Source organism: Roseomonas chloroacetimidivorans (genome assembly GCF_049629625.1).
Taxonomy (GTDB): Bacteria; Pseudomonadota; Alphaproteobacteria; order Acetobacterales; family Acetobacteraceae; genus Roseomonas; species Roseomonas chloroacetimidivorans.
In genome coordinates this window covers 56,333-113,442 of sequence record NZ_JBNBZS010000017.1, presented here as the reverse complement: position 1 = coordinate 113,442, position 57,110 = coordinate 56,333, and the positions used below count along the sequence as shown (strand labels likewise).

At 66.6% G+C, this 57,110-nt stretch carries 47 protein-coding genes and 2 pseudogenes (2 of these 49 running past the window's edge); 27 read left to right on the top strand and 22 right to left on the bottom strand.

Annotated elements, in window-relative coordinates; genetic code table 11:
* The 7 genes from ACO1BU_RS14930 to ACO1BU_RS14900 all read left to right on the top strand — a co-directional run.
* On the top strand, positions 1-1,123 hold the 3' portion of the coding sequence (locus ACO1BU_RS14930; RefSeq protein WP_424136755.1) for an aldehyde dehydrogenase. The gene continues 323 nt to the left of window position 1, outside the view; 1,123 of the gene's 1,446 nt are visible here — the last part of the coding sequence; its start codon lies off the left edge, out of view; the stop codon is at positions 1,121-1,123.
* A gap of 5 nt (positions 1,124-1,128) precedes the next feature.
* Positions 1,129-2,160, top strand: a complete 1,032-nt coding sequence (locus ACO1BU_RS14925) for an NAD-dependent epimerase/dehydratase family protein (RefSeq protein ID WP_424136754.1) — start codon at positions 1,129-1,131, stop codon at positions 2,158-2,160.
* 127 nt (positions 2,161-2,287) lie between these two features.
* A complete protein-coding gene (locus ACO1BU_RS14920) occupies positions 2,288-3,271 on the top strand; it encodes a Bug family tripartite tricarboxylate transporter substrate binding protein (protein ID WP_424136753.1) in 984 nt (327 codons plus the stop codon).
* An 11-nt stretch (positions 3,272-3,282) separates the two neighbouring features.
* A complete protein-coding gene (locus ACO1BU_RS14915; RefSeq protein WP_424136752.1) occupies positions 3,283-3,966 on the top strand; it encodes an RraA family protein in 684 nt (227 codons plus the stop codon).
* Positions 3,967-3,971: 5 nt separating this feature from the next.
* Entirely contained in the window at positions 3,972-4,916 is a 945-nt protein-coding gene (locus ACO1BU_RS14910; RefSeq protein ID WP_424136751.1) for a 2-hydroxyacid dehydrogenase, read from the top strand.
* On the top strand, positions 4,913-6,337 hold the full coding sequence (locus tag ACO1BU_RS14905; protein ID WP_424136750.1) for an FAD-binding oxidoreductase: 1,425 nt from the start codon (positions 4,913-4,915) through the stop codon (positions 6,335-6,337). Before ACO1BU_RS14910 ends, ACO1BU_RS14905 begins: the two co-directional genes overlap by 4 nt.
* Positions 6,338-6,378: 41 nt before the next feature.
* Positions 6,379-7,350: a tripartite tricarboxylate transporter substrate binding protein gene (locus ACO1BU_RS14900; RefSeq protein ID WP_424136749.1), complete on the top strand. Its 972-nt coding sequence runs from the start codon at positions 6,379-6,381 to the stop codon at positions 7,348-7,350.
* A gap of 306 nt (positions 7,351-7,656) precedes the next feature.
* Here ACO1BU_RS14900 and ACO1BU_RS14895 read toward each other — a convergent pair whose 3' ends face one another.
* The 3 genes from ACO1BU_RS14895 to ACO1BU_RS14885 form a co-directional block, all read right to left on the bottom strand.
* A complete protein-coding gene (locus tag ACO1BU_RS14895) occupies positions 7,657-9,195 on the bottom strand; it encodes a UxaA family hydrolase (RefSeq protein WP_424136748.1) in 1,539 nt (512 codons plus the stop codon).
* Positions 9,196-9,398: 203 nt separating this feature from the next.
* Positions 9,399-10,166 (bottom strand): SDR family oxidoreductase, encoded by a 768-nt coding sequence (locus ACO1BU_RS14890; protein ID WP_424136747.1) that lies wholly within the window; start codon positions 10,164-10,166, stop codon positions 9,399-9,401.
* A 24-nt stretch (positions 10,167-10,190) separates the two neighbouring features.
* Positions 10,191-10,895 (bottom strand): GntR family transcriptional regulator, encoded by a 705-nt coding sequence (locus ACO1BU_RS14885; protein ID WP_424136746.1) that lies wholly within the window; start codon positions 10,893-10,895, stop codon positions 10,191-10,193.
* Positions 10,896-11,058: 163 nt separating this feature from the next.
* Between ACO1BU_RS14885 and ACO1BU_RS14880 the strand changes: the two genes are divergently transcribed.
* The 6 genes from ACO1BU_RS14880 to ACO1BU_RS14855 all read left to right on the top strand — a co-directional run bounded on the left by ACO1BU_RS14880 (position 11,059) and on the right by ACO1BU_RS14855 (position 19,794).
* Complete coding sequence (locus ACO1BU_RS14880; RefSeq protein ID WP_424136745.1) at positions 11,059-12,312, top strand: ABC transporter substrate-binding protein; 1,254 nt, start codon at positions 11,059-11,061, stop codon at positions 12,310-12,312.
* 87 nt (positions 12,313-12,399) lie between these two features.
* A complete protein-coding gene (locus tag ACO1BU_RS14875; RefSeq protein WP_424136744.1) occupies positions 12,400-13,275 on the top strand; it encodes a branched-chain amino acid ABC transporter permease in 876 nt (291 codons plus the stop codon).
* A 50-nt stretch (positions 13,276-13,325) separates the two neighbouring features.
* Positions 13,326-15,860 (top strand): branched-chain amino acid ABC transporter ATP-binding protein/permease, encoded by a 2,535-nt coding sequence (locus tag ACO1BU_RS14870; protein ID WP_424136743.1) that lies wholly within the window; start codon positions 13,326-13,328, stop codon positions 15,858-15,860.
* The gene (locus tag ACO1BU_RS14865; protein WP_424136742.1) at positions 15,857-16,783 is read left to right on the top strand and encodes a 3-hydroxyacyl-CoA dehydrogenase; all 927 of its coding nucleotides are present in this window, start codon (positions 15,857-15,859) and stop codon (positions 16,781-16,783) included. Before ACO1BU_RS14870 ends, ACO1BU_RS14865 begins: the two co-directional genes overlap by 4 nt.
* Positions 16,784-16,786: 3 nt before the next feature.
* On the top strand, positions 16,787-17,716 hold the full coding sequence (kce, locus tag ACO1BU_RS14860) for a 3,5-dioxohexanoate:acetyl-CoA acetone transferase (protein WP_424136741.1): 930 nt from the start codon (positions 16,787-16,789) through the stop codon (positions 17,714-17,716).
* Positions 17,717-18,171: 455 nt separating this feature from the next.
* A complete protein-coding gene (locus tag ACO1BU_RS14855; RefSeq protein ID WP_424136740.1) occupies positions 18,172-19,794 on the top strand; it encodes a sensor histidine kinase in 1,623 nt (540 codons plus the stop codon).
* Positions 19,795-20,057: 263 nt separating this feature from the next.
* Here the strand turns inward: ACO1BU_RS14855 and ACO1BU_RS14850 are convergent, their stop codons facing one another.
* The 4 genes from ACO1BU_RS14850 to ACO1BU_RS14835 all read right to left on the bottom strand — a co-directional run bounded on the left by ACO1BU_RS14850 (position 20,058) and on the right by ACO1BU_RS14835 (position 25,985).
* A complete protein-coding gene (locus ACO1BU_RS14850) occupies positions 20,058-21,020 on the bottom strand; it encodes a Bug family tripartite tricarboxylate transporter substrate binding protein (RefSeq protein WP_424136739.1) in 963 nt (320 codons plus the stop codon).
* 89 nt (positions 21,021-21,109) lie between these two features.
* Positions 21,110-22,807, bottom strand: coding sequence for a thiamine pyrophosphate-binding protein (locus ACO1BU_RS14845; protein ID WP_424136738.1), 1,698 nt, complete (start codon positions 22,805-22,807; stop codon positions 21,110-21,112).
* 90 nt (positions 22,808-22,897) lie between these two features.
* A complete protein-coding gene (locus ACO1BU_RS14840) occupies positions 22,898-24,433 on the bottom strand; it encodes a UxaA family hydrolase (RefSeq protein WP_424136737.1) in 1,536 nt (511 codons plus the stop codon).
* 10 nt (positions 24,434-24,443) lie between these two features.
* Positions 24,444-25,985, bottom strand: a complete 1,542-nt coding sequence (locus ACO1BU_RS14835; RefSeq protein ID WP_424136736.1) for a UxaA family hydrolase — start codon at positions 25,983-25,985, stop codon at positions 24,444-24,446.
* Between the two features lie 149 nt (positions 25,986-26,134).
* On the opposite strand from ACO1BU_RS14835, the pseudogene ACO1BU_RS14830 reads away from it, so the two are divergent.
* From ACO1BU_RS14830 to ACO1BU_RS14820, 3 genes and pseudogenes are all read left to right on the top strand, one after another.
* Positions 26,135-26,311 (top strand): annotated as a pseudogene (locus ACO1BU_RS14830) (LysR family transcriptional regulator); the annotation flags it as partial.
* A gap of 105 nt (positions 26,312-26,416) precedes the next feature.
* Positions 26,417-27,031: a LysR substrate-binding domain-containing protein gene (locus ACO1BU_RS14825; protein WP_424136776.1), complete on the top strand. Its 615-nt coding sequence runs from the start codon at positions 26,417-26,419 to the stop codon at positions 27,029-27,031.
* 1,277 nt (positions 27,032-28,308) lie between these two features.
* Positions 28,309-29,289 (top strand): hypothetical protein, encoded by a 981-nt coding sequence (locus ACO1BU_RS14820; RefSeq protein ID WP_424136735.1) that lies wholly within the window; start codon positions 28,309-28,311, stop codon positions 29,287-29,289.
* A gap of 172 nt (positions 29,290-29,461) precedes the next feature.
* Here ACO1BU_RS14820 and ACO1BU_RS14815 read toward each other — a convergent pair whose 3' ends face one another.
* Positions 29,462-30,079: an alpha/beta hydrolase gene (locus tag ACO1BU_RS14815; protein WP_424136734.1), complete on the bottom strand. Its 618-nt coding sequence runs from the start codon at positions 30,077-30,079 to the stop codon at positions 29,462-29,464.
* Between the two features lie 56 nt (positions 30,080-30,135).
* On the bottom strand, positions 30,136-31,059 hold the full coding sequence (locus ACO1BU_RS14810) for a ring-cleaving dioxygenase (RefSeq protein ID WP_424136733.1): 924 nt from the start codon (positions 31,057-31,059) through the stop codon (positions 30,136-30,138).
* Positions 31,060-31,259: 200 nt separating this feature from the next.
* On the opposite strand from ACO1BU_RS14810, the gene ACO1BU_RS14805 reads away from it, so the two are divergent.
* The 3 genes from ACO1BU_RS14805 to ACO1BU_RS14795 all read left to right on the top strand — a co-directional run bounded on the left by ACO1BU_RS14805 (position 31,260) and on the right by ACO1BU_RS14795 (position 33,991).
* On the top strand, positions 31,260-31,694 hold the full coding sequence (locus tag ACO1BU_RS14805) for a DoxX family protein (RefSeq protein ID WP_424136732.1): 435 nt from the start codon (positions 31,260-31,262) through the stop codon (positions 31,692-31,694).
* Between the two features lie 88 nt (positions 31,695-31,782).
* Entirely contained in the window at positions 31,783-32,997 is a 1,215-nt protein-coding gene (locus ACO1BU_RS14800; protein WP_424136731.1) for an MFS transporter, read from the top strand.
* Between the two features lie 97 nt (positions 32,998-33,094).
* A complete protein-coding gene (locus tag ACO1BU_RS14795) occupies positions 33,095-33,991 on the top strand; it encodes a LysR family transcriptional regulator (protein ID WP_424136730.1) in 897 nt (298 codons plus the stop codon).
* A gap of 77 nt (positions 33,992-34,068) precedes the next feature.
* Here ACO1BU_RS14795 and ACO1BU_RS14790 read toward each other — a convergent pair.
* Positions 34,069-34,230: pseudogene (locus ACO1BU_RS14790) on the bottom strand (MFS transporter); the annotation flags it as partial.
* A 303-nt stretch (positions 34,231-34,533) separates the two neighbouring features.
* On the opposite strand from ACO1BU_RS14790, the gene ACO1BU_RS14785 reads away from it, so the two are divergent.
* The 4 genes from ACO1BU_RS14785 to ACO1BU_RS14770 are packed head-to-tail and all read left to right on the top strand — an operon-like array spanning position 34,534 to position 38,676.
* Positions 34,534-35,631 (top strand): ABC transporter ATP-binding protein, encoded by a 1,098-nt coding sequence (locus ACO1BU_RS14785; protein WP_424136729.1) that lies wholly within the window; start codon positions 34,534-34,536, stop codon positions 35,629-35,631.
* Positions 35,632-35,648: 17 nt separating this feature from the next.
* A complete protein-coding gene (locus tag ACO1BU_RS14780) occupies positions 35,649-36,935 on the top strand; it encodes an ABC transporter substrate-binding protein (protein ID WP_424136728.1) in 1,287 nt (428 codons plus the stop codon).
* Between the two features lie 29 nt (positions 36,936-36,964).
* Positions 36,965-37,828, top strand: a complete 864-nt coding sequence (locus tag ACO1BU_RS14775; protein ID WP_424136727.1) for a carbohydrate ABC transporter permease — start codon at positions 36,965-36,967, stop codon at positions 37,826-37,828.
* Positions 37,825-38,676, top strand: coding sequence for a carbohydrate ABC transporter permease (locus ACO1BU_RS14770; protein ID WP_424136726.1), 852 nt, complete (start codon positions 37,825-37,827; stop codon positions 38,674-38,676). The genes ACO1BU_RS14775 and ACO1BU_RS14770 overlap by 4 nt, the downstream gene beginning before the upstream one ends.
* A gap of 39 nt (positions 38,677-38,715) precedes the next feature.
* On the opposite strand, the gene ACO1BU_RS14765 is transcribed toward ACO1BU_RS14770, so the two are convergent.
* Positions 38,716-40,251, bottom strand: a complete 1,536-nt coding sequence (locus tag ACO1BU_RS14765; RefSeq protein WP_424136725.1) for a CYTH and CHAD domain-containing protein — start codon at positions 40,249-40,251, stop codon at positions 38,716-38,718.
* Between the two features lie 237 nt (positions 40,252-40,488).
* Between ACO1BU_RS14765 and ACO1BU_RS14760 the strand changes: the two genes are divergently transcribed.
* Together ACO1BU_RS14760 and ACO1BU_RS14755 are read left to right on the top strand one after the other, a co-directional pair.
* A complete protein-coding gene (locus tag ACO1BU_RS14760) occupies positions 40,489-40,722 on the top strand; it encodes a hypothetical protein (RefSeq protein ID WP_424136724.1) in 234 nt (77 codons plus the stop codon).
* 29 nt (positions 40,723-40,751) lie between these two features.
* Entirely contained in the window at positions 40,752-42,206 is a 1,455-nt protein-coding gene (locus tag ACO1BU_RS14755; protein ID WP_424136723.1) for an alkaline phosphatase family protein, read from the top strand.
* A gap of 98 nt (positions 42,207-42,304) precedes the next feature.
* Here ACO1BU_RS14755 and ACO1BU_RS14750 read toward each other — a convergent pair whose 3' ends face one another.
* The 8 genes from ACO1BU_RS14750 to ACO1BU_RS14715 form a co-directional block, all read right to left on the bottom strand.
* Positions 42,305-43,198: an ABC transporter permease gene (locus tag ACO1BU_RS14750; protein WP_424136722.1), complete on the bottom strand. Its 894-nt coding sequence runs from the start codon at positions 43,196-43,198 to the stop codon at positions 42,305-42,307.
* The gene (locus tag ACO1BU_RS14745; RefSeq protein ID WP_424136721.1) at positions 43,198-44,145 is read right to left on the bottom strand and encodes an ABC transporter permease; all 948 of its coding nucleotides are present in this window, start codon (positions 44,143-44,145) and stop codon (positions 43,198-43,200) included. Before ACO1BU_RS14745 ends, ACO1BU_RS14750 begins: the two co-directional genes overlap by 1 nt.
* Complete coding sequence (locus ACO1BU_RS14740; protein WP_424136720.1) at positions 44,145-45,200, bottom strand: ABC transporter ATP-binding protein; 1,056 nt, start codon at positions 45,198-45,200, stop codon at positions 44,145-44,147. Before ACO1BU_RS14740 ends, ACO1BU_RS14745 begins: the two co-directional genes overlap by 1 nt.
* A complete protein-coding gene (locus ACO1BU_RS14735; RefSeq protein WP_424136719.1) occupies positions 45,197-46,183 on the bottom strand; it encodes an ABC transporter ATP-binding protein in 987 nt (328 codons plus the stop codon). The genes ACO1BU_RS14740 and ACO1BU_RS14735 overlap by 4 nt, the downstream gene beginning before the upstream one ends.
* Positions 46,183-47,808, bottom strand: coding sequence for an ABC transporter substrate-binding protein (locus tag ACO1BU_RS14730; protein ID WP_424136718.1), 1,626 nt, complete (start codon positions 47,806-47,808; stop codon positions 46,183-46,185). The genes ACO1BU_RS14735 and ACO1BU_RS14730 overlap by 1 nt, the downstream gene beginning before the upstream one ends.
* 13 nt (positions 47,809-47,821) lie before the next feature.
* A complete protein-coding gene (locus ACO1BU_RS14725) occupies positions 47,822-49,447 on the bottom strand; it encodes an ABC transporter substrate-binding protein (RefSeq protein ID WP_424136717.1) in 1,626 nt (541 codons plus the stop codon).
* Entirely contained in the window at positions 49,444-50,991 is a 1,548-nt protein-coding gene (gene pehA, locus ACO1BU_RS14720; RefSeq protein WP_424136716.1) for a phosphoric/sulfuric ester hydrolase PehA, read from the bottom strand. The genes ACO1BU_RS14725 and pehA overlap by 4 nt, the downstream gene beginning before the upstream one ends.
* 566 nt (positions 50,992-51,557) lie before the next feature.
* A complete protein-coding gene (locus ACO1BU_RS14715; protein ID WP_424136715.1) occupies positions 51,558-52,034 on the bottom strand; it encodes a MarR family winged helix-turn-helix transcriptional regulator in 477 nt (158 codons plus the stop codon).
* A 406-nt stretch (positions 52,035-52,440) separates the two neighbouring features.
* Between ACO1BU_RS14715 and ACO1BU_RS14710 the strand changes: the two genes are divergently transcribed.
* Complete coding sequence (locus ACO1BU_RS14710; RefSeq protein WP_424136714.1) at positions 52,441-53,157, top strand: nitroreductase; 717 nt, start codon at positions 52,441-52,443, stop codon at positions 53,155-53,157.
* A gap of 373 nt (positions 53,158-53,530) precedes the next feature.
* On the opposite strand, the gene ACO1BU_RS14705 is transcribed toward ACO1BU_RS14710, so the two are convergent.
* On the bottom strand, positions 53,531-54,394 hold the full coding sequence (locus ACO1BU_RS14705) for an NAD(P)H-binding protein (RefSeq protein ID WP_424136713.1): 864 nt from the start codon (positions 54,392-54,394) through the stop codon (positions 53,531-53,533).
* 111 nt (positions 54,395-54,505) lie between these two features.
* A complete protein-coding gene (locus tag ACO1BU_RS14700; protein ID WP_424136712.1) occupies positions 54,506-55,390 on the bottom strand; it encodes a dihydrodipicolinate synthase family protein in 885 nt (294 codons plus the stop codon).
* A gap of 303 nt (positions 55,391-55,693) precedes the next feature.
* Between ACO1BU_RS14700 and cysK the strand changes: the two genes are divergently transcribed.
* On the top strand, positions 55,694-56,605 hold the full coding sequence (gene cysK, locus ACO1BU_RS14695; protein WP_424136711.1) for a cysteine synthase A: 912 nt from the start codon (positions 55,694-55,696) through the stop codon (positions 56,603-56,605).
* A gap of 26 nt (positions 56,606-56,631) precedes the next feature.
* On the opposite strand, the gene leuD is transcribed toward cysK, so the two are convergent.
* Positions 56,632-57,110: the 3' portion of a 3-isopropylmalate dehydratase small subunit gene (gene leuD / locus ACO1BU_RS14690; protein WP_424136710.1), read on the bottom strand. The gene runs 127 nt beyond the window's last position; the window shows 479 of its 606 coding nt (coding positions 128-606); its start codon lies off the right edge, out of view — the gene reads right to left on this strand; its stop codon occupies positions 56,632-56,634.

Genomic DNA, 57,110 nt, shown 5'->3' with positions numbered 1-57,110 from the left:
CGCCTGCGAGACGCTGCAGACAGACGTGACCCCGCAGCGCGGCGAGTACGTCTCCTTCACCGTGCTGGAGCCCTTTGGCGTGGTCGCCTGCATCACGCCCTGGAACTCGCCCATCATGAACGACGCCACGAAGGTGGCGCCGGCTCTGGCAGCGGGAAATGCCGTTCTGCTCAAGCCATCCGAGGATTCACCGCTCCTGGCGCCGGAGTTGGCGCGCATCGCGCTCAGGGCCGGGCTGCCCGAGGGCCTGCTGCAGGTGGTGCAGGGCCGCGGCGCTGAGATCGGGGCGGCCCTCGTCGCCCATCCCGGCGTCCGCATGATCTCCTTCACGGGCGGTACTGCGACCGGGCGCGCGATCGGCCGCGTGGCGGGGGGCCGGCTCGTGCCGGTCGCGCTGGAGCTGGGCGGCAAGTCTCCACATGTCGTCTTCGCCGATGCCGACATGGACCATGCGGTCGCGGCCGTGGTGGCCGGCATCTTCGGCTCAGCGGGGCAGTCCTGCGTGGCAGGCTCTCGCCTCTTTATCGAAGCGCCGATCTATCACGAGGTGCTGCGGTGCGTGGTGGAGCGCGCCAAGGCGCTGCGTGTCGCGGCGCCGGATGCCCCCGGCGTGGAGATGGGCCCACTGGCTTCCTTCCATCACCGCGACCGCGTCATCCGCTTCGTGGACCGCGCACGGGAGGAGGGCGGCCGCATCCTCTGCGGCGGAGCAGTGCCGGAGGGCGAGGCTTATGCCAGGGGCGCCTACTATCTGCCGACGGTGATCGAAGGCGTGCCCGCCACCTCGCTCACATGCCAGGAGGAGGCCTTCGGGCCCGTACTGGTGGCTATTCCTTTCCAGGATGAGGCCGACCTCATCGCGCAGGCCAACGGTACGGCCTTCGGCCTCGCCTGCGGCATCTGGACGGAGAGCTTCAAGCGAGCCTGGCGCGTCGGCCGCGCGCTGGATGCGGGGTCAGTCTGGATCAACACCTACAAGCAGTCGGTCACAGCCACGCCTTTCGGTGGGTTCAAAGACAGCGGTATCGGCCGCGAGAAGGGCATCGATGGCCTTCGCCTCTATGCCCAGGTGAAGAGCATGTATTTCGGCCTACACGAGCAGCCCATGTCGGTGGCGAGGTAAGATCCATGGCGAAGAACGACAGTGCATCCGTCCCGGTCAAGGGTGGCCGTTTCATGGTGATCGGCGGCGCGAGCCTCGTTGGTTCCGCCACCACGGAGGAGCTGCTGGCGCGCGGCGCGGCGGAGGTGCGCCTTTTCGACAACTTCTCATTCGGATCCGGCGAAGCCATCGCGCATCTGCGCGACGATCCCCGGGTGAAGGTGGTGCAGGGCGACATCCTGAAGCTGCACCAGCTTCTTGCCGCGACAGAGGAACTGGACGGGGTAATCCACCTCGCCGCCTTCATGACGCTGTCCATGGACCGTGACCCCTGGGCGGGGATCGATGTGAATGTGCGCGGTGCGCAGAACGTGATCGAGGCCTGTCGTGCGAACAGGATACGCAAGCTCGTCTTCGCGTCCTCCAACGCCGTGTACGGCTACGGGCCCGGTGTGAAGGGCGACCTGGTCGAGGAAACGCCCTTTCACGCCGCGGGCGCACCGGCGGCCGCCATCCTCTACGGTGCCAGCAAGATCATGGGGGAGCAGCTCTGCCGCGACGCTTACCGGAGGCATGGGCTGAACTATGTAGTGCTTCGCTACTCTACAGTGTACGGAGAGCGGCAGCACTACCGGGCCGCGAACGCACTCTACATTGTCGAGACGCATGACGCTATCAAGCGCGGCGAACGGCCCAAGGTCATCGGGGACGGCTCTGAGACGAAGCATTTCGTTTACGTGGGCGATCTTGCGCGCGCAAACTGCATGGCGTTGGAATCGGCGACCACCGACGTGGCGGTGAACACTTCGGGCCCGAAGCCGGTAACGACACTGGATCTGGTCACCCTGGTGGCGGAACTGTCCGGGCGGCCGGACCTGAAGCCGGAGCTGGTGGAGCCTGATCCGGGCAAGGTGCGCCTGACATCCGGCGGAGCTTTCCGCATCGACCACAGCGCAGCAAAGGACGCAATCGGCTGGGTGCCGGAAGTGGACATGCGCGAGGGGCTGCGGCGGCTGCTCGCTTGGCGCGACAGGGCCGTTGCCCAGGCGGCTGAGTAAGGCCGGGTGAGGGCGGTGCGCGGGGGAACCTGAGCAGAGAATGACGGCGCGGACGGGCCACACCCCGCCCGCCAAGACCCGCGCCCGCCGGGACTCAAGGCCGGGCAGGAAACGAGGAGGGAAAGTCGTGAGAAGGATCCAACGTCGCGTGCTGGGCGCGCTGGCGGGCACGTCCCTGCTCGCCTTGGGGCGGGAAGGGGCGCGGGCGCAGGGAAGCTATCCCGCGCGCCCCGTGCGGTTCGTCGTTCCCTATCCCGCGGGCGGCGCTACGGACGTCATCGCCCGCATGCTTGGGGAACGGTTGTCCACGCAGTGGGGGCAGCCCGTGGTGGTGGAGAACCGCGCGGGCGCCGGCGCCACGGTGGGCGCCGAGGCTGTCGCGCGCTCGGAGCCAGATGGCTACACGCTATTCGAGACCACTTCCGCCCACACCATCAGCGCGAGCCTTTACCGGCGGCTCTCCTACGACCCGATCCGCGATTTCACGGCGATCACACTGACGGCGACCGTGCCGCTGGTTCTCGTCGTGTCCAAGAGCGTGCCAGCGGCGGATCTGCGGAGCTTCATCGCCTGGGCGAAAGAACAACCACGCGGCATCACCGTTGGGTCCACCGGTAACGGCACGGCGCAGCACCTGACGGCGGAGCTGTTCAAGGGCCGCACGGAGATCACGGCGGAGCACATTCCCTATCGTGGTGACGCGCCCTTAATTACGGACCTGCTCTCAGGGCTGGTCAACTGCTCCTTCGCGACACTGTCGGCCGTGCTGCCCTACATCAAATCCGGCGAACTGAAGGCGCTTGCGCTGGCCCATTCACGGCGGATGGATGCGGTGCGCGACGTGCCGACCTTCACCGAGGCGGGAATGGAGGATTTCGAGGCGGCAACCTGGTTCGGCACCTTCGCGCCCGCGGGGCTGAGGCCGGAGCTTCGCGAGCGTATTGCCCGGGACATCGCTGCCATCGTGGCGGAGCCGGCCATGACACAGCGCTTGGTGGAGATGGGCGGCGAGGTAAACAACCTGGGGCCCGCGGAGTTCGACGCCTTCATCAAGCGGGAAACGGCACGCTGGGCCGAGGCCGTCCGCCTTTCCGGAGCGCAGGTCAACTGATGGAGGCTTCCTTGGACACAGCGGTTGCGGACGCGATCAGCGAGGCGGTGCTGGAGCGCTGCGGTGCCATCCCGGTCAGCACTTGGTCAGATGCGCTGGACGGCATGGGCATCCAGGGCGTGATGGAGGGGCTGGAGTTGCGCAGCGGCAATGGCCGGATCTGCGGCCCCGCCGTTACGGCGCGCCAAATTCCCGGGCGGCTGGGCGAGTTCGCGAAGGCGGAGTTCGCCGTGGGGCGGCTCGTCTCGGCAGCCACCGCAGGAACGGTGCTGGTAGTGGATGTGGGGGGGCAGCCGATCTCCACCCTGGGCGGGCTCGCGGCCTACGGGACGCAAAAGCAGGGCGCGGCGGGCGTGGTGATCGACGGCGCCTGCCGCGACGTGGACGAGATCCGCGCGACGGGCCTGTGGCTGGCCAGTCGCTGGGTCGCGCCCACCACGGGCAAGGGACGCCTCCGGCTGCTGCCGATCGGCGTCACTGTGACCGCGGGCGGCGTCACCGTCTCGCAGGGCGATCTCATCGTCGGAGATGAGACAGGGATCGTGGTGGTGCCGCGCGCGGTGCTGGAGGAGGCTCTGGCCAGGGCGGAGCGGATCATGGCGGTGGACGCTGAGGTGGAGCGCCGCCTGCACGCCGGCGAGACCTTCGCGGCCGCAGGCGCTGCCACCGGCTACCTGCCACCGCCAAAGGACTGACGGGGATGCGCGTAGGATGCGGCGTTCTCCAACTCGCGCCGATCGGGCCGCTGGCGGACCGAATGCTGCGCGAGGAACTAGGCGCCGTGCGGCTGTGGGAGGAGGACGCCCCGTCCTGGATCGGCCGCCATGGAGCGGGCGTGTCCATGGTGGCGACCTCCAACCGGCACGGCTGCGACGCCGCTCTTATGGCTGCGCTGCCGGGGCTGTGCGTCATCAGCAGCTGGGGCGTCGGCTTCGAAACCATCGATGTGGAAACGGCACGGGCCCGCGGCATCCAGGTGAGCAACACGCCCGACGTGCTGGATGATTGCGTGGCGGATCTCGCCTGGGGGCTGCTGATAGCCACGGCCCGGCGGATCAGCGCGGCTGACCGCTACGTCAGGGACGGGCGGTGGCGCCGGCTCGGGGAATTTCCACTGAGCAGACGCGTTTCGGGCAAGCGCCTGGGCATTCTCGGCCTGGGGCGAATCGGCAGCGCGGTCGCGCGGCGCGGGAGCGGTTTCTCGATGGAGGTCCGCTATCACGGCCGGGCGCCGAAACCAGTGCCCTACGGCTTCGAGCCCTCGCTACACATGCTCGCCGAGTGGTGCGACTTCCTGGTCGTCGCCTGCGGAGGCGGGGCGGAGACGCACCACCTCGTCTCCGCCGCGGTGCTCGACGCGCTGGGGCCCGAGGGCATCCTCATCAATGTCGGCCGCGGCTCAGTGGTCGATCAGGCGGCGATGATTCGAGCGCTGGACGAGACTCGGCTCGGCGGGGCCGGGCTGGACGTGCTGGAAGGCGAGCCCGGCGCGCCCGCGGCGCTGCGCGCATTGGATAATGTGGTGCTGACGCCACATGTTGGCAGCGCCACGGCCGATACGCGGGCTGCGATGGAGCGGCTGGTCGTGGACAACCTCCGGGCCTTTCTTCGTACGGGCCGCGTGCTGACGCCGGTGCGCCCGTGAACGCGGTGGCCGAGAATTTGATTGAGGAGCTGGCCCAGGCGGTCGGGCGCGACCACGTTATCACCGACGAGGCGGGACAGGCGCCTTATCTCACGGACTGGCGCGGGCTGGTGCGGGGGCGGGCGCGGGCAGTGGTCCGGCCGGGCGGCACGGAGGAGGTTTCGGCCGTGCTCCGCGTCTGCGCGCGGCACGGCGCACCCGTGGTGCCCCAGGGCGGCAACACCGGGCAGGTAGCCGGCGGCGTGCCCGATGCGCGCGGCGACGCGGTGGTGCTCTCGCTGGGCCGCATGCGGCGTGTGCGGGCCATCGACACGGACAACGACACCATCACTGTGGAGGCCGGCTGCGTGCTGCAGGCGGTACAGGAGGCGGCGCGTACCGCCGGCCGCCTCTTCCCCCTCTCCCTCGGCGCAGAGGGAAGCTGCGCCATCGGCGGCAACCTGGCCAGCAACGCGGGCGGCACGCAGGTGCTGCGCTACGGCAACGCGCGCGAGCTGACACTGGGGCTAGAGGTGGTGCTGGCGGATGGCGAGATCTGGCACGGGCTGCGCGGGCTGCGGAAGGACAACTCCGGCTATGACCTGCGTGACCTCTTCATTGGCAGCGAGGGCACGCTCGGCATCATCACCGCAGCGACGCTGAAGCTCTTTCCACTGCCGGCGGCGCGCTGCACGGCGCTGGCCGCGCTCGAATCCGTCGATGACGCCGCGCACTTCCTGGCGCGGTGCCGAACCGGACTCCAGTCGGGGCTGACCGCCTTCGAGTTGATCTCGGGCGCCTGCCTGCGGTTGGCCGCAGCGGCCTACCCGCAGATCCAGATTCCGTTTCCCGTGCTGGATGCGCCCTGGTACGTGCTGGTGGAGCTGAGCGACGGCGAAGGTGAGGAGGCTGCGCTCCGGCGATTTGAGCTTGTGCTCGAGGGGGCCGTGGGGGCCGGCGAGCTCGCCGACGCCTTAATTGCCCGGAGCGTCGCCCAAGCCCGCGCGCTGTGGCAGTTGCGCGAAAGCATCACCCTCGCGCTCGCCGAAGACGGCAAATGCGTGAAGCACGACGTGTCCCTGCCCGTATCCGCCGTGCCCGACTTTGTGGGGCGCGCAGACGCGCTGTTGCAGCGGCACCACCCCGGCGTGCGGATCTTCACCTTCGGCCATCTTGGCGACGGCAACCTGCACTACAACGTCGCACGCCCTGCTGGGGCGCAGAACGCCGTGCTGGATGCCATGCAGCCCGGACTGTCCCGCCTGGTGCACGACCTCGTGCACGAGCTCGGCGGATCGATCAGCGCGGAGCAGGGAATCGGCCGTATCAGGACGGACGACATGCGCCGGTACAAGCAGCCTGTCGAACTACGGATGATGCGCGCGATCAAGGCGGCGCTCGACCCCGCCGGCCTGCTCAACCCTGGCGTGCTGCTGCCGTGAGCCGTCACGAGACCCAAGAACATAGAGGAGTCGTCTTCGCCATGCTGCCTCGTCCTTCACGCCGACAGGCCCTTGCCGCTCTCGGCCTGCTTCCGCTGGGCCGGCCGGCCCTGGCGCAATCCGCGCGCTGGCCGGAGCGCCCGGTCGAGATCGTGGTCGGCTTCTCGGCCGGCGGCGGAACGGACATCACTGCCCGCACCTTCGCGCGCTTTCTGGAGAAGGAGATCGGCGGCGCCGTGGTGGTGAACAACCGGCCGGGCGCTTCGGGCGAAATCGCGCTGGCCGCTGTGGCACGGGGGCGGCCGGACGGCCATACCCTGGGCATCACCAATATGCCGGGGCTGGTGACGCTGCCGATAGAGCGCCGCACACCGCAGTTCGCCCTCAACGATTTCGAGTATGTGGCCAACCTCGTCTCGGACCCTTCCGCCTTCAGCGTCCTCGCCGATGGCCCCATCCGGAGTCTTGAGGATCTGGTGGCGCGGGCGAAGAGACAGCCAGAGACCATCACCTTCGGCTCCACCGGCGTGGGGACGGATGACCACCTTGCCATGGTCCTGTTCCAGGAGGCTGCGGGCGTACGGCTGGTCCATGTACCTTTCCCTGGCGCTGGGCCGATGCGCACGGCGATCCTGGGTCGGCAGGTGGATGTGGCGGGGCTGAATGTTGGTGAAGTCGCCAGCGCGCCGAGCGGCCTGCGGATGATCGTGCAGGGCGCGGCGCGGCGCTCCCCTTTTGCACCGGAGGTACCGACACTGCGCGAGGTGGGGCTCGACGTGACCATGGGTTCCGAGCGCGGTATCGTCACCTCCACGGGAACGCCGCCGGAGGTGGTGGCGCGGCTGCGGGAGGCAGCGGGCAAGGTGGCGCGGGACCCGGAGTTCCAGCGCCAGGCCCAGGCACAGTTCACGGAGATGGACTATCTCGATGGCCCGGCCTGGCGCGCCCGGCTCGCGGCGGCTGACCGGCGATTCCGTGAGCTTTGGCAGGTGAGACCTTGGTCCGAGACGTGACAGCGCACTTTTCCGCGGACCGATCATTCGAACCGGCGGGCTGTTCGGTCGCTCGGCAGAGCCGGAGGAAACCAGAGGGCTAAGATCGGCGGGAAGGGGCTGCTTCGAAATGATAGTTCAAGGCTCCGAGCGTTCCTTCGCGATCATCTGCGTTCGGGGCCAGCGGCAACGTCCATCACTGTCATGGATGGGTACAAAGTCATGCGGGCGGCGAGTTCACCCAGAACCGCTGGGACAAGGTGATCAACAGAGATCATGCTGGGAAGTGGAACCATCAGATTCCGGACGAGGTAACCCGCACACACGTCAAGTGACGGCGCCTATCTGCCAAGGCACGAACTCGTTGTCGCCGTAGCCGAAATCTTCACTCAGCGTCTTATGGCCAGAGGCGACCGCTATGATACGATCAAAGATACGCTGGCCAGCGTCCTCAATGCTCTCATCGCCGGTAATGATGCCCCCGCAATTGATATCCATGTCCTCGTCCATGTGCTGATACATTTCGCTGTTGGTGGCGATCTTGATGCACGGTGCCGGCTTGAATCCCGATACTGATCCGCGGCCTGTGGTGAAGCAGATAACGTTGCAACCGCCAGCCACCTGCCCGGTAACGGCGACCGGATCGTAGCCTGGCGTGTCCATGAACACGAGGCCGGAGTGATCAATCGGTTCCGCGTACTCATACACGGCTTCCAGCGGCATGGAGCCGCCCTTGGCTACCGCACCGAGCGACTTTTCCAGGATGGTCGTGAGGCCACCCGCCTTGTTGCCGTGGGACGGGTTGTTGTTCAACTCCGCCCCGTTCTTTGCGGTATAGTCTCGCCACCACTCGATCCGTTCGAGCAGCTTGCGTGCGACCTCTGGACTGATGGCGCGTCGCGTCAGCAGATGTTCAGCGCCGTAGATCTCGGGGGTCTCGCTCAACACCGCCGTGCCGCCATGCCGCACGAGCAGGTCTGCTGCATGGCCGAGTGCGGGATTGGCGGAAATGCCCGAGTAACCGTCTGAACCGCCGCATTGCAAGGCAAGCTTCAGCTTCGAAAGTGGCTGGGTCGTACGCTGCACGGCGTTCACCTCGGGCAGCATGGCGCGAATAATCTCGGTGGCTGCCTCGATGGTGCGGCGTGTGCCGCCTTCACTCTGTATCGTCATCATCCGGAGATACGGACCTTCTTGCAGCCCGTGCTGCTCGAGGATCGGCCCAATCTGATTCGTCTCGCAACCCAGGCCAATCATCAGGACCGCCGCAAAATTCGGATTGCGGGCGTAGCCAGCCAGTGTGCGGGTCAGATAAGCGTAGCCCTCTGTCTTCGTGCTAAGCGCACAGCCCCCGCCATGGGTAAGAGCCACTATGCCATCTACATTGCCGAAGCGGGCTAGCTCGCCGCTCCGGCTGAGGCGATCCGCAGTCGCACGGGCAGCAGTTGCGGAGCAGTTTACCGAGGTGATGATGCCGATGTAGTTGCGGGTGCCTACCTGGTCGTCTGGCCGCGCGTAGCCCTCGAAGGTGCGGCGCTCAGCATAGGGGAGGAGGGGCGTCGGCCGGGCGTCGGCGCAGAAATCGTGTTCCAATACACCCTCGCGCATCTCCATGTTATGCAGATGGACGTGCTCGCCAGCCGCTATGGCCCGCGTGGCGTAGCCGATAATCTGGCCGTATTTGCGCACGGCCCCGCCGGCAGAAACAGCCAGAACGGCAACCTTGTGTCCCCGCGGCACCTCTGTTCGTGCTCGCAGTCCTGCCCGGCCGAGGTCAGCACCGGGCTCCAGGCGTGCCCGGACGACGGCGACGTTGTCCTTGGAGTGAAGGCAGATCAAGGGTGAGGCAGGTGCCATGTCGAGCATTAAGGGACTCCCTGAAACAGTCTCCTGCGGCGCGAGGAACACGCGCGGCGACGGATGCTGTGCTTGACGCCCTGGCGCAACAGCGCCGTTCGCAGATGCTGCCCGCGTGCACCAAGCTCTTTTCGCGCCAGATAGTCCTCTGCGGCCATGAGAAGTGGGTCAAGTGGCGGCGCGTTGAGATGCACGCCTGGCACCCGCCACCGTCACGACAGCATGCGGGTATCCCCATCGACGCTGATGGCCTGACCCGAAATGGTGCGGGCTCGTGGGCTGCACAGGAACAGGATCTGGTCCGCCAGCTGCTGCGGCGTGACGTACTCCTTGATCGAGGTGAAGGAGAAGGCGAGCGCCTCCATTTCCTTGTAGCTGATCCCTCGCTGCTGCGCCTTAGCCTCCAGCACGCGGCGTTGCCGGTCGCCCGCGACAAGGCCCGGAAGGATGGCGTTCACGCGAATTCCGGCATCCCCCAGCTCGATTGCCAGCGATTTGGTCAGCCCTATGACGCCCCATTTTGCTGCTGCATAGGGCGTGCGCATGGCGAAGCCGAACTTTCCGGCCGCCGAGGATAAGTTGACGATCGAGGCGTTCCCACTTCGGCGCAAATGGGGAACCGCTAGCCGAACGCAGTTGAACTGGCTGGTCAGGCACACATCAAGGCACCGATCCCAATCTTCGATTGCGATCTCCTCCACCCGCCCGGTTGGACCGGCGATGCCTGCATTGTTCACGAGAACGTCCAGGCCGCCCATGCGCTCCGTCGCCTGGGCAAAGAGCGATGCGACCTGCGCCCGATCAGCCACGTCGGCTACCATGCGGCCAATGGCGGGGTTCAGTGTACTCAGCCCCTCGGTGTCGAGGTCGCAGGTGAAGACCTGCGCGCCCTCCGACAGGAAGGCCTCCACTACGGTCCTGCCGATGCCATTGGCCCCGGCAGTGACCAACACGCGCAGCCCGGTGATGCCCAGATCCATGGCGTTCTCCTCCCTCTCCGGCTTCTACTTGGGCGGTAACCCGCCGCGTCCCAGGATAAAATCCCGCGCATTGCCGATGTCTTCTGCGATGGCTGCCCGCGCGGTGGCGCCGTCGCCCTCACGGATGGCCCGCACTGCCTTGGCGTGGAAGCCCACCGCTCCGCCATTGGCCAGGCGCTCTGGATTGGCGCGTAGATCCAGGTTCAGAACTGGGCCGATCTTCAGCCACATCCGGTCGATCAACTCCTCAAGCACTGGCAGGCCAGCAGCGGAGTAGATGGCGAAATGGAGGGCCTGGTTCAGAGCCACGGCACGTCCGGGCTCGGCACCAGGTCGTAGCGCCTCGGCCCTGAAGGCCGCTTCCGCCGCCTCAATCCCCGCCAACTGCATTGTTGTGCGCCGTTCCGCCGCGCGTTGGGCGGCGAAACCCTCCACTTCGATCCGCACATCGGAAATCTGCTGCAGCATAGGGGCGGTCATCAGCGGCACCTGCACAACCCGATTGGGCGCCACCTCCAGCGCTCCATCCGCAACAAGCCGGTGCACCGCTTCCCGCACCGGCATCACGGAGACGCCGAGTGCCTGTCCCACGGCCCTGAGCGACAGGCGCTCGCCGGGCGCGACCCGGCCGGAGACCAGCAGATTGCGCAGATGCGCATGCACCGTGACGGCAAGGGTGCGGTGCTCGATCTGGGGCAGGTCGGCCAGGGCGGCGGCGCTCTTGGACATTCGGACTGGACAAACCGTTTTAGACTGGGCCAGCATGACTGTGATCACAGATTACGGCAAGCGCCGAAGCGCCGGGCGGGGTCTGGATCGAAAGCTTAAAGAGGCCGTCACAAGGCGGTCCGATGTCCAGGATCGAACGCGTAATCGGGAGGACCACCCATCGATGCCGCATGTCACACCCATGTCCCGCCGCGGCCTGATGGCCGGCGGCGCGGCCCTGCTGGGCGCTGCCGCTCTCGCCCGGCCGGCACTTTCACAGAGCCAGCCAGATGTCCTGCGCATCGGACACCTGACACCTCGCACCGGCTTCCTCGGCCCTCTCGGTGAATTCGCCGTCCAGGCCGCCACGCTGGCCATGGAGGAGATCAATGCCGCTGGCGGCATCGCCGGCCGCAAGCTGGAGATTATCTTCGAGGACAGCGTCAACCCGCAGACGGCTTCGGCGAAGGCCGAGCGTTACATCCAGCGCGAGAAGGTCGCCTGCATTGTGGGCGAGATCAATTCGGCCTCCGCCCTGGCCATTGGCCAGGTGGTGCAGCGGGAGAGGGTGCTTTTCATCAACACCGGCGCCAATTCCGACGCGCTGCGCGGCTCTGACTGCCGCCGCTACATGTTCCACACCGAGAGCCAGAACTCGATGATGGTGAAGACCGCCGGTCGGGCCATGCTGGATCAGGGTTTGGTGCGCGGGAAGAAGTACTACGCCCTGAATGCCGACTATGCCTTCGGCCACGATCTTGCGCGCGTCGCCCGCCACTATCTGGGCGCGAACGGTGCCACGGCCGGCGGCGAGGACCTCGTTCCAACCGAGCTGACCGACTTCTCCCCCTTCCTGTTGAAGATCCGGCAGGCGAGGCCGGACGTTGTCATCGGCAACCTGGCGGGCGCGCAGGTGACGAACTTTCTGAAGCAGTACAGCGAATTCGGGCTGCGTTTCCCTGTCGCCGGCTTCGGCTTTGACACGGCCCTGGCCTGGGGCGCCGGCCCCGGCAACTTCCTGGGCACCTGGCCGACTGTCTGGCATCACCTCATCCAGACACCCTCGGCACAGAAATTCGCCAACGCCTATCGCGCTCGTTGGAAGCGCCCGCCCGAGAACCAGGGCTGGAGCGATTACACCGCAGTCAAGATCATTGCTCAGTCCATGAATGAGTTGAAGAGCATCGACGCGACCCAGCTGGTGCAGCACCTGGAGAAGGGCGCCAAGTTTGATATTTCAAAATCGCGGGAGGGTTATTTCCGGGCCCGAGACCACCAGTTGATGATGGAGCTCTATGCCATCACTGCGCTGCCGGCGGCGCAGGTGAAGAACGAGTGGGACATCTTCTCGTCTTCGGCGGCCATTCCAACGGCTGAAGAGTCACTTGAGGCAGTGGCTGCCACGGCGGAGGAGAACAGCTGCACCTTCCCGAGTTGATGCGCTCGGGCTGAGGCCCGTCGCCAAGCCTGTCCCTGCGCCCGCCCGGATCCCGGACGGGCGCGCCGGATGCGGGGAGCATGCATCGTGGAACTCGTCTTCATCTTGGAGCAGGTGCTGAATGGCCTGCTCATCGGCGCCTACTACCTGCTGATAGCACTCGGTCTGTCGCTGATCTTCAGCCTGGGCGGGATCGTCAACCTGGCGCACGGCGCCTTCTACGCCATCGGCGCCTATGTCACCGTGGCTGTTTCGCCGTATATCGGCTTTGGAGGCGCGCTGGTCGCTTCCCCCATCCTCGTCGCCATCCTCGGCCTGGTGGTTGAGCGCTTCCTGCTTCGCCGCTTCTATCGTGGCGATCCGATCCTTAGCCTGCTTCTCACCTTCGGCCTGGCCATGGTCGCGGAGCAAGTGCTCCGCATGATATTTGGTGCCGCGCCGGTGCCCTTCTCAATCCCACTCTGGCTGCGCGGACAGGTCTTCATCGGGGAGTTTATCTACTCGCAGTACCGGCTGATTATCCTTGCTGTCGCTGTGATCTGCGTCGCGGCCCTGTGGATCCTCCTGCGCCGTACCGCCTTCGGGCGCGTGGTTCGAGCGGGCGTGCAGAACCCGGACATGGTCGCGGCACTGGGTATCTCCCTGAAGCCCTATATGACAGCAGTGGTGATGATCGCGGTCGGCCTGGCAGCAATGGCCGGCACCATGATGGCGCCTGTCACCGGCGTGCACCCCGCAATGGGGGCGGAAATTCTGACCTTCGCCTTCGTCGTTGTTGTCATCGGCGGGCTCGGCTCCTTCTGGGGAGTGGTGCTGGCGGCCGTGGTGGTGGGCGTGGTGCGCGGCCTTGCCGCCTATGCCTTTCCGCCCGCGACCGAAGCTGCGGTCTACCTGCTCATGGTGCTCGTGCTGCTGTTGCGCCCGCGCGGCCTGCTCGGCGAACGCATTCAGAAATTCGAGTGAGGCCCATGCATCACGATCCCCATCCCCCGGTTCCCCGGGAAGACGCGCCGATGAGCCCGTTGCCACGCCCCCCTATCCTGCAGGAGCTCAGGCCGCTGCTGGTGGTGCTCGCCTGCCTGGTCGCGCTGCCTTTCCTTATGGATCTTGTCGGTCTCACGATGACCACGGCGACCGACGTGGTGGTCTTTGCCCTGGCCGTCATGGGCCTGAACATCCTGGTTGGCTGGACGGGGCTGGTCTCCTTCGGCCATGGCGCCTGGTTTGGCATCGGGGCTTATGCAGCGGCGCTGATCCAACGGCACTTCTTTCCCTCCGACATGCTGATGCCGGCGATTGGTGCCATCGTGATCGTGGCCGTCTTCTCTGCCCTGGCGGGGGCGCTGATCCTGCGGCGGCGCGGTGTCTACTTCTCCCTGCTGACGCTGGCCTTCACAGCCATGCTCTTCTCCATCGCCTTCCGCTGGACAGAGCTGACGGGCGGTGAGAACGGCTTAGGCAATGTGCGGCGTTGGGCCGTGCTGGACGACCCAAATTTTTACTATGGCGTGGTGGCCGTTATCGCCTTCGTCGTGCTGCTGGGTCTCTGGCGGATCCACAATTCGCCTGTCGGCACCGTTCTGGTAGCGATCCGTGAGAATGAGCAGCGTGCCGGCTTTCTCGGCTATCACACCAACCGGTACAAGCTACTGGCTTTCACCATCTCTGCCACAATCACGGGCTTCGCAGGGGTGCTGAGCGTCTTCAATCATCGCTTCGCCTCTGCCGACCCGATTGGCATCGCCTTTTCCGGGGAACTCCTTGCGATGGTGGTGATTGGCGGGATGCGCTCCTTTCTCGGGCCGGCGCTGGGCGCGCTATTCTACATTATGTTCCGGGAACTGCTGTCGACCTACACCGCCAACTGGCTCTTGATCTTCGGGCTTCTTTTCGTCGGCTTCATCATCTTCTCCCCCGATGGGCTGGTGGGCGTGGCAAAGCGCGTCCTGGCCCCGTTCCGACCCAAGGCGCCGGAGGAGGGGGCGGCCATGGCAGCGCGCCGCGCAGGGAGCAGCGGCCGAATCCCGCAGCGCTTCATCCGGGAGGGCAGCACCGCCGGTCCGGTGCTGGTGGCCGAAGGCATGGTCAAGAGCTTCGGCCCGGTCCATGCGGTGCGAGGTGTTTCCTTTGCTGTGGAGGATCGCCGGCTGCACGCGCTGATCGGCCCCAATGGAGCGGGCAAGACCACCGCCTTCAATCTGCTCTCCGGCATGTTTCCGCTCAACAGCGGGCATGTCATGCTCGACGGCCAGCGTGTGGATGGGATGGAGCCGCACGCCATTACACGGGCCGGGCTGGGGCGATCCTTCCAGATCACGAACCTGTTCGGAGGCCTTTCGGTAGAGGAGAATATCCGTCTCGCCGTCCAGGCGCGTCATCCCGCGCATTTCAGCCTCTTCCGCGATGCCCGCCGAATTGAAGATCTCCGCGCCGACACCACGGAGCTTCTGCGCTGGACCGGCCTGGCCGGGGTGGAGGGGGCGGAGGCGGGGAGCCTTTCCTATGGAGGGCAGCGATTACTCGACATGGGACTGGCGCTGGCCACGCGCCCGCGCATCCTATTGCTTGATGAACCGCTCGCCGGCCTGGCCGCGGCCGAGCGCCAGCGGGTGGGTGACCTGATCAAGACGCTGTCTGCCGACATCCCCGTGCTGCTGGTGGAACACGATATCGACCGGGTCTTCCGCATGGCGGACCGTGTGACAGTGATGGCCGACGGCGAGGTGCTGGTTGACGGTTCGGTCGAGGAGGCGCGCACCGATCCCAAGGTTCAGGCCGTCTATCTCGGGTCCGGTACCGAGGCGGTCGCCGCAAAGCCACGTCCCAGCGCTGCAACAAGCGAGGTGCTGCTCGTAATGGACATGGTCAACACCTTCTACGGCAAGTCACACATCCTGAACGACGTGTCGCTGCAGGTGAACCGGGGAGAGATTATCGCCCTGCTCGGCCGAAATGGGGCCGGAAAGTCGACCTTGTTGAAGACCCTGATGGGCACCCCGCGCCCCGCCTCGGGCAGCATTACCCTGGCCGGGCAGGAACTGGCCGGGCTCAGCACGGACCGGATCGCGCGCCTCGGGGTAGGTTACGTGCCGCAGGGCCGCGCGCTCTTCGCAGGTATGACGGTGGCCGAGAACCTGGGATTGGGCCGCCTCAAGCGACTGACCGGGGCTGGCGTCCATTGGGAGGAGGAGCGGATCCTGCAATACTTCCCTCGGCTGCGCGAGCGCTGGAACGTAGCGGCTGACCGGCTCTCAGGCGGTGAGCAGCAGATGGTCGCCGTCGCGCGCGCTTTGTCGGGTGATACCCGCTTGCTGCTGCTGGACGAGCCATTCGAAGGTCTATCCCCGGCAGTGACCGAGGAGCTGTTCGAGACTTTCGACCAACTGCGAAGGGAGGTCTCGATCATCATTGTCGATCATCACCTGGATCTCGCCTTGGCCCTGTCCGACCGAACTGTGGCGCTCGAGCGCGGCACCGTGCAGTGGTCGGGCGAAAGCCGCCTGCTGCGCGAAGACCAGGATCTCCGGCGCAAGGTGTTGTGGCTATGACGGAAACAGTCGGCATCATTGGCAGCGGGCTGATCGGCCGCGCATGGGCGATGATATTCGCCCGCGCGGGATGGGAGGTGCGGCTCTGGGACCCGATGGAGGGCGTGGCCGCGGCGGCCATCGGGCTATGCGCCACCGGGCTGGACGACTTGGCCAGTGCCGGGTTGTGCCCGGACCCTGCCACTGCCGCAACGCGCATTGCTGCGGCAGGCAGCCTGGAGGAGGCGGTGGCCGGCGCCAGCTTTGTGCAGGAGAACGGGCCGGAAGCGCTGGAGGTAAAGCGGTCACTCTTCGCCGCCCTTGATGCGGCGGCGCCGCCGGACGCGGTCCTGGCCTCCTCGTCCTCGGCGATCCGCTGTTCTCTGTTCACGGAGGCCTTGCCGGGCAGGGCACGCTGCCTGATCGGGCATCCGGTCAACCCACCGCATTTGATCCCACTGGTGGAGCTTTCCGGCGCGGAATGGACAGCGCCGGAGACCATAGCTCGCGCACGGGCGGTCTATGCCGCCATCGGCCAGGTGCCCGTGGCCGTGCTAAAGGAAGTGGAAGGATTTATCCTCAACCGCCTGCAGGGGGCCCTGCTTGCGGAGGCCTTCAGGCTGGTCTCCGAAGGATATGTCACGCCGCAGGATCTCGATCACACTGTGAAGGATGGGCTTGGGCTGCGCTGGTCGTTCATGGGACCGTTCGAGACGATCGAGCTGAATGCACCTGGTGGTATTCCCGACTACTGCGCGCGCTACACCGGCTTTTACAAGCGCCTAGCGGCCGATCCGGCACCGCCTCTTGTCTATGAGGAAGCCGCGACGGCCCGCATCATGGCGCAGTGGCCTCCCGCCTCCGATCCAACGGCGAAGATGCGCTGGCGCGACCGTCGCCTGGCGGCACTACGAGCTCACAAACAGCAGCAGAACGAGGAATAGGTCATGGCCGCGAAGCGGAAGGTCATTATCACCTGCGCCGTCACTGGTGCGATCCACACTCCCAGCATGTCGCCGCATTTGCCGGTAACGGCGGAACAGATTGCCGATGCGGCGGTTGGCGCGGCGGAGGCGGGTGCCGCCATTGTCCACCTCCACGCGCGCAACCCGAAAACCGGGCAGCCCGACCAGTCGCCCGAGGCCTTTGCTCCCTTCCTGCGCGTGATCAAGCAGCGGTCGGACTGCGTGGTGAACCTGACGACCGGTGGCGCCCCCACCATGACGATCGAGGAGCGTGTCCGCCCCGCTGCCACCTACAAGCCAGAAGTAGCCAGCCTGAACATGGGCAGCATGAATTTTGGCCTGTTCGGTATGCTAAACCGGTTCAAAGACTTTCAGCACCAGTGGGAGCGTGACTACCTCTCCGACAAAGGCATTATCTTCCGCAACAGCTTCGCTGATATCGAGCACATCCTGACCACCTGCAGTGCCAACGGCACGCGCTTCGAATTCGAGTGCTATGACACGGCGCACCTGCATAATCTGAAGTACTTTTTTGACCAGGGCATCGTGAAGGCGCCCCTGTTCATTCAGACTGTATTTGGGTTGCAGGGCGGTATCGGTGCGCATCCGGATGAGGTGATGCACATGAAGCGCACCGCCGATCGCCTGTTCGGTGAGAATTACCGCTGGTCCGTTCTTGGCGCTGGCCGCAATCAGCTGCCGATTGCCGCCATGGCGGCAGCCATGGGCGGACATATCCGCGTCGGGCTGGAGGACAGCCTTTGGGGCGGCCCCGGCAAGCTGGCCGAAAGCAATGCGGAGCAGGTTCGTATGGCACGCCAGATCGTTGAAGGTTTGGGCCTTGAGATTGCGCGCCCGGATGAGGCGCGAGAGATGCTTTCCCTAAAAGGCGGTCATGATGTGAACTTCTGATCGCTGACTTCAGGCCCGGCAGCTTGCCGGGCCCCTCGGCTCGGGCCAGGCAATCGCGCCCGGGAAGGGAAGTGCCGGGTCATCAAAGATGGGGCCTGGGTCATGCTCCTGGCGGCTCAGCGCAGCTTAGCCATTCCAGTGCTGGACGGAATTCCTGCCAGGTTCTCGCTGGATGGTCGGTTATCTGGCGGCGGGCAGAAGGCAGCGCCGCGGCCATCCCGCCTGCAAAAGCCATAGACGGACTGCCGGCGGCGATGCGGGCGAACGCCATTGCGACCCGGCTGGTGCCAGAGGGTATGGCATAAACTTCGTTCCCGAGAATGGTGACGGGGCTGGTATCTGATTGCGGCAGCGGCCCGAGATGGATGGGTTAGGCCAATTATTTCTATCATGCATCAGGTCGACGCCGGATGATGTTAGAATACTTTAAGGTATTGGTCTGGCAGAATGGGCCAATGAGTGACGAGGACACGGCGCAGGAGCAACTTCAGCAGGCACTGCACCACCACGCCCGGGCGGAGGATAGCCTAAGACGAAAGAACGCGGTGCTTGATGGCATTAATCGAATATTCCGCGAAGCGCTGGCTGCTCGCTCGGAGGAGGAACTCGCCCGCGTCTGCCTTGCCGTAGCTGAGGACGTGACCGGAAGCGCCTTCGGCTTCATGGGGGAGATTAATTTCAGGACGGGCCGGCTCGACGACCTCTCTGTCAGCGAACGCGGTTGGGCGGCCTTCACCATGGAAGATCCTGCCTATCCGAGGGGGAAGGCGCCGACTGGCCTCAAGATCCACGGCCTCTACGGGCGGGTGTTGCTCGACGGAAGGGGCCTCATCGCCAACGATCCCGCGTCACACCCGGACAGGATCGGCACGCCCAGGGGGCATCCACCGCTGACGTCGTTCCTCGGCGTGCCTTTGATCCATGCGAGGCGAACGATCGGTATGCTCGGACTGGGCAATCGCGCAGGCGGCTATCGACCGGAGGATTTGGAAGCAGCCGAAGCACTTGCTCCCGCTATTCTGCAAGCGCTTCTCAGCCAGAGAATGGGAGATCGGTTACGCGAGAGCGAGGAGCGGCTCGCCACCGTGTTTAACATTCTGCCGATCGGCATTGGTGTCCTGGATGGGGAGGGCAACCTGGTCCTTTCCAACCAGGAAATGCGCCGCTTTCTGCCAACCGGCCTCATGCCTTCGGAGGACGATGCTCGTCGAGAGCGCTGGCGCACCCGTCCATCGGACGGGCACCAGGTCGAGACCACGGATTTTCCAGGTGCCAGCGCGCTGCGCGGCGAGCAGGTCTTGCCCGGGCTGGAGATGCTTTACACGCAGGAGGACGGTCGCGAGATCTGGACTCGGGTTGCCGCAGTTCCGATCCGGGACGCCCAAGGGCAGATTGCCGGAGCTGTTGCAGCTGTCACCAATATCGACGAGCTAAAGCGTGCTGTGGCGGCTCTGGAAGAGAACCAGGGACGGCTCCAGATTCTTGTGGGCGAGCTGCAACACCGGACCCGGAACCTGCTCGCCATGGTACGGGGCATTGCCCACCGGTGCCTTCGAGCATCGCCGGAGCGCGACGATTACGATGCCCGTCTGGCCGCGCTTGGGCGGGTACAGGGCTTTCTTTCTCGCTCCGAGGTCTGGTCCGTCCCGCTGGCCGACCTTGTGGAGGCGGAGCTGGCTGCCGTAGGGGCCAGGGAGGCGGGGCAGGTGACGGTGTCCGGACCGCCGGTGGATCTACCGGGCGACAAGGTTCAGCCTGTGGCGCTTGCTTTGCATGAGCTCGCAACCAACGCTGCGAAATACGGGGCGCTGACGCGGCCGGCTGGCCGGCTTTCAGTGACTTGGCGTCTGGAGCATGAGGGCAACCTCCCGGGGCGGCTGGTTTTGACCTGGGAGGAGAGCGGGGTGGAGATGCCGCCCGAGCCGCCCAGCCGCCGGGGCTATGGAAGCGACCTCATCGAGCGAGCGCTGCCCTACCAGCTCAACGCTTACACCCGCCGGGAATTCACGCCCGATGGGGTCCATTGTGTCATCGCCTTGCCGCTTGAGGCACTGCGAAAGTGGGAAGGCCCAGCGTGAGCCAGCAGTCCTCTCCGGATCACTATCGTGACGGCGGGGGAGGCCCGGCGAGGCTCCTGTCCGGACGGCCGCCGGGGGTGATGCACCCTTCTGCAGAGACCAGACCGCAAGCTGGGCACGGTCAGGCTGGGCAGTGTTGTCTCAGCGGCGGCCTATCTGGCCAGTCTATTCAGGACTGAGGCGGTTAGGCCAAAGCGTCGTTGATAGGGCAGGGCAGGGCAGGGGAGCGGCGGACCTTGTCCGCCGCGATGCCCGTTAGCCGATCACTCGGCCCGAATATTCGCGCGCCGGGCCACTTCGCCCCAGCGCTTCGTCTCGGCCTCCACAAAGGCATGGAATTCCTCGGGCGAGTTCCCGCCGGGCTGCAGGCCCAGATCACGGAAGCGGGCTAGCACCTCCGGGTCCTTCAGGGCGGCGCGGGCCTCCTGGTTCAACCGAGCAATGATCGGCCGCGGCACGGCAGCAGGCGCGAACAAGCCGCTCCAGGAAACGGACTCGAAGCCAGGCAGCACCTCCGTGATGGCAGGAACATCGGGCGCAGCCGGGTTGCGGTCGTGCGACCCAACGCCGAGTGCCCGAAGCTGGCCGGCCTGGACGAGCGGCCAGGCGGAGGAGAAGTTGTCCAGCACCATCGTCAGCTGCCCCCCAATCAGATCGTTCAGGCTTTGCGAGCTGCCGCGGTATGGAACATGCACGGCGGTGGTGCCGAGCATCTGCAGCAACAACTCCGTGCCGAGATGCTGCGATGTACCAACGCCGGAGGAGCCGTAAGTGTAATCGCCGGGCTTCGCCTTCAGCAGGGCGAATAGCTCGTTCAGATTGCGCGCCGGAACCTGAGAGTTCACGACCAGCAGATTGGGCTGGGTCGCCAGCAGCGTGATGTCCCAGAAATCCCGAAGATTATCATAGGGCATGTGGGGGTAGACGCTGGCGTTGATGGCATGGGCACTGATGGTGCTGACGCACAGCGTATAGCCGTCCGGCGCCGCTTTCGCGCAGAAATCGCTGCCGATGTTGCCGCCAGCCCCGGCCCGGTTCTCGACCACCATGGGCTGGCCGAGGCGCTTGCTCATGCTCTGCGTGACGACGCGGGCGAGGATATCGGTGGACCCGCCCGCGGCGAAGGGCACAACCACGCGGATCGGGCGGTTCGGATAATCCTGAGCCAAGGCGGGGAAGGCAGCGAACAGCAAGCCGAAGCAGATCCATAAGGCTCGCAAGGACATCTCTATTTCCTCCTTATCATCATATGCTTTGCGCCGCCGTTCCGTGCGGCGCGTGACGGGACGCTATGCGTCCCGCCCTCCTGCTCCGGTTACAGGGGCTGGCCCGCCGGCATGTCACGGCCGACGGAGCGCGCGCGCGGGTCGAGGAAGCAGTGCAGGATCGCGGGCTTGCCCGAGGCCAAGGCGCGCTCGAAGGCGGGGGCGAACTCCTCGGTGCGGCGCACCGTCTCGCCATGGCCACCGAAGGCTGTGGCATAGGCAGCGAAATCCGGGTTCACGAGCCGCGTCGCGGAAATGCGGCCGGGGTATTCGCGCTCCTGATGCATGCGGATCGTGCCATACATGCCGTTGTCGATCACGATCATGATGGCTGGGATGCCGTGCTGCACCGCGGTTGCGAATTCCTGGCCCGTCATGAGGAAGTCCCCATCTCCGGCGATGACGACAGCCGGGCTGTCTGGCTTCTGGCGCTTGGCCATCACCGCCGCTGGCACGCCATAGCCCATGGATCCGGAGGTGGGCGCGAGCTGCGTGCCGAGCCTCGAGAAGCGCCAATGCCGATGCATCCAGCCCGCGAAGTTACCGGCACCGTTGCAGAGGATGGTGTCCGGTGGCAGGCGCTCGTTCAGCCAGCGTACCACCTCGCCATACTGGAAGTCCCCCGGCAGGGTGCGAGGCGTTCCGGAGAGCTCGAGATAGGCGCGGTGGGCAGCCTCCGTGGCCGCGGCCCAGCTAGGGACCGCATCCGGGGAGAGCGCGGCGAGGGAGGGCGCAAAGGCACGCGGCGCCGCCTGGATGGCCAGGGTCGGCGCGTAGACCCGGCCCAACTCCTCGGCCCCCGGATGCACATGCACCAGCTTCTGCTTCGGTACGGGAATGTCGAGCAGCTCGTAAGACCCGGATGGGATCTCGGACATCCGGCCACCGATCAGGAGCAGCAGATCGGCCTCCTTCGCCATCGCGGCGAGTGTCGGCCCAGGCCCGATGCCGAGGTCGCCGACATAGCACGGATGGTCCCAGCGGAACCGGTCGGTCCGGCGGAAGGATGTGCAGACCGGCAACGACCAGCGGTTGGCGAAATCGCCCACAGCGTCCACCGCTGCCTCGTCCCAGCCCGACCCGCCAAGAATGGCCAGTGGCCGCTCCGCCTTGCTCAGCAATCCGGCGAGCGCCTGCATGTCCTCGGTAGAGGGAACGGGAAGGGCGGGCTCCACGCGTGGCGCATCGACCACCGTTGCCAACTCGACCAGCATGTCCTCGGGCAGTGCGATAACCACCGGCCCCGGCCGTCCCTGCATCGCCACCCGGAAGGCACGAGCCACCATCTCCGGAATGCGGTCCGCCGTGTCGATCTCGGTGGCCCATTTGGTCATGCTTCCGAAGACCGCGCGGTAGTCGAGCTCCTGGAAGGCCTCGCGCTCTCGCATCTCCCTTGCCACCTGGCCGACGAAGAGGATCATCGGGGTGGAGTCCTGCATGGCAATGTGCACGCCGCAGGAGGCATTTGTCGCGCCTGGTCCGCGCGTAACGAAGCACACGCCCGGCCGGCCCGTCAGCTTGCCATAGGCCTCGGCCATGATCGCGGCCCCGCCCTCCGCGCGGCAGGTCAGCACGTCGATATCGGCGTCGTGAAGCGCGTCGAGTACGGCCAGATAGCTCTCGCCCGGAACGCAGGTCACGCGCTCCACGCCCTGGGCAACAAGCTGGTCAACGAGGATCTGGCCGCCGGTGCGCGCAACGGGCGCACGGGGCGTCAGCTCGGAGGCTGAACCGGGTAGGACGTCCACGTTACAATCCTTCGCTAGCGATCTGCCGGAGGCGGCAGTGGTCATCGGGGCAACCCGGGCGTAAGCAGTGCCGGGCTGGCACCCGCATGTTCAGGTCAGTACCCCGATCTGCCAGGGCACGAACTCGTTCCGCCCCAGCCCGTTCATCTCGCTCTTCGTTCGCTCACCCGATGCATGGCGCAAGAGCTGCTGGAAGATGCGCTCGCCCATCTCCGCCACCGTCGCGCGCCCGTCGATGATGGCGCCGCAGTTGACGTCCATGTCCTCCACCATCCGCTCATACATCGGCGTGTTGGAGGCGAGCTTGATCGTTGGTGATGGCAGCGAGCCGAAACAGGAGCCGCGCCCAGTGGTGAACATGATCATGTTCGCTCCGCCAGCGATCTGTCCGGTGGCGGAGGTCGGATCGTATCCCGGCGTGTCCATGAAGACGAGACCGCGCGCGGTCACTGGCTCCGCATAGCGGTACACCTCCATAAGCGGCGAGTTACCGCCCTTCTTGGCACCGCCCAGCGACTTCTCCAGCACATTGGCGAGGCCACCGGCGTTGTTGCCGGGGGAGACGCGTCCGTTGATCTGGGTATCGGCTCCCGTGCTGTAGCCCAGCCACCAGTTCATCCGGTCCACAAGCTTCTGCCCGACCTCCGGCGTGACCGCACGCGCCGTTAGCGTGTGTTCCACGCCGAAAATCTCGCCCGTTTCGCTCAGAATGGCCGTGCCGCCATGGCGTATGAGGATGTCCATCGCCGCGCCCAGTGCCGGATTGGCCGAAAGCCCCGAGAACCCGTCCGACCCGCCACACTGCATGCCGATGATGAGATGCTCGGCCGAGACGGTTTCCCGGCGCGCCTCGTTGGCTGCTGGCAGCATCTCCCGCACGATTCCGACGCCGGCTTCCACCGCGCGCCGCAGCCCGCCGGACTCGCCGATCACCAGGGTGCGCAGCTTTGGCCCTTCGGCCAGCCCCTGTTCCCGCAGGAACTCATCCAGCGCATTGCTCTCCGCGCCAGTCGCGATCACCAGGGCCGCGGCCGTGTTCGGATTGCGGATCGTCCCGGCGATGGTCCGCCGCAGCAGCGCCATCGGCTCGCCGGAGCGCTCCATTCCCTCGCCAAGCCCGTGCGCGAAGGGTGCGACCCCATCCACATTCGGAAACTCAGCCAGCCGGTCTGGCGTGAACCAATCCGCGATCTTCCGCGCCGCCGTGGCGCCGCCAGCCCCCAAGGTGAAGACGCCGACATAGTTGCGCGTGCCGACGCGCCCATCCGGGCGCCTGATACCCTGGAAGGTCGCCCGCTCAGCCTCCGGCACGTATTCGGTCGGCCGGTAGTTCTTCGAGAAGGCGTAGTCCTTCTCAACCTCATCAAACAGGATGTTGTGGCTATGCATCCAGGTGCCCGGCACCAAATCCTCGGACGCGTAGCCGATCACCGTATTGTACTTCCGCACCGCTTCGCCCTTGCGGATGAAGCGCGCCGCGATCTTGTGTCCCGCAGGCACGTCGTGCCGCGTGACGGTGTTCTCCATCGGCACCGGTGTGCCGGCCGGCACGGGCATGCGCGCCACCACCACATTATCGGCGGGGTCGAGCCGGATGAAAGGGTTCAATGGGGCTTCCAAGTCCATCCCTGCCTCCTCAGGCCAGCACGCCAATGGGCCAGGGCACGAACTCGTTCTCCCCCATGCCTTCGACTTCGCCCTTGGTTTTCTCGCCGGAGGCGTGGCGCAGCAGCGCGTCGAAGATGCGTCGTCCCATCGTCTCCACGCTTACGCTGCCGTCCAGCACCGGCCCGCAATTGATGTCGATGTCATCCGCCATGCGCGAGAAGGTCTCGCCATTGGAAGCCATCGTCACCGTGGGGGCAGGGAGGGAGCCGAAGGCCGTGCCTCGGCCTGTTGTCATCGCGATCAGATTTGCCCCGCCGGCGATCTGCCCGGTGACCGAGACCGCGTCATGGTCCGGCGTGTCCATGAAGACGAGGCCTGGCCCCTGTACCCGCTCGCCATAGCGGTACGCCCCGATGATCGGCGTGCTTCCGGCCTTGCGCATTCCGTCGAGTGCCTTCTCGAGGACGCTCACCAGCCCGGCCTGGGCGGGTGCGCGGTCCAGCACGCCATTCAGCACCGTATCGCGCCCACGGTGATGAGCGCGCCACCAATCCAGCCGGGCGCGGAGATCCTGCGCCACCGCCGGCGTACCCGCCCGTGCCAGGAGGGACTCCTCCAGGGGCAGCAACTCCGAGGTTTCCGATAGGATCGCCGTTCCACCCGCCTGGACCAGCAGATCCACCGCTACGCCCAGCGCCGGATTGGCCGACAGCCCGCTGAACCCGTCCGGCGCCGCGCCTTGCAGCCCGAGCACGAGATGCGCCGCCGATACCTCCTGCCGCCGCGCCGCATTCGCTGCCGGCAGCATCGCCTCGACCATTCCGCGCGCCGTATCGACGGCGCGGCGGATGCCGCCCACATCCTGGATGGTCACCGTCTGCAGCCGCTCGCCGACCTCCAGCTGCTCCTGCTCCAGGAAGCTCTTGAGGTTGTTGCGCTCGCATCCCAGCGCCACCACCACGGCACCGGCCGTGTTAGGGTGGCGGATGAAGCCCGAGAGGGTGCGGCGGAGCAGGTCCATCGGCTCCCCGGTCATCTCCATCCCGCAGCCGATCTCGTGGATGAAGGGCACGACGCCGTCCACATTCGGGAAGGCCGCAAGCCGATCCTCGTCGAACAGGTCCGCCGCCTGCCGCGCCGCCGTCGCCCCGCAGTTTCCGACGACGAAGACGCCGATCATGTTGCGCGTGCCGACGCGCCCATCCTCGCGCAGGAAACCCCGGAATGTGGCAGGCGTGGCCTCCGCACGCGGCTGCGGCGAAGCGGAGAGGGACGGAAGCACAAGGCCGGAGGAGGATAGGTCGGCGGCCCGCAGACGCTGGCCGGCAGCGATGTCCACTGCGGCGCGGCCGATGGGGATCCCACTCCGCAGCACCGCCTCGCCGGCCGCAAGGCTATGCAGGGCGACCTTATGGCCCGCCGGCACCTCTTCGAGTGCCGTGAACCCCTCGGCGTCGAGCGCCTCCCCGGGCTTCAGGCCGCGCAAGACAACAGCGATGTTGTCACGGGGGTCCAGGCGAAGCACGGGGTTGCTCATCCGGCTCTCGCCGCTTGCCAGGGACACCGCCATGGACCGTTTTCCCTCCATCTCCGAGCGCTCTGGAGCGCGTCAGCCGCGCCGAAGCGGCCCTCTTGGAGGGGGAGACTAGGCGGCGGCGTGATGTCAGTCCAACATCACGGTGGTATTTCAGCAATGTCGATTTTGGATCGAGGGCGGATGTGTTGGACCTGAACCACCTTCAATCCTTCGTCGCCGTTGCGGAGGAGCTTCATTTTGGCCGGGCTGCACGGCGGCTGAAGATGACCCAGCCCCCGCTGAGCCGACACATTCAGCTGCTGGAGGCTGAGCTGGGCGTCCGTCTGCTGGACCGAACCAGCCATTCGGTTGCGCTCACTCCGGCGGGTCAGACCTTCCTACCGGAAGCCCGAGCCCTGCTCAGTGCCAGCGAGCGGGCTGCGCAGCTTGCCCGTCAGACTGCGCAGACACGAGGGAGCGGCACATTGACGGTCGGCTTCATCGGTTCCTCCACCTATGACTACCTCCCGCGGATTCTCAGCCGCGCGCGGGCCGAGCTGCCCAATACCGAATTCGTGCTGAAGGAGATGCTAGGCTCGGCTCAGATCGACGCACTACAGCTCGGGCGCATTGATGTCGGCCTGATCCGGCCGTCATCATCCCCGCTCGCCTACGCCTCGTCCTGCGTGCTTCGCGAGGGTTTGGCGCTAGCCCTGCCACATGGACATCGACTGGCTGCCGGCCGCTGGCCAGACCTGCGCGACCTGGAGGACGAACCGTTCATCATGTACTCGCCAGACAGCCCTTATATGTACGCGTTGCTGTCGACGGCCTTCGCCGCGGCGGGCATCCGCCCGCGCGTGGTGCAGGCTGTCTCTCAGGCCCAGACAATCCTCTCCCTTGTCAGCACGGGCATGGGCTTGGCCCTGGTGCCTGAGGACGTGCGGAATGCCTGTTTCAATAACGTGGTCGTTCGCCCGATTGCTTCGAAGCCTGAGCTGGTGGCGGAACTGCACGCGATCTGGCGGCCAGAAAACCGCAACCCGGCGGTTGGACCGTTTCGTGATCTCCTGCACCGGATCGCAAGACTGCGTTCTTGATGCGGAACGACGGGGACAGCGCTATTGTTCGGTCGCGCCGGCCTTGCTTCTGCCCCGCACGGCCCGGTGCAGCTTGGTCTCCGCCAGTTCGGCAAGAATGGCTGCTTCACTCGCATCCATCTTGTTCGGCTTCTGACTGGGCGCCGCATGTGCCCGGTATGTGTCGGCTGACATGCCGCCTCGGTACAATGCTAGCCCGGGCTGAATGACGCGATCGGCTCGGCCATAGTGGGCGCGGTATGGTTCTCAACTGAGCAGAGCCTCTCTCAGCCAGGATCGGACTGGCCGGACTCGGGGCGAGCACCACAGTTGAGCTATGTTATGGAGTACGTGGTGCTTCAGGGCTGTTCAGCAGAAGAACCTGCAGGGCGAGGTCAGGTTTGCATCTCCGGGTAGCGCGCTTAGGAATGAACCCCCACAGACTAAGACCGAAGAGGCGATCAGAAGACGTTTTGCTGGCTCCAGCCATATCGGCATTTTGCATACAGTAAGGCCAACATAAGGTGGCTGAAAGCGCACCACAGCAACGATGCGCCGATGGCAAAGCCGGGGGACCGCTTTCGTGACATCAAGAGAACGTCCAGAGCAGCTCATAAATGAGGATCACCAGGCCGAGTTATACGCCATCAAATCGGTGTTTCTGTCAGCAATGACAGGGCTAGCTCGGCGTCGCGCCTCTCACGTGCACCGCATGGAGACGTTGGAGCGGCTGCGTGGTTCTCTCCTGGAGGCTTTGAACACGGCCCCCATCGGTTTCGATCCGATCCAGACCATCAGGCGACGGGCAATTATCGCGGCGGGTTTTACGGCCGCAGTTCAGGAGGCGGAGAAGCAGAGGATACTTGTTCCGTCCGCCCTCCAAGCCAACTCATCCACCGCCTGATCCGCCTGACACTTCCCGACTAGCTCACAATGTCGCTGCGGTCCGGCGCGACGTGCCTCGCGGTGCGCGCGACCGGACGCATGCGCAAAGCCTGGTTCCGACTGCCCGGGGAGGCCGGGAGACTTCCCGCCGCTTGGGGAAACGGCGTGCAATTTGCGGTGATGCGCGCGGTTACGGGTAGCGGCCTCTCCGTAAAATACTGATGAGGGGGAAGGGGATACGGGGGAATACTGCAGTGAGCACTCAACTGGCATGCGCGCCTGAGGCGTGGGCTGACGACCGCAGACAGCGAGGCGTTCCGGGACGGAAGCGGCTTCCCGCTGGATGGATTTGCGGGCGGCGCTGCGACATTGGAGGGCCGGTAGAGCAGGCGGTATGCATCGACTACGTGCTGATGCACCCCCGCCTCGGGGTAGCGCTTATTGACCTGGGGGAACTTAGGGAGGAAGCGGAGGCTGTGCTGCGCCGGAGCTTGGCCGAGGCGCGGTTTGGTGCGGCTTTCCCAGGTTATCTACCGATCCTGCACGGGAGCGTCGAGCCATCCGAGCTGCCGTCGCTGACGGAGATTCTCGAGGAGGAGTTCGCCGCTCTACCTCCACTAAGCCTCGCGGGCGGCGGCGCTTGGACCGAGGTGATGTCACACATCGTAGTTCCGGGAGACCGGATCTGGACCGACAACCTGGAAGGCGTGCCCGCCGGACGTGACGGACGATTTTCAGGCCGCGCGGCAGGAAGCGGGCCAGCCCAGGTTGTGCCTCTGCGCCTCGTGCACCCTGCTCCGCCCTCCGGCGTTCGACGCGAGGAAGTCGAAGCCGACGACGTGGAGGACCTGGTCTGGCAGGAGGAGCGAGGCGAGCAGGAAGATCTCGAGCGCGGTTGGACGCGAGGGGCGGCCGAGAGCGTGGCAAGCCTCGCCGCCGTGGCGCTGGTGGCTGTCGCCATTGCTGTGGGCTGGAACAGCGACCCCTATGACGCCCCGCACATTCCGCCCGCCCCGCGAGCGACGGCTGAGGCGCCCGCCCAGGAGCCAGCTCTACAGGCAGGCGCTACGAAGGTTCCGGAGGCCCTGGTGGTCAGAGACGACGGGCCGATCGCGCAAGCCGAGTCTGCTACTCCTACCGCGCTCTCCGCGCCCCTCGCGCCGGTGGCGGCCTTTCCTGAGATAGCGTCGGAACCCACGGCCGCTGCATCGGCCCCGCTGCCTTTGCCTCCGCCCGCGCCGCCGAGAACAACGGAACCCACCATCCAGCCTTCCGGTCCTGGAGGGGGAGCGAGAGCCGTCCGGTACCCGGCGGCCCGGGGTGACCGCCGCCGCGTGGAGAGACCGAGGGGCAACCGCACGCCCGTTAGTAAACAGCAGGCCGCGCACCGCTAGACAGGCGCGGCCATGCTTCATCCGGCCCTGGCCAAGGCCAGAGCCGGATCCCGTGCTCTGCGGTAGCGAGGCGGTTATATCCGCGCCACCCGCCATCGCAGTGCCATACGCTTTGGCGAGGAGGGGTCATGGCGGCGAAAGGGCGTGATCATCGCCCAGGAAATGGCCGGTTTTAGAGCGTTCCGAGCCAGTCGCGCGTGAGCGCAACATCCATCTGGGACAGGCCATGTCCCAACGGCAATTCCCGATGCGTTACCACCGCGCCCTTGTCCTCCAACAGCGCCGCGAGCCGTGCGGTGTTCTCCGTCGGCACGATAGGGTCGGCCGCGCCCGAGAGCAGCAACACCGGCGTGCCATCCAGCTTGGCGGCCGGCGGATCCCGGAATGGAACCATCGCGCGCAGCAGGGCAGCGCCTCGCAGCAGCCCAGGATAACACAGCAGAAGGGATGCCGCGATGTTAGCGCCGTTGGAAAAGCCGAGCGCGACGGGGGAGCCGATACCATAGCGCTCGCTTGCGCCCCGGATGAAGGCGGCCAAGGCGTCGGTTCGGTGGCGCAGGTCCGCCTCGTCAAACACGCCCTCTCTCAGGCGGCGAAAGAAGCGCGGCATGCCGTTCTCCAGCACCTGACCGCGGGGCGAGAGTAGGGCGGCACCGGGCGCGATCAGCCGGCCCAGTGGCAGCAGATCGGTCTCATCGCCGCCCGTACCGTGCAGCAGCAACACTGGCGGGCGCGCGGCATCCGTTGCCGGTTCGAAGATATGGGCGAAGTCGAGAAGGGTGGTGGTCATGATGGGTTACTCCGGGGCGCGGGCTGCGCCGTCCGGCGCCGCCCGCGTTTTGTGCTTCAGGTGAGAGCCGGCAGCGCGGCCTCGATCGCGGAGCGATGCCCCTCGAGAAAGGCCGGCAACTTCAGCGTGGCGCCGAGATTCTCGACCGGCTCGTCCACGGCGAAGCCAGGGATGTCGGTCGCAATCTCGAACAGCACGTGGCCGGGCTCGCGGAAGTAGACGGAGCGGAAGTAGTCGCGGTTCTTCTGCTCCGTGGTGTGCAGCCCGTGGTTCTCCGCCAGCTTGCGCACCATCTCCATCTCCGCCGCATCGTCAGCCGCACGGAAAGCGAGGTGATGCACAGAGCCGCGCCCCAGCCGCGCGGGCAGGAAGCCGCCGACCGCCTGCAGGTCCACGATGCCGCCGATTGCGGTGTCCTCCACCGCGTAGCGCGTGGTGTTGCCCTCCCTCGTCACCTCACGGAAGCCGAACACATCCGTCAGGATCGCGCCCGTCCGCTCCGTGCGGTCCAGCATCAGGGACACGCTGTGGAAACCACGGATGGCGTGCTCCACCGGAACCTCGCCATTGTCCCATGCGGGCTCGGCCTCGATGCCGGGCAGGCCGGCAAGGGCCAGGCGCAAGCCGTCCGGATCGCGGAAGGTCAGCACCGTCTCGCCGAAGCGAGTGGTGCGCTCCAGGCCATGGTTCACCAGCCGCGCGGTCCAGTACCCGATCGCGGATTGCGGGATGCGAAACACCGTCTCCTGCAGCTCGCCCGCGCCAGCGCGGCCGGGGGCGGCATGCTCCCAGGGGAAGAAGGTCAGGATCGTGCCAGGGCTGCCGGTCTCGTCGCCGTAGTAGAAGTGGTAGGCGCCGGGATCGTCAAAGTTGACGGTCTTCTTGACCAGCCGCAGCCCGAGGGTGCGGGTGTAGAAGTCCAGGTTTCGCTGCGCCTGGCCGGCGATGGCGGTGACGTGGTGGATGCCGTTCTGGGCCATGGTGGCTGCCTCCGAGGGGGGAACGCGTCCGGCGCTCCGATGCCAACAGGAGATAGAGCCCGGGCTTACCGAAGCCAGGACAAACCGATTGCACGTATGCAATCCAAGCCTTGCAATATCCGAGATGGCATTGCGGCCCACCGTGCGGCCAAGTTCCGGCCAACGATCCCGCCCCGGGATCTCCTTCGGAGGACTTCCCCATGATCGACGCTCGTCTCGCCCCCTATGCCCTTCTCCTCTTGCGCGTCTCGCTGGGGGTGATGTTCATCGCCCATGCTTGGCTGAAGGTGGTCGTCTTCACGGTGCCCGGCTTCGCGTCCTTCATGGCGCAGGCCGGCTTCCCCGGCTTTCTGGCCTGGCCTGTTGTCCTGGTGGAACTGATCGGTGGCCTGGCTATCCTGTTCGGCGTCTATGCCCGCGCCGTCGTGCTGCTGACGCTGCCTGTGCTGCTCGGAGCGCTGATGGTGCATGCCGGCAATGGCTGGGTGTTCAACGCACCGAATGGCGGCTGGGAATACCCGGCCTTCCTGATCGTGGGTGCCATCGTGCAGGTCCTGGCCGGTGACGGCGCCCTGGCCCTGCGCACCACGCGGTTCCGGGTTGCTCCCCGGCCGACTGCTCCGCAGGCCGCCTGACCCCAATCATGATGGCCGGCCTTCATGGCCAGCCATTTACGCGGCCGCCCGTCCAGGGCGGCCGCATCCGTTCAGTAAAGGACCCTCCATGAGCAGCTGCGTCCAGGCCGCCCCGCTGCGGCGACAAGGCGCCGGGCTCGGCGGCGGCACGACTTTCGCCATGGCAGCCGCTGCCGGCATCGCGGTCGCGAACATTTACTACAACCAACCCATGCTCGGGATCATTGAGCGCGACTTCGCGGGATCTGGCGCAACCGGCCTCATCCCGACCGTCACGCAGCTCGGCTATGCTGCCAGCCTCTTCCTTTTGCTGCCGCTTGGCGATCTTCTCAGTCAGCGGCGGTTGATCATGGTCCAGTTTCTCGTGCTGGCCGCCGCGCTGGCGCTCGCGGCTCTCTCTCCAACCGCGCCGGTTCTCGTGCTGGCATCGCTCGTGGTGGGCGCGTCCGCGACGGTGGCGCAGCAAATCGTGCCTTTCGCGGCCTCCTTGGCCGAACCTGCCAGGCGCGGTGCCACGGTGGGCACGGTCATGGGGGGCCTTCTGACCGGTATCCTGCTCAGCCGCACCCTGGGCGGCTTCGTGGCCGCCCATGCTGGCTGGCGCATGATGTTCTGGCTGGCCGTTCCGATGGCGCTCGGGGCCGCGGCGCTGATGCGGTGGTCGCTGCCGCACCGCCCGCCCCGCGCCGCCATCTCCTATGGGGCAGCGCTGGCCTCGCTGCTCCATCTTTGGCGCCGGGAGCCCGCGTTGCGCCGCGCAACCATTGTCCAGGCTGCCCTCTTCGCCTCGTTCTCGACCTTCTGGACGATCCTCGCCCTGCGACTAGAGCAGCCGCCTTTCGGCCTCGGTGCCGAAGTGGCTGGGCTGTTCGGCATTATCGGTGCCGTCGGCATCGTCGCGGCACCCATCGCTGGCCGTCTGGCGGATCGCCGCGGTCCCAGGCTCGTCATCGGCCTGGGTGCCGCCCTCGCTCTGGCCTCCTGGGCAGTCTTTGGCCTCTGGGGCGGAATCGCCGGGCTGGTGCTGGGCGTAGTCGTCCTGGATTTCGGTGTGCAGAGCGCGCTGGTCTCCAACCAGCACACCATCTTCGCCCTTCAGCCCGATGCGCGTAGCCGGCTGAACACGGTTTTCATGACCGGCATGTTCCTGGGCGGGGCGGCGGGATCTGCGGGTGCCACGGCGGCCTGGAACTTCGGGGGATGGGGAGCGGTAAGCCTCTTCGGGGCGGGTCTGGCGGCGCTGGCGCTCATCCTGCAGGCTGCGGGGCAGGGGCATTCGGCCGCACAACCTGGTCAGCGGTGATCCAGCCTCGTCACGCCGGCGAGCATTCTCCTAAAATGGGTATATCTCGGGCGGCGCGGGCGGTTCCGCGCCGCCCTCGTCGCTCAAGGACCTCCCCGTGAAGGAACCCGTGCGAGCCTTCGCCTGGGACGATTTCCGCCTGATCAGTGCGGTGGCGGAAACGCGCAACCTGCCGGCCGCCGCGCAGCGTTTGGGTATTGACCACTCCACCGTGTTCCGCCGCCTGAAGCAGGTGGAGGCACTGCTCGGCACCCCGCTCTTCGAGCGCCACCGAACCGGCTACGCCATGACTCCGGCTGGCGAGGAGGTGGCGGCCCTGGCCGCACGGGTGGACGAGGACATCACCACAGTCACGCGCCGGCTGGCCGGTCAGGCGCCTACGCCCTCCGGCGAGATCCGTGTCGCAACGAGCGACAGTCTGCTCTCCGATCTTTTAATGCCGATGCTCACGCGCTTCCGGCAGGCAAATCCAGCGATCCGCCTGGACCTTGTGACGGGCAATGCCGCGCTCAACCTCTCCCGGCGCGATGCGGATGTCGCGGTGCGCGCGACCGATGCCCCGCCCGACACGCTGGTGGGCCGCCGCGTGGCGCGCATCGCCTGGGCACTTTACGGTACCGTGGTTCCTGCTGATTTCATGGAAGCGGACTGGGTGTCGCTGGGCGACAATCTGGCAACCCTGCAGGTGGTCCGGCATGCCCGCTCCGACATCGCGCCGGAGCGGCTGGCTGGCCGCTTCGATACAGTGCTCGGCCTCGCCCATGCCGTCGCGGGTGGGCTCGGCATCGGCTATCTGCCCTGTTTCATCGGCGACAGTTGGTCCGGCCTCATCCGGCTCGCGCCGCCGGAACCGGACTTCGCATCCGACCTCTGGTTGCTGACGCATCCAGACCTGCGCCACACACCACGCGTGCGCACGCTGCTCGACAGCCTCGCGGCACAGATTACGGAGAAGCGGCCGCTGATCGAGGGGTTAGCGCCACGGGCGTTGTGAAGTGAGCAACGGGAGATTTCCGCAGGCCGCCATCCATTTTCGTCTGTGGTGCTCTTAAGCTTCGTCGTGAGAGGCCTGCTCACCGCTGGTGCAGCCGGCCGGATGTGGAAGCGCAGCACAGCAGCCTGTAGAGCGACGTCGCTCTTGGGGACGCGATGGTGCTGGCAAAGATGCTCGGCCCAGGACACTGGAAGAAACCACTCCGCTATCTGTACAGGGTCAGCGGCATTCTCGTTAATGCTCCAACCACGGACGCGTCAGGCTGACGCTCGTCGGACCGGCGTGACGGACCGCAAAGAGGGTGGCCTGCTGTTTCCAGGGGATGCGATGCTTGATCAGGACCAGCACGGGGCCACGATCGCGTTCAGCTGGAGCGGGGATTAGCAACTCCGGTCAGTGATTATTGCAGCGAGGTCATGAGCCCGGGACCGCCTCACCTGTCCCGGGAGGATGGACCGATGGCGCTGGCGGCCGGCAGCCATCACCAGAATGAAGCCAAACTGTCATCTTTCCGAAGCGCAACGCGAGTACCTGCCCCACCTATGACATCGGTTTCCGGCTCGCAGGCCGCCATTCGGCTGGACGCCGTGTGCAAGCAGTTCGGGGCGACGCTGGCCCTTCAGGACGTCACCCTGAGCGCCTCCCCAGGCCAGCTTGTGGTGTTGCTCGGGCCCTCCGGCTGCGGGAAGTCCACGTTGCTGCGCGTGCTCGCTGGCCTGGAGGAAGCCTCCGCTGGCGTTGTCCATCTGTCGGGGCGGGACGTGACAGGACTGCCTCCTGCCGCGCGCGGCATTTCCATGGTGTTCCAGTCCTACGCCCTGTTCCCGCATCTCAGCGTGGCTGAAAACATTCTCTTCGGCCTGCGCGCCCGCCGCGTCGCGCGCGCAGAAGGGAAGGCGCGGCTGGAGCGGGCTGCCGGAATGCTGGGCCTGATACCACTGCTGGAGCGCCGTCCGGCACAGCTTTCGGGCGGGCAGCAGCAACGCGTCGCCCTGGCCCGCGCCATCGTGGCGGAGGCCCCGATCTGCCTGATGGACGAGCCGCTCTCCAACCTCGATGCCAAGCTGCGCGCCGAGATGCGGCGCGAGATCCGTGCTCTCCAGCAGCGGCTCGGCCTGACCATGGTCTATGTGACGCATGACCAGGTGGAGGCCATGAGCATGGCCGATCAGGTCGTGCTGATGCGTGACGGCCGCATCGAGCAGGATGCGACCCCTGCCGAACTCTATGCCCGGCCCGCCAGCGTCTTTGCCGCCAGCTTCATCGGCACCCCGCCCATGTCGCTGCTGCGGCTCGAGGCCGGGGCGGGGGGCGCCGTGATCATGGGTGCACAGGACCATGCCGTGGCCCCTGCGGAGGCGGCTGGCGCACTGCTTGGCCTCCGCCCCGAGGAGGTGACGCCCACGGATGGAGAGGGCTTGCCCGCCCGCATCACCGGAGCCGAGTTCCTGGGCGCCGAGACGGTGCTGAGTTGCGCGGTCGGTCGGGCCGGCGAGGTGCTGCAGGCCCGCATCCCCGGTCATCACGTTCTGACCGCCGGCAGTCCCGTCCGGCTGCGCCTGCCCCCACCCGCACATCTCTTCGATGCCGCCACGGGCCTGCGCCTGCCGCTTCCGGCCCGCGCGCCGGCCTATGCCTGACCACAGAGGACAGTAACATGCCGATCACCCGCCGCGCCACGCTCGGCGCGCTCGCCGCTTCGCCGCTGCTCGCCGCTCCGGCGGTGCGGGCGCAGGCACCCGTGCAGATCACCTTCAACTACCCGATTGCCGTGGGCGGCCCCATTGCCAAGGTGATTGACGGATACTGCGCCGACTTCGAACACGCGAACCCCGGAATCCGTGTCCGTCCGGTCTATACCGGCACCTACCAGGATTCGATCACGAAGGCGCTGACAGCGGCGCGCGGCGGCGATGCGCCGCAGATGGCCTGTCTGCTCTCGACCGACATGTTCACTCTCATCGACGAGGGTGTGGTGCTTCCCTGGGACGAGATGCCGGGCGCCGAGAAGGCCTGGATGGACGGCTTCTATCCCGCCTTCATGGAGAACAGCCGCACGGGCGGAAAGACCTGGGGCATCCCGTTCCAGCGCTCGACCATCGTGATGTACTACAACAAGGATGCGTTCCGTGAGGCCGGGCTGGACCCCGAGACGCCGCCGAAGGATTGGGGGGAGCAGGTCGCCTTCGCCCAGAAGCTGACGAAGCGGCAGGGCGACACGGTCACCCAGTGGGGCATCCAGATCCCGGCCTCCGGCTTTCCCTATTGGCTGTTCCAGGCGCTGACCACGCAGAACGACGTGCGCCTAATGAATGAGGCGGGCGACCGGACCTTCTTCGCCGACCCGAAGGTGGCGGAGGCGCTGCAGTACTGGCTGGACCTTTCGCAGAAGCACAAGGTGCACCCGACGGGCGTCGTCGAGTGGGGCACGACGCCGCGTGACTTCTTCGAGCGCAAGGTCGCGATGATGTGGACCACCACCGGCAACCTGACCAACGTCAAGGCCAATGCCCCGTTCCCCTTCGGCGTGGCGATGCTGCCGGCCGGCCGCCGCCGCGGCAGCCCGACGGGTGGCGGCAATCTCTACGTCTTCAAGTCGGCCAGCCCGGCTCAGCGGGAAGCAGCGGTGAAATTCGCCCGCTTCCTGACCGAGCCGGAGCGTGCGGCGCAGTGGGGCATCGACACCGGCTATGTCGCGACTAGCGCGGCCGCCTGGGAGACGCCCAAGATGAAGGAGTATGTCGCGGGTTTCCCGGCGGCCGCCGTGGCGCGCGACCAGCTTCCGGACTCCGTCGCGGAGCTCTCCACCCATGAGAACCAGCGTGTGACCAAGGCGCTGAATGATGGGCTGCAAGCCGTGCTGACCGGTCGCTCGCAGCCGGTGCCCGCCATGGCCGCTTCCCAGGCCGAGGCGGAGCGCATCCTGCGCAGCTATCGCGGCTGATGCGTGCCGCCGGGCCCGGCCATGGCCGCATGGCACTTCACGCCTGGCTGATGCTGGGCCCGGCTCTCATCCTGCTGGGCGCCTTCACCCATTATCCGGCGGTGGCGACCCTCTGGAACTCGTTGTTCTCCACCCCGCGCGGGGCGCGGCCCGCGCGCTTCGTGGGGGCAGAGAACTATGCCGTGCTCTCCGCGGATCCGATCTTCTGGCGGGCACTGGGCAACAACCTCGTCTATGCACTTGGGACAGTGCCGCTCTCCGTCGCATTGGCGCTCGTCATGGCGCTGTGGGTGAACAGCCGGATTTCCGGCAAGACGGCGCTGCGCGTTGCCTATTTCACGCCCACCGTGCTGCCGATGATCGCAGTCGCCAATCTCTGGCTGTTCTTCTACACGCCGGATTACGGACTGCTGGACCGCCTGACCCGGGTGCTGCTCGGCTGGGGGGCGACCAACTGGATCGGGTCAACGGAAACGGCTCTGGGCGCGATGATGACGATTGCGGTCTGGAAGGAAGCTGGCTTTTTCATGATCTTCTATCTGGCCGCGTTGCAGGCCATTCCGCCCGTGCTGTTTGAGGCGGCGTCGGTAGAGGGGGCATCCCGCGCCCACGTTTTCCGGCGCGTCACGCTGCCGCTGCTGGGTCCCACCACCCTGTTCATCGCCGTGAACGCTGTCATCAACAGCTTTCGGCTGGTGGACCACATCATCGTCATGACGCAGGGCGGCCCGGACAATGCGACGGCCTTGCTGCTGACTTATATCTACGAGTTGGGCTTCAAGTTCTGGGACACGGCACAGGCCTCGGCCCTGACGGCCGTGCTGCTGCTGCTGCTGAGCGTACTGGCCATGGCGCAGTTCCTGCTGCTCGGCCGACGGACGTATTACCGATGAGCACGACAGTCCTCGGCCGCACCATGGCGGCACGTCCGGCGCTGCGCCCCGGTCTTTGGATCGAAACGGCCGGTGCCTGGCTTCTGGCGCTGCTCTGGGCGGCGCCCGTTCTCTACGCGATCTGGGCCGCGTTCCACCCCACCGGCTACGCCACGCGCTTCGACCCGCTGGCGCCGCTGACACTCGACAACTTCGCGGCAGCCTGGGAGGCTGCCCCTTTCGCGCGCTATTTCCTGAACACGACGGTCCTGGTTACCTTCGTCACCGGCGCACAATTCGTGCTCTGCACCCTTGCCGCCTTCGTTTTTGCCCGAAGCAGCTCTCGCTGGATGGGGCTTCTCTTCGCGCTGGTGTTGGTGCAGTTGATGATCACGCCGGATATGCTGATCGTCGAGAACTACCGCACCATGCGGCAACTGGGGCTTGTGGACACGGTCCTCGGCATCGGCCTGCCCTATGTGGCCTCAGGATTCGGCATCTTTCTGCTGCGTCAGACCTTCAAACAGGTTCCACGCGAGTTGGAGGAGGCGGCGCGAGTGGAGGGTTGTGGGACCTTCGGTATACTCTGGCGCGTCTATGTCCCGCTCGCGCGGCCGACCTACCTGGCTTATGGGCTGACTTCGGTCTCTTTCCACTGGAACAATTTTCTCTGGCCCTTGGTGATCACCAACTCGGTGGAGACGCGGCCATTGACCGTGGGGCTCGCCGTCTTTTCCTCCACTGACCAGGGAATCGACTGGGCGATCATCAGTGCGGCGACGCTGCTGACGGCAGCTCCGCTCCTGCTCGGGTTTCTGCTATTCCAGCGCCAGTTCGTGCAGTCCTTCATGCGGGCTGGAATTCGCTGACGGCGATAGCGCCCCCGCAGGGGGCGCATCCGCCTCACGTCAGTCCGGGTGCACCTTCGGCAGGGCTCCGTCCCTGAATTCGTGCCAGGCATCGCGAATATGGCGAAAGGACCGGGCGCGGCGCTCATCAGCCCAGGCTTTCAGCGCGCTGACAGCCGGCGCAAGCTCCGCATCCCCGTGGCTGATTTGCTCTGCCAGCGCCATGGCCACTGCCGCATCGTTGATGCCACCCAGATGCTCCTGCAGCAGCTTGCAGCGGTGAAGATACGCCTTGACCCGCTTGTGCCTATGCAGCGGCTCCAGGAACTCGACAGCGTAACGCAGCTTCTTCAGGGCCTTCCGAAGATCATGCAACTCCTCCTCGGAGCGGCGCCGGATATGGCGGCCGCGGCGTAGCACCTTGCGCGCGAGCCGTTGCTCAAGCGCTGGCGCAAGGTCCGCGAGGGGAGCGTGAAGCGCGCTGCTCTCTGGAGCGCCGGTTGGGGCCTGGATTTCCTCAGCCCAGGCAGCCAGGCCGAGTATGGTATCGGTCAGGGCCGGACGGCCGAACTCCTCCGTGAGGCGCGCATAGGCCGCCTTACGTTGTGTCTCGGCCGGTACACGCAGGCTGGCGACCAGATCTTCGGACATGCCGTCGTCGGATGCGTCCAGGAGGGTCTCGGTGCAGAAGACATCCCAGTCCCGCGCCTCGCCGAGAACCCGTCCGATGTGGCGCAGGCCTTCCGTAAAGCGCGTCTCAGCCTCCGCTGGCAGATGGGGGCGGAACATGGTGAGGATCGCGCGGAGGCGGCGGATGGCCACCCGCATCTGGTGAACCCCGTTCATCACGCCGGCCGCCGCTGCTGGCTGGCTGGCGATCAGGGTGGCCAGGGTGGCGTTGATCATCTCCCGGAAGGCGGCTGCAGTCGTTATGCCGGCTGGCAGGTCGATGTCGGCCTGCTTCTCCACGCTGTGTGGGTGACCGGTCAGAAGTCGCCAGCCCCGGTCCGATTTACTCTCGGGATTCAGAAGAAGAGGACGTTGCGCTCTCATATCCGCGGCCAGCCGATACAGGAGTGCGATATCGCCCTGCTTCAGCTCCAACTCCAACTCGCGGACGGATTCCACCTTGTCGCCCGCCTGAATGGAGCCGAGATCGGCGGTCACCTCGATTATCGTGTCCTCAAGACGCACAATCCGCGTGGTGCGGCTGACCTCGGCCGTGAAGAGAGGGATTAGCCGGCTTCCCGTTTCTGCCAGGAAGGCAAGCGGAGTTTCGGCGAGATGCCGGGTGTCCGGCCGGCCATCCGCAACTGGCCACTCCCATTCCCCCCGACCGAACGGGATGTCGCTGCGACGCAGCTTCAAGGTCTGAACCTCATGCCCGGCGCTCCGGCGAACACGCAGGCTGGCACCATGCCGCGCGAAGTCATGGTCGGGGGTGTCGAAATAGGTGGCCACCTGCGGTACCGCAGGTGATTGTCTTTCCCCGCCGCCTGCGAGGGCCGTGTGAGTGTCGAGGTCCACCTCCATATCCGGTGGAAGATGGAACCTGATCTCCAACTCGGTGGGTGTCGGGGCAATCTTGCGCGTCATGGTTCCGTCGAACGCTGTCAGCGGCACGACGTTGCCAGCACGCCGGCCCGCTATGAGTGCCGTCATATTTATGTCTTCAAACCTTCATGAAGTCAGGATTTCAGTCCTTCGGGCGGCTCGGGGATTTTGGTGTCCAGCACATCGCCGGATCGTCATGTGGGCTCTCATTCCTCCGCAGTAGAAGATTTGGCTTCGGCGGAGGATGTGAACCACCACCGGCCGGCAGGTCCTCGGCAGATGCTGACGGCCCGGGCGGGGCAGTGGGTCATGCCCCTCGGCCCATCCCAGCGCGTCTACCCGCGACAGTGCCTTGAACCACTGCACGAGGTGGCCGAGAGCCGCTTCGGCGACGGCGCCAATATCGCCAATGGCAGTGGCATCATCCGCGTGGAAGACGGCTCTCCCTGCTCGGTCAAGGTCGCGCAGAACCTCCGCGCCCTGAAAGCCGAAACGTCCGGCCCAGCTCCCTGAACCCGCCACCGCGTCACGGAACCCCAGCCATGCCCGCCATCTCCGCCAGCCGCGTGCTGATTGTGCTGTTCGACGGGCTGCGGCCCGACCTGGTTACACCGGACCGGATGCCGGCTCTGTGCGCCTTCCTGGCGGAGGCGCGGTGCTTCACCGAAGCGTCCTCGGTATTTCCCTCCATCACGCGCGTCTGCGCCACGGCCATCGGTACCGGGGTGCCGCCGGCGGTCAGCGGCATCATCCACAACGCCTTCCCCGACCCCGCGGCGCGGGACGGGCGTTTTCTTGATACTGCCTCGGTGCAGGACATGCGGCGGGCGGCCGCACTCCATGGGGACGGGTTCACCGGCACGCCCCGCTTCGCCGATGCACTGGCAGCCCAGGGGCACCGCTTCGCCCTGGTACACAGTGGCTCGGCGGGCGGGGCCTATCTGCTCGATCCACGGGCGCGGAATAACAACTCCTTCGTGCTGAGCCTGTCTGGCCGGGAAGCGAGCGAGACGCCAGAGGCCTGGGACCATGTCACGGCCCGGATCGGCGCGCCCCCCGTAGCGCCGCCCGATAGGATACCGCTGGTGGACTATGCCGGACGCGCCATGGCGGAGGTGGTGCTGCCGGAAATCCGCCCCGATGTGGCGCTGCTCTGGCTCACCGAGCCCGACTGGTCCTTCCATTATCGCGGCATGGACACGCCTGAGACGCGCGCGGCGCTCCGTGCGGCCGATGACGCCTTTGCCCGGGTCCTGGACGCCGCGTCACGGTTGCCGGAAGCGGAGCGGATGGCGGTGATCGCCATGTCGGATCACGGGCATGTCGGGACAACGGAGTCCTTCGAGCTGGCCGCGGAATTGCACGGGATGGGCTTCGGCGCCGTGCTCGATCGTCCCGGGCCGGACCTCTCCGTGGCGGCCGGGACGATGTGCTGGCTCTGGCCGGCGGAGCGGGACGCAGCGCGGCTCGGTGGGCTCGTAGCCGCGCTGCAGGAGCGGCCCTGGTGCGGCGCCCTTCTGGCCGGCGGCGGCAACGGGGTGGAGGGACCCTTTCCCGGCACCTTCGACCTGGCCCTGGTGAATGCCGACCACCCCCGCTCCGCGCCCCTGGTCGTTCAGCTTCGCGGCGGGCCGGAGCCGGACCGGTGGGGCCTGCCAGGACACAGCCCGATCGTCGGCAAGGACCTGGCGCCGGGCGGCGGCATGCATGGCGGGCTGCACCGGCGGGAGATGGCGAACCTGATCGCCCTTCGGATGGCGGGCGTCGTGGCCGGGGAGGATGCGAGGCCCGCCGGGTTAATCGATATCGCGCCGACACTGCTATCGTTGCTGGGCGTGGCGCCGGTGGCGCCCATGGCCGGGCAGCCGCTGCAGGAAGAGCGGCCGGCTCGGGCACCGCGCGTACTGGAGGCCGGGGCAGGCGGCTATAGGCAGCACATCACCCTGGCGGGGGAAGGACGCGGGGCCATTATCCGGGATGGCGGGCGGGTGGGCTGAGCGCCCGCCCTGGCGGTGCCAGCAGGCGCCGCCTCCCGGATTTTTGCCACGACGGGGGCGGTGAATGCGCCCCCGAACCCTACGGCCGGCGAACAACCTCAGCGCAGCGTCGGGTCCAACCGGTCCCGCATCCAGTCGCCGAGCAGGCTGACCGAGAGCGTGGTCAGCACGATCACGCATGAGGGCGCCAGCAGGATCCAGGGCGCCCGCGTCAGATATTCACGCCCATAGCCGACCATGTTGCCCAGCGAGGTCATCGGCGGCTGCACGCCGAGGCCAAGGAAGGACAAGCCGCTTTCCAGCAGGATGATCTCGGGGAAGGCGAGAGTCATGGAGACGATCAGGGTGGAGGCGATGTTGGGCAGCACATGGCGCCCGTAGACGCGCCAAGGGGAGGCACCGAGTTGCTTCACTGCCGCCGCATAGCCCTGCGCCCCCGCGCTGACGGCGAGGCCGCGCGCGATCCGGGCGTAGCGTTCCCAGCCATTCAGGCCGAGCAGGCAGATGAAGAGCGGCAGGGCGTTGCCGAAGAAGGCCAGCACGGCCAGGGCCAGGATCAGGAAGGGCATGGCGGCCTGGAAATCCACCAACGCCAGTACCGCATGCTCCACCAGCCCCCGGAAATGCGCGGCCAGGAAGCCGAGGGTCACGCCGAGGACGGCGGCAATCGTCGTCGCCCCGAAGGCGATCAGGAGGCTCATCTGGATGGACATGATGAGGCGCGAGAGGACGTCGCGCCCCAGCTCATCCGTGCCCAGCGGGTGCAGCCATTCCCCTCCGAGCCCAATTGGCGGGGTCAGACGGTTCCGCAGGTCCAGCGCGGTGTAGGGGAACGGACTGATCAGGTCCGCGGCGAAGGCGGTGAGCAGCATCAGCACCAGCCAGGCCAGGGCGAGGATCACCAGAACAGGGGGACGGACACGCTTGCGGACTGGCGGGGCCGCGATGGCAGGCACCGGGGCGCGGACGGGATCAAGGGTGATGTCCGACATCAGGCGGGTGCTCCCCGGCTTGCTGATTGGGGAGCAGCGCGCAGGCGGGGATCCAGCACGCCATAGAGCAGATCCACCGCCAGATTCGCCGCGACCATGGTCCCGGCAACGAGGAGGAGGATGCACTGCACCACCGCCAAGTCCCGGTTCGCTACCGCGACGACCAGCAGCCGCCCGACGCCGGGCCAGGAGAAGACGCTTTCCACCACCACCGCGCCGGCAAGCAGGCTGCCGACCATGAAGCCGACGATAGTGACGGTCGGGATGGCGGCGTTCGGCAGGGCGTGACGCCGCACCGCGACAGACCAGGGCACGCCCTTCGCCAGGGCCGTGCGCATATAGGGCTGCCCCAATACCTCCAGCATGGCCGATCGCGTGAAGCGCGCCAGCACGGCCGCGCCGCCGATCCCGAGGGTGATCACGGGCAGAACCGCGTGCCGCCAGCTCTCCTGCCCGCCCGAAGGCAGCCAGCCCAGCTGCACCGCGAAAACAAGCACCAGCACGAGGCCGAGCACAAAGGACGGTACGGTGAAGCCGGCAACCGCCAGCAGCATCACGGCGCGGTCCATGAAGGAGTTCCGGTGCAGGGCCGCATAGACCCCGGCCGGGATGCCAAGGCCCAACTTGATGAGAAGGGCTGGCAGGGTGAGAGCGAGGGTGGCGGGGATGCGTTCCACCACCAGTTCGATGGCCGGCCGGCCATCGCGCATGGACTGGCCCAGATCGCCCCGGAAGATGGCGGCGAAGTACCGCAGATACTGCTGCCAGATGGGGTCATCCAGGCCCCAGGCATGGCGAAAGGCCGCGATCGCCTCGGGCGGCGCGTCGGCCGACATGATGAGCAGCGCGGGGTCGCCGGAAAGGCGCAGCACGACGAAGGCGAAGGTGACGACCAGCACCATCGTCAGCAGGGCGCGGAACAGGCGGATGCCGAGGAAGCGGAGCATCAGGCGGCCTCCCGCGCCGGGACGGGATTGGAGATGGCGGTCGGGACGGCACCGTCACGAGGCGCGACGTCGCCATGGGCCACATGGCAGGCCACGAGGCGTCCGTCGGACGCCCGGCGCTTCAGCGGCGGCACCTCGCGCGCGCCGAGGGAGGCGGCATAGGCGCAGCGCGGGTGGAAGGCGCAGCCGGGCGGCCGGGCGGCGGGATTGGGCGGATCGCCCGAGAGCACGATGCGGCCGCCGCGGCGGCCGGGATGCGGAATGGCCGAAACGAGGGCCTGGGCATAGGGATGGGCGGGGTCATGCAGCACCCCATCGGGCTCGCCTTCCTCCACCACGCGGCCGAGATACATCACCGCCACGCGGTGGCTCATCTGCCGCACCGCGCGCAGGTCGTGCGAGATGAAGAGCATGGCGACGCCGGTGCGCGCCTGCACCTCGGCCAGCAGGTTCATCACCTGCGCCTGGATGGAGACGTCGAGCGCGCTGATCGGCTCGTCACAGACCAGCAGGTCCGGGCCGGTGGCGAGCGCGCGGGCCAGTACGGCGCGCTGGCGCTGGCCGCCCGAAAGTTCGTGCGGGTAGCGGGCAGCGTGGTCGGGGCGCAGACCCACATCGCGCAACAGCGCCTCAACCCGCCCGGGGCGGTCGGCGCGGGTGCCGATCCCGTGGATCTCCAGCGGCTCCGCGACCTGGGCGCCGATGGTCAGGCGGCGATCCAGCGCACCGAGCGGATCCTGGTAGACCATCGCCATCCGCGCGCGCAGGCGGCGCCATTCCGGGGTGCCGGGCAGGGGCATGCGCTCGTTGTTGAAGGCCACGCCGCCGGCATCCGGCACCTCCAACCCCAGCACCATGCGGCCGGTGGTGGATTTGCCGCAGCCGGACTCACCGACGAGGCCGAGGGTTCGCCCGCGATGCAGGGTCAGCGACACCCCATCCACCGCGCGCACCTCCGACGGGCGGCCGAAGAAGCCCTGGCGCATGACGTAGCGCCGGACGAGGCCCTGGGCGTGCAGCAGGGGCTCGGTTGCAAAGTCCGGGGTGTCGGTCATGCGGGCAGTAGTTCCGGGGCCGTGATGGGTTTGTGCTCGATCGGGCGGATACAGGCGGCACGGTGGCCGGGCGCCACGGGCATGAGTGGCGGCGGGGCGGCGTCACAGGCCGCGACATGGCGCGGGCAGCGCGGGCCATAGGGACAGCCTGGCGGCATGGCCCAGGGCTCGGGCACCCCGCCGGGGATGGCGGCCAGTGGCCGGCGTGGACCGTCGATGGGCGGCAGGGCGGCCAGGAGGCCCGCGGCATAGGGATGGGCCGGGGCGGAAAAGAGCGCGGCAGAGGATGTCTCTTCCACGATGCGGCCGGCATACATGACGCAAACCCGCTCGCAGGTCTCCGCCACCACGCCGAGGTCATGGGAGATCAGAACGAGGGCCATGCCGGTCTCGCGCCGGATCTCGGCCAGCAACTCCAGGATCTGGGCCTGGATGGTCACGTCCAGGGCCGTGGTCGGCTCGTCGGCGATGAGGAGCTCGGGCGAGCCGGCCAGGGCCATGGCGATCATCACGCGCTGGTTCTGGCCCCCGGAGAGTTCGTGCGGATAGGCGTCCAGGCGGCGGCGGGCATCGGGCATGCCGACGCGGTCCAGAAGTCGGCGGGCTTCTTCCCGCGCCGCGGCGCCGGAAAACCCGCGATGCAGGCGCAGGGCCTCGGTGATCTGGCGGCCTATGCGGTGCACCGGGTTCAGGCTGCTCGCGGGGTCCTGGAAGATCATGGCCACGCGGCCGCCGCGCACCCGGTCCAGCACATCGGGGGCGGCATGCAGGATCTCCTGCCCGCCAAGCTTTACGCTGCCGGAAACGGCGGCTTTGCCTGGCAGCAGGCCGAGTGCCGCGAGCCATGTGACGGACTTGCCGCAGCCGGATTCACCCACCAGGGCCAGCGCCTCCCCGCGGCCGACCGTGAGGTCCACGCCACGCAGGGCGGGGATGCCGTCGAAGGCGGCGGTCAGGCCACGGATTTCAACCAGCGGCGCCATCACGCGCCCCAGTTCCGGGAAGAGAAGTCCATGAAGAAGGACTGTCCGGCCTTCCAGGGCAGGTCACGTCGCTTGGCGGTGAAGTTCAAGGTCTGGTGCAGCACGCTGTAACCGGGGTCCTCGCGCTCGATGATCTCGAGCATGCGGCGAAAGGCGCGGCGTCGCTCCTGGAGTTCCATGGAGCCTTCCAGCACGGCCGAGAGGCGGCCGAACTCCTCGTTGCGCCACTCGCCGATCTGCCATTGCTGGCCTTCGGGGCCGTGCTGTGCCGTGAGGGAGGAAACGGGATCGTTGAAGGAGGCGGAATTTGACCAGTCCCGCACGCCACGGCCGGAGGCCGTGCCAGCGCCCTGGTTGGAAAGAACCTGCGGAAAGTTCTCCTTCATCTCGATCTGCACGTTCAGGCCGACTTGGCGCCAGCCCTCGACCAGGATCTGCGCGGTGGCGACCTGCGCGGTGTAGTAGTTGTTCAGCAGGCGATAGGGGATGGGCTCGCCCTTGTAATTCGCCTCCTTCAGCAGGCGGCGGGCCTCGGCCGGATCGTGGCGCGGCGCCTCCCAGTCTGCCTGGAACATGGGGCCGTAATATTCGAACTGCAGTCCGCGCGGGATGGCTGCCCGGCCGCCCCAGAGCGCTTCCACGATCGCCTTGCGATCGATGGAGTGAGTGAAGGCTCGGCGGATCCGCGCATCCCGTAACTGCGGGTGCGACTCGTCGAACACCGTCAGGCGGTGATTCATGATCGGCCCGCCCACCACCTCGTGGCGCGCCGAGCGGTCCAGCGCACCGATCTGGTCGGGTGGGATGTCGCAGGCGAAGTCAGCCTCGCCCGAGAGCAGCATGTTGATGCGGCTCGCGACCTCCGGCACCTCCACGAAGCGGATCTGGCGCAGCGGCGGGCGGCCACGCCAGTGGTCGTCATGCGCGATGAGGATGAGGGACTGGTCCGGGCGGAACTCGGCCACCTTGTAGGGACCGGTGCCGATGGGCTTGCGGGCCCAGTCCAACCAGGAAGCGGCGGCATCGAAGCCGGCCTGGGACAGGATCATGCCGGTGGTGCGGGAGAGCCTGCCCTCCAGCGCCGGGTCGGGCACGCGGTTCACGAAGCGCACGGTGCGCGCGTTCACAACCTCGATCCGATCGAAGCCCGGGTAGGTGCGGCGGGCGATGGCAGCCGCCTCCGGCGGCGGCTCCTTGCCGGTCGTGCGGCCGGGAACGTTGCCGAAAAGGTTGCGGGCGGCCGCCGGATCAGCGGCGCCCCACATACGGCCAGCGCCGAACGAGAAGGCGACGTCCTCCGCCGTCATCTCCCGCCCGTCATGGAAGCGCACGCCGGGACGCAACTGGAATTCCAGCGTGCGATCATCCACCCGGCGCCAGGCGGTGGCCAGGCCGGGCTTCAGGCTGAGATCGCCGAGCCAGTCCTGCTCGATCAGCGCCTCGCCATAGGAGCCACCATGGCGGGTTCCGACGTTGGACTGCTCCCGTAAGGTTTCCAGTGTGTTCGTATTGGCGATCTTCTGGACAGCGACGGTAACGGCGGGGCGCTGGTCGGCCTGCGCGATTGCGAAACGGGGCAGGGCAAGCGCCGCGCTGGCCGAGGCCAGCGCGGTGCGGCGGGTCATCACAGCCACGCCGTCAGCCCCAGTTGCCCTGGCGGAAATCCATGGCGAAAGCGGGCGATGCCTTCCAGCGGATGTCCTTGCGCTTGGCCGTGAAGGTCGCGTTCTGGTGCAGCACGGTGTAGGCGGGGTCCTCGCGTTCCGCGATCTCCAGCATCCGCCGGAACACCTGCTTGCGGCGGGCGCGATCGGTGCTCGTCTCCAGCTCGACGGAGAGCTTATTCAGCTCGTCATTGCTGTACTCGCCCACCTGCTGCTGCTGGCCGTTCGGGCCATGCTGGGCGACGAGCGACGAGACGGGGTCATTGAAGGGAGCCGAGTTGGACCAGTCCCGCACCGCGCGGCCTGGGCCGCGCTCCAGGATCTGAGACCAGTTCTCCTTCATGTCGATGGAGACATTGAGCCCGACCTGGCGCCACATCTCGACCAGGATCTGGGCGGTCGGAGTCTGGTTGGTGTAGTAGTTGTTCAGCAGGCGATAGGGGATCGGGTCGCCCTTGTAATTCGCCTCGCGCAGCAGGCGGCGGGCCTCCGCCGGGTCATATTTCGGCACCTCCCAGTCGGAGATGTACATGTCGTCATAGTATTCGAACTGCAGCCCGCGCGGGATCACGGTGCGGCCACCCCAGAGACTGTCCACAATCGCCTTACGGTCAATGGCATGGGTGAAGGCGCGGCGGACACGGGCATCGCGCAACTGCGGGTGGTTCTTGTCGAAGCAGGTCAGGCGGTGGTTCAGGATCGTGCCGCCCTGCACCTCGAAGGCCCGATCACGCTCGATGCCACTGATCTGGTCGGGGGGAATGTCGCAGGCGAACTGCACTTCGCCGGTACGAAGCGCGTTGATCCGGGCGGAAACCTCGGGGATTTCCAGGAACCGAATTTGGCGCAGCGGCGGCCGGCCACCCCAGTACTCGTCATGGGCGGCGAGGGTAAGGGAGTGATCCGGGCGGAACTCCACTATCTTATAGGGGCCGGTCAACACGGGCTTGCGCGCCCAGTCGAACCAGCCACTGGCCTCCTGATAGGCACGGCGGGAGATGATCTCGCTGCCGAAGCGGGAGAGGCGGCCTTCCAGCGTCACATCCGGCGTGGCGTTGTGGAAGCGGACAGTGCGGGCATCCACAACCTCCACGCGCTCCAGCGCCGGCCAGGACCGGCGGGCTACGCCCGTCACCTCAACCGGCAGCTCGCGCTGGGCGGGGGAGGGAATGATGTCGCCGCGCACCTCGATGGTGCGACCCATGGCCGTCGGCTTGCTGTCGCCGAACATCCGCTCCGGGCCGAAGGAGAAGGCTACGTCCTCGGCCGTCATCACGTCGCCGTTGTGGAAGCGCACACCCTCGCGCAGCGTCAGTTCCACCACGCTGTCGGAGATGCGGCGCCACCCGGTGGCCAGTCCCGGCACGGTTTTCAGCTCGTTCAGCCAGTCACGGCCGATAAGCCCTTCCCACAGGGAGGAAAAGAAGATCCGCTCGCCCACATTGGACTGCTCGCGCAGGACCTCCAGCGTGTTGGAGTTGGTGATCTTCTGTACCGCAATGGAGATGGAGGGGCGCTGGTCGGCCTGGGCGATGGCAAAGCGCGGCAGGCTGGCCGCGGCGGCGGCGCCGAGAAGCAGGGGGCGGCGGGACAGGATCATGGGGTTCGCTCCTCAAGGCCCTTGGGGGTCGCGCGGAAATGGGTGAGCGTGCGCTCGGCATGGCGCATGCGGTGGGAAAGGGCGAGCTGCGCATAGTCGCGAACCACCCCGGCATAGGCGGGATCATCGGCCAGGTTACGGAACCCGTGCGGGTCGTTCTCCAGGTCGAAGAGCAAGGGAGGAAGCGCGGCGAAATGGACGTATTTCCAAACATCGTCCTGAACGACGCAGAGAGAGCAGTCGTCCATTGAAAGGCCGAGATCATCCTCAGGCCGCGAATAGAAGACATCGCGGAAGTCGTATTCGTAGAAAAGATGCGTGCGCCAATCGGCCGGCTTCTCGCCCCTGACCAGCGGCAGCAGGGAGCGGCCGTCGCAGGCGCGCGGGGTCGTGCCGCCGAGCCAGCCCAGGATGGTGGGCATCACGTCCACGCTCTCGGTAAAGGCTTCCTCGATCCGGCCGGCGGCACCAGCCGGGGCATCGGGGTCCTTGATCACCAGCGGGATCCGGAAGCTCTCGTCGTGGTAGCCGACCTTGCCGAGAAGATAATGGTCGCCGAGCTGCTCGCCGTGATCCGAGGTGAAGATGACCAGCGTGTCCTTCCACTGGTTCGTCTGGTCCAGATAGGCGATGACCTGGCCGAGCGCCGCGTCCACCTCGGATATCATGCCGCTATAGGTGGCCCGCATCTGAGCAACGGCACCCGCATCCAGTTCCGTCGCGGCGCCGCCTGCTCCATGGAAGAAGGAGCCCTGGCTAATGCCTCGCAAGTAGAAGTTCAGAAGGGGATGCTGCCGTGCTTCCTTCTGCCAGGTCTCCTGCCGATGCAGGGGCGGCATATCCTCCGGCCGGTACATCGCATGATAGGGCGCGGGCGCGATAAAGGGCGGATGCGGGCGGTAGTAGCCGAGATGGAGGAACCAGGGCTTGCCGTTGCGGCCCTTGAGATAGGTCAGCGCGCGCTCGGTGAAATAGGCGGTGTCGGAGAGATCGGCGGGAATGCGGCTGGGGCGGTCCGTCACGCCGGGGACATGGTCCTCCCCCTCGGGCAGCCAGATATCCTCGCGGTTCGGCGGAAGGCTGTAGCCCTTCTGCGCAAGCCAGCCGAAATAGCCGTCCATCGTTGGTTCAAAGGCGCCGACAGCGCGGAAACCATCCATCAGATCGCCCAGCGTCGTGAAGCGTGGGTCACGCGGGCCGGTGGTGCGCGGGTCGGGCGTGGTCGTGGTGTAGCCGATCAGCGCCGGGTCATAGCCGATGCGCCGCAGCTCCTTCGCCAGGTTGGTATGGCGGGCATCAAGCGGCACGGTGTTCTGCACCGCCCGATGATTCATGAGGTAGAGACCGGTCAGCAGGCTGGCGCGGGCCGGGCCGCAGGGCACCGTATTGGTGACGTGGTTGCGGAAGGTGACGCCTTCGCGGCAAAGCCGGTCAAGATTCGGCGTCCTGAGAAAGCTTGCGCCGAGGGCCGGGACGAAATCGGCGCGCCACTGGTCAACGACGACGAGAAGCACGTTACGTGGGTTGCTGGCGGCAGGATACATATCGGGCGAGGTGGCTCCACAGGGCGCGCGACGCTTAGAGCCGAGGCGGCGACAGTACCTTGTCAGTTATGTTGCTGTCCGATGACGTGCGGTGGGCTGGCCTGCCTTATCAGCCGATCGTTCCTTAGTGGTAGCTAACGGCCGCATCGGCTTGACATTGCAGGTGCGAGTGCAGGCGATGCGCCGTGCCGAGTGCAAACGACGCCGCGGCTTCGGCGCGGCATACAAGATCCTGGGGTTCTGCTTGCAGCATCCCTGGCAGGGATCTCGTGTGGATCATTGCTGGCTGCGGCATCGCGCCGGCGAAACCAGCCATCAATGATGTACTAGGCGCGCTGGTGCTGTCCGGCGATGCCGGGGGTGACTGTGATAAAGCCGGCAATGTAGCGCGGGCCGCAGGTTCCACGCCCTCGCCAGCCAGAACAGGCAGACAGCGGTAGCACCTCTTGCACCGCGGGGAACGCCCACGAGTTCAGGCGCTACTGTCAGACCGATAAACTTGCCCGTCCGTTGATCGGGTGGCCGGATCGGCTCGGTATCAAGCAACTTGCCGGCGGGCCCGACGGTCAGCCTTTCTCAAGGCTTTCATAGGAGCGGATCGGTGCGCTGGTTACCTCGTTCTGCTCCATAGTTAGACGCGTGAGCAGCTTGAGCAGGGTGGCGCGCTCCTCTTCTGAGAGCGGAGCCAGGATACGGTTCTGTACCCGAAGGACGAGCGGCCGAACCTGCCGTAGGATCGTCTTTCCCTCCCTGGTGAGGTGGAGGAGCTTCTGGCGCCGGTCCTGTGCGCTCGCCTCACGCCGGATGAGTCCCCGATTCTCCAGGCGGTCCAGCACATTGCCAATGGTTGACCGGTCGAAGGCAATAAGGGCCGAGAGACGAGTCGCATCGACACCTGGGCGTTCGTCGATGGCCACAAGCGCGGAGTATTGGACTGGGGTGATATTGAAAGCCGCGCACTCCTCCAGGAACAGCGCCCAGGAGATCTGATGCGCGCGCCGGATCAGATGTCCGGGCTTCGCGTAAAGATCCGTCAAGCTCATCCTGTGTGGTACCCCGGAGCGTGAATCATGACCCCTCAACCAGGCCTCACTTCAGGCAGGATACATGTGGCTGGGCCCGCTGTCACAATCGTCCGGGCCTGGAGGGGTGTTACGGGGCGGCCTCCGCCAGGCACAGCACGGCGCGCAGGTCCTGGATCAGCACCTCGGAGCAGCTAGCCCGCAACCAGCGCCATGGACCGCCTGCCAGGATGGAAGCCGGGTCCATTTCTCTTCTGGGAAGCTGTTGGCGCAGGACGGTACCATCCTCGCCACGGCGCAGGGAAGCGTCAGCCGTTTCAGACTGCGAGCGCGGGTTTAAGATAGGAGGTCGGAGCAGACCGGCTCTCATGAGCCGGCCTGCATGGATGCTGCGGCGGAGGGTCGTCATCGAAGGAGGTCTGAGCTGATGGGCATTGCTGGACGCGCCGAGCCGCCGGCTTCCCCCGCCGCAATGAGGGAGATTGTCGCCTATGCCATCGCCAGCCGACGCAGTATTCGGGCGTTCAGGAACGTTCCGGTTCACCGGGCCACCGTAACGGAGCTGCTACAGATCGCGAGCCGGGCGCCAAGCGGCAGCAATGTGCAGCCGTGGAAGGTAAGGGTGCTGACCGGGACGACGCTGGCCAGAGTTTCGGAGGCCATGGTCCAAGCCTGCCTTTCTGGGGAGGAGGAGCGCAGGGAATACCAATATTACCCCCGCAACTGGCGCTCGCCTTACATCGAACGCCGCCGTGCCGTGGGCTGGGGCCTTTACGAGTTGGCCGGTGTCGCCCGCGGCGACAAGGCCGCCGGGGAGCGTCAGCGGGCGCGCAATTTTTCCTTCTTCGGCGCTCCGGTCGGGCTCGTTTTCACCATTGACCGTGATTTGGAACAGGGCAGCTGGCTTGATTACGGCATGTTCCTACAGAGCATCATGGTCGCGGCGCGTGGCTTCGGCCTCGACACCTGCCCGCAGGCCGCAATCGCGGCTTATCCCGGCATCTTGAGGCGGGAACTCTCAATTCCTGAGGCGGAGGTGATTGTCTGTGGCATGGCCCTGGGCGTGGCCGATCCGGAAGATCCGACGAACGGGCTCGTCTCAGAGCGCGAGCCGGTTTCGAGCTTTGCCACATTCTATGACTAACGACCCATGTCCGCAGGGCGGGTGCAGGTTGCAGCGCCCATCAATCCTAAAATGCTCGGGTCGTATCTAGGCCTGTTGACGCCTGACGCAGTCAGCACCGGCGAGTTAGAGCAATTTCCGCTCTGACTGGATCACTTGTGGTCCAGGGAGTTCTCGAGAGGTAATGCAGTTGTCGTTGGCGGCGGCGTCCCGCTTCGGGGAATAAGCGTGGAATAGTGTCCTCATCGGAGGGTCGATCGGCGTCCAAACGGGACCCCCTTGGCGCTGGGGTTCACGATGCTTCCCGCAGCAGGCGGGTCCTTTCAGGCACGTGTTCCCCGCGCAACATGATCGAGCACGATCACCCGCTGAGCGAGAGGATGCCGGAGAACGATTAGGCCGCACTACCTGCCCGAAGTGCCGCAAGCCGGTCCGGATAGCGGGTCGCGTACTCTTCCAGGCGGAGCGGATCATTTCCGGTCAGCTGCCGGAAGGTTTGTGTGACGGGCGCTTGCTCTCCCGCAGCAATGGCCTGGAACCAGCCTACCTCCAGATCCTGCATGGCGGTCGGTACGCCGCCCCGACCTAGCCGCACCCGCATGGCGTCGGGTGCCTCCTCCTCATAGCGCAGCGTCCGGCCCGTGATGGCAGAAAGTCGCCGGGCCAGATCGGCCACGCCCAGCAATTCCGGTCCGGTCACCTCCAATATGCCGCCTGGTGGAGTCGCAATTGCGGCTGCCGCCACGCGCGCGGCATCCTCCCGCGAGATGAAGGCGCCCTGTCCTTGACCTGCCGGGCCCCGGATCACGCCCTGCGGATCAAACTTGTCGAAGAACATGTCCATGTAAAAGGCGACGCGCAGCAGGGTATGCGGAAGCCCTGTCGCCACCAGAAAATCCTCGCTCTCCTGGTGGTCGCGGCAGTAGGGGTACGGGGAGTCTGGGCCAGTGCCCTTCAGCGAGAGATAAACGACATGCCGCACCCCAGCGCGGGCAGCCGCCTCGAAGGCGTTGCGGTGCGTCAGGGCCCGCTTCCCCGGAGGCGCCTTGCCGGAGATTACCAGGGCGGTCGTGATCCCGGCAAAGGCGGCGTCCAGCGAGGCCGGATCCTCGAAATCACCGTGAAGGCGATTGGTACCCGGGATAATCGGAAGCCGCTCTGGGCTGCGGGACATGAGCCGGAGGGGAAGGCCCTGCTCCGAGAGCAACTCCGTGGCCCGGCGGCCGATGCGCCCCGAGGCACCGGTGATGAGGATCATGCACGCATCTCCCATGCCTTGTTACAAGATACGAGGCCGGCGGTCACCGATGGGAAGGCCAATCGAGGTTTCCAGAGACGGGCCGGCAACTGCGCCCCGCCCGGTCCGGGGCTAAATCGGCCCTTCCAACGCGGCCAGAGCCGTTTCCACCTCTCGGCGCCCTTCGGGTGAAAGGGCGGGCTGCGGCGGCAACGGAGCGCCAACCGGGAAGCCCTGGATTTCTAACCCGCCCTTGATGCAGGCCGCCAGGGCATGACGCGCGAAGAGTTCGTTGATGCGCCAGAGCTGCCGCTGAAGGGTCATCGCGGCCGTCCATTCGCCCGCGCGGCACAACTCGTAAAGTCGCACGCTTTGGCGCGGGATCACGCAGGCCGGCCCCGCCATCCAGCCCACGCCCCCGATCAGCATCACGGCCGCCGGGATGTGCGCGGAAGCGGAGAAGACCCGCATGCGCCCCTCCGTGCGGTCCATTATGGAAAGGAGACGCCCCGTATTGGTCGAAGCGTCCTTCACATAGCCGATGCGCGGATGGCGGGAGAGCGTCTCCAGCGCCGACAGGGAGAGGTCGGAGCGCTGGAATTGCGGGTTGGTGTAGAGCACGACCGGCAGATCCGTGGCATCGGCCACAGCGGTGAAATAGGCCGTCACGCTCATCTCGGGTACCGGGAAATAGGCTTCCAGGATGGCCAGGATCCCGTCCGCGCCCAGTGCGGCGGCCTCCTTCGCCTGGCGCACGGCTTCCGCCGTGGTGGTCGCGGCGACGCCTGCCACCACGGGCACACGACTAGCGGCGGCCTCCACCACGACCTGAATGATCCGGCGGCGTTGTTCAGGGTTGAGATAGGCGAATTCGCCCGTGCTGCCGAGCGGGGTCAGACCATGCACGCCGGAGGCGATCAGGTGCTCGACCAGCCGCGCCAGCACCTCGTCCAGCACCCTCCCATCCGGCGCGACGGGCGAGACAAGATAGGGAAAGACCCCGTGGAATTCCGTCATGCTCAGGAGCCCTTCGTCATTCGCCGCCGCCCTGTGATAGCACCGGCCTATGCCCCGGGAACGGTCTTCCCGGCCTGACTACACGTCAATCCAGCGTGGTTCTATGGATTGTTCCCTTGTCCACCGCGTGATCTAGTGCCGGAAACGGCGGCTTCCGAAACCGGTCGTGGCTGCCGTGAGATCATCCACCGGGCCACTTCGCCCCTCACCTGTCCGGCTCGCGGGCGCCCTGGCGCTGGGCGGGCAAGGCCAGCGCGGCGCCGTGCTGCCCGGCATTCATCAGGCCGTCAGGAGAGTTGGCATATGAAAGCCCAGAGCGTTCTCGAAACCATCGGGCGGACCCCGCATATCCGCCTGGGCCGCCTGTTCCCGCAGGCGGAAGTCTGGATCAAGTCGGAGCGCTCCAATCCCGGCGGCTCCATCAAGGACCGCATCGGCATCGCCATGATCGAGGCGGCCGAGCGCGACGGTCGCCTGAAGCCCGGTGGCACCATCATCGAGCCGACCTCCGGCAATACGGGCATTGGCCTGGCCATGGCCGCGGCGGTGAAGGGCTACCGGCTGATCCTCGTCATGCCCGAGAGCATGTCGATCGAGCGCCGCCGCCTGATGCTCGCCTATGGCGCTGAGTTCGACCTGACCCCGCGAGAGAAGGGCATGAAGGGCGCCATCGCGCGCGCTGAGGAACTTCGGGACCAGACTCCTGGTGCATGGATTCCCGGCCAGTTCGACAACCCCGCCAATATCGACATCCACATCCGCACCACGGCGCAGGAAATCCTGGAGGACTTCCCGGAGGGGCTGGACGCGCTGATCACCGGCGTCGGCACGGGCGGCCACATCACGGGCTGCGCGCGGGTGCTGAAGGCGAAGTGGCCGGGCCTCAAGGTCTTCGCGGTGGAGCCCTCGGCCTCGCCCGTCATCTCGGGCGGCGAGCCCTCGCCGCATCCGATCCAGGGCATCGGCGCTGGCTTCGTTCCGGCCAATCTGGATACAAGCCTGCTGGACGGCGTGATCCAGGTCCCCGCTGATGACGCCAAGGACTATGCCCGCCGCTCCGCGCGCGAGGAGGGCCTGCTGGTCGGCATTTCCTCCGGCGCGACCCTCGCCGCCATCGCGCAGAAGCTGAAGGAACTGCCCAACGCCCGCATCCTCGGCTTCAACTACGACACGGGCGAGCGCTACCTCTCTGTGCCGGAATTCCTGCCGGGCTGATGTGATGGCTGGTGCCGGGCTGGCTCTCAGCCCGGCACCAGCCAGGGGCGCCGCGCCGCGTCGCGTGCCTGGAATTCCGCGATGGCTTCCTGGCGACAAAGGGTCAGCCCGATCGGGTCCAGCCCCTCCAGCAGCATGGTCCGGCGCAGCGGCTCCACCTGGAAGGGCAGGGTGACGCCCTCGCCGCGGATCTCCTGCTTGTTCAGATCCACTGTCAGGATCGGGTGCTCCAGCACCAGCGCCCTTAACGCCGTCACCTGCTCCGCCGGAAGGCGGATCGGTAACATGCCATTCTCGAAGCAGTTCTCGTGGAAGGCGCCGCCGAAGGAAGGCGCGATGACGCTGCGGATGCCGAAGCCATGCAGCGCCCAGACCGCCGTCTCGCGCGCCGAGCCACATCCGAAGTTCTCGGCGGCGATCAGGATGCGCGCGCCGTCATAGGGCGCGCGGTTCAGCGCGCAATCCGGGTTCGGCGTGCCGTCCAGCCGGAAGCGCCAGGATTCCA

What these genes read in the sequence shown, in the direction of transcription:
- ACO1BU_RS14925 (WP_424136754.1), top strand. Translation starts at nt 1,129, where the DNA reads ATGGCGAAGAACGACAGTGCATCCGTCCCGGTCAAGGGTGGCCGTTTC.
- ACO1BU_RS14910 (WP_424136751.1), top strand. Translation starts at nt 3,972, where the DNA reads ATGCGCGTAGGATGCGGCGTTCTCCAACTCGCGCCGATCGGGCCGCTG.
- ACO1BU_RS14900 (WP_424136749.1), top strand. Translation starts at nt 6,379, where the DNA reads ATGCTGCCTCGTCCTTCACGCCGACAGGCCCTTGCCGCTCTCGGCCTG.
- ACO1BU_RS14895 (WP_424136748.1), bottom strand. Translation starts at nt 9,195, where the DNA reads ATGCTCGACATGGCACCTGCCTCACCCTTGATCTGCCTTCACTCCAAG.
- ACO1BU_RS14890 (WP_424136747.1), bottom strand. Translation starts at nt 10,166, where the DNA reads ATGGATCTGGGCATCACCGGGCTGCGCGTGTTGGTCACTGCCGGGGCC.
- ACO1BU_RS14885 (WP_424136746.1), bottom strand. Translation starts at nt 10,895, where the DNA reads ATGTCCAAGAGCGCCGCCGCCCTGGCCGACCTGCCCCAGATCGAGCAC.
- ACO1BU_RS14880 (WP_424136745.1), top strand. Translation starts at nt 11,059, where the DNA reads ATGCCGCATGTCACACCCATGTCCCGCCGCGGCCTGATGGCCGGCGGC.
- ACO1BU_RS14870 (WP_424136743.1), top strand. Translation starts at nt 13,326, where the DNA reads ATGAGCCCGTTGCCACGCCCCCCTATCCTGCAGGAGCTCAGGCCGCTG.
- ACO1BU_RS14865 (WP_424136742.1), top strand. Translation starts at nt 15,857, where the DNA reads ATGACGGAAACAGTCGGCATCATTGGCAGCGGGCTGATCGGCCGCGCA.
- kce (WP_424136741.1), top strand. Translation starts at nt 16,787, where the DNA reads ATGGCCGCGAAGCGGAAGGTCATTATCACCTGCGCCGTCACTGGTGCG.
- ACO1BU_RS14855 (WP_424136740.1), top strand. Translation starts at nt 18,172, where the DNA reads ATGAGTGACGAGGACACGGCGCAGGAGCAACTTCAGCAGGCACTGCAC.
- ACO1BU_RS14850 (WP_424136739.1), bottom strand. Translation starts at nt 21,020, where the DNA reads ATGTCCTTGCGAGCCTTATGGATCTGCTTCGGCTTGCTGTTCGCTGCC.
- ACO1BU_RS14840 (WP_424136737.1), bottom strand. Translation starts at nt 24,433, where the DNA reads ATGGACTTGGAAGCCCCATTGAACCCTTTCATCCGGCTCGACCCCGCC.
- ACO1BU_RS14835 (WP_424136736.1), bottom strand. Translation starts at nt 25,985, where the DNA reads ATGGCGGTGTCCCTGGCAAGCGGCGAGAGCCGGATGAGCAACCCCGTG.
- ACO1BU_RS14820 (WP_424136735.1), top strand. Translation starts at nt 28,309, where the DNA reads ATGCACCCCCGCCTCGGGGTAGCGCTTATTGACCTGGGGGAACTTAGG.
- ACO1BU_RS14815 (WP_424136734.1), bottom strand. Translation starts at nt 30,079, where the DNA reads ATGACCACCACCCTTCTCGACTTCGCCCATATCTTCGAACCGGCAACG.
- ACO1BU_RS14810 (WP_424136733.1), bottom strand. Translation starts at nt 31,059, where the DNA reads ATGGCCCAGAACGGCATCCACCACGTCACCGCCATCGCCGGCCAGGCG.
- ACO1BU_RS14805 (WP_424136732.1), top strand. Translation starts at nt 31,260, where the DNA reads ATGATCGACGCTCGTCTCGCCCCCTATGCCCTTCTCCTCTTGCGCGTC.
- ACO1BU_RS14800 (WP_424136731.1), top strand. Translation starts at nt 31,783, where the DNA reads ATGAGCAGCTGCGTCCAGGCCGCCCCGCTGCGGCGACAAGGCGCCGGG.
- ACO1BU_RS14785 (WP_424136729.1), top strand. Translation starts at nt 34,534, where the DNA reads ATGACATCGGTTTCCGGCTCGCAGGCCGCCATTCGGCTGGACGCCGTG.
- ACO1BU_RS14780 (WP_424136728.1), top strand. Translation starts at nt 35,649, where the DNA reads ATGCCGATCACCCGCCGCGCCACGCTCGGCGCGCTCGCCGCTTCGCCG.
- ACO1BU_RS14775 (WP_424136727.1), top strand. Translation starts at nt 36,965, where the DNA reads ATGGCACTTCACGCCTGGCTGATGCTGGGCCCGGCTCTCATCCTGCTG.
- ACO1BU_RS14770 (WP_424136726.1), top strand. Translation starts at nt 37,825, where the DNA reads ATGAGCACGACAGTCCTCGGCCGCACCATGGCGGCACGTCCGGCGCTG.
- ACO1BU_RS14765 (WP_424136725.1), bottom strand. Translation starts at nt 40,251, where the DNA reads ATGACGCGCAAGATTGCCCCGACACCCACCGAGTTGGAGATCAGGTTC.
- ACO1BU_RS14760 (WP_424136724.1), top strand. Translation starts at nt 40,489, where the DNA reads ATGCTGACGGCCCGGGCGGGGCAGTGGGTCATGCCCCTCGGCCCATCC.
- ACO1BU_RS14755 (WP_424136723.1), top strand. Translation starts at nt 40,752, where the DNA reads ATGCCCGCCATCTCCGCCAGCCGCGTGCTGATTGTGCTGTTCGACGGG.
- ACO1BU_RS14750 (WP_424136722.1), bottom strand. Translation starts at nt 43,198, where the DNA reads ATGTCGGACATCACCCTTGATCCCGTCCGCGCCCCGGTGCCTGCCATC.
- ACO1BU_RS14745 (WP_424136721.1), bottom strand. Translation starts at nt 44,145, where the DNA reads ATGCTCCGCTTCCTCGGCATCCGCCTGTTCCGCGCCCTGCTGACGATG.
- ACO1BU_RS14740 (WP_424136720.1), bottom strand. Translation starts at nt 45,200, where the DNA reads ATGACCGACACCCCGGACTTTGCAACCGAGCCCCTGCTGCACGCCCAG.
- ACO1BU_RS14735 (WP_424136719.1), bottom strand. Translation starts at nt 46,183, where the DNA reads ATGGCGCCGCTGGTTGAAATCCGTGGCCTGACCGCCGCCTTCGACGGC.
- ACO1BU_RS14730 (WP_424136718.1), bottom strand. Translation starts at nt 47,808, where the DNA reads ATGACCCGCCGCACCGCGCTGGCCTCGGCCAGCGCGGCGCTTGCCCTG.
- ACO1BU_RS14725 (WP_424136717.1), bottom strand. Translation starts at nt 49,447, where the DNA reads ATGATCCTGTCCCGCCGCCCCCTGCTTCTCGGCGCCGCCGCCGCGGCC.
- pehA (WP_424136716.1), bottom strand. Translation starts at nt 50,991, where the DNA reads ATGTATCCTGCCGCCAGCAACCCACGTAACGTGCTTCTCGTCGTCGTT.
- ACO1BU_RS14715 (WP_424136715.1), bottom strand. Translation starts at nt 52,034, where the DNA reads ATGAGCTTGACGGATCTTTACGCGAAGCCCGGACATCTGATCCGGCGC.
- ACO1BU_RS14710 (WP_424136714.1), top strand. Translation starts at nt 52,441, where the DNA reads ATGGGCATTGCTGGACGCGCCGAGCCGCCGGCTTCCCCCGCCGCAATG.
- ACO1BU_RS14705 (WP_424136713.1), bottom strand. Translation starts at nt 54,394, where the DNA reads ATGATCCTCATCACCGGTGCCTCGGGGCGCATCGGCCGCCGGGCCACG.
- ACO1BU_RS14700 (WP_424136712.1), bottom strand. Translation starts at nt 55,390, where the DNA reads ATGACGGAATTCCACGGGGTCTTTCCCTATCTTGTCTCGCCCGTCGCG.
- cysK (WP_424136711.1), top strand. Translation starts at nt 55,694, where the DNA reads ATGAAAGCCCAGAGCGTTCTCGAAACCATCGGGCGGACCCCGCATATC.